General features: G+C 61.7%; 58 protein-coding genes and 1 tRNA gene (2 of these 59 only partly in view). 35 read left to right on the top strand and 24 right to left on the bottom strand.

What is annotated here, in order from left to right:
* Positions 1-124, bottom strand: the beginning of a protein-coding gene (gene ald, locus NKJ23_RS17255; protein ID WP_023675100.1) for an alanine dehydrogenase. Its footprint begins 992 nt before the window's first position; only the first 124 of its 1,116 coding nucleotides appear in the window; it begins with the start codon at positions 122-124; its stop codon lies off the left edge, out of view.
* 156 nt (positions 125-280) lie between these two features.
* Here ald and NKJ23_RS17250 point away from each other — a divergent pair, with 156 nt between their 5' ends.
* Positions 281-754, top strand: coding sequence for an Lrp/AsnC family transcriptional regulator (locus NKJ23_RS17250; protein ID WP_023675099.1), 474 nt, complete (start codon positions 281-283; stop codon positions 752-754).
* 12 nt (positions 755-766) lie between these two features.
* On the opposite strand, the gene NKJ23_RS17245 is transcribed toward NKJ23_RS17250, so the two are convergent.
* Entirely contained in the window at positions 767-1,369 is a 603-nt protein-coding gene (locus NKJ23_RS17245) for a 5-formyltetrahydrofolate cyclo-ligase (protein WP_502902543.1), read from the bottom strand.
* Between the two features lie 234 nt (positions 1,370-1,603).
* Between NKJ23_RS17245 and NKJ23_RS17240 the strand changes: the two genes are divergently transcribed.
* The 7 genes from NKJ23_RS17240 to NKJ23_RS17210 all read left to right on the top strand — a co-directional run bounded on the left by NKJ23_RS17240 (position 1,604) and on the right by NKJ23_RS17210 (position 8,012).
* Positions 1,604-2,869, top strand: coding sequence for an NAD(P)/FAD-dependent oxidoreductase (locus NKJ23_RS17240; RefSeq protein WP_352681340.1), 1,266 nt, complete (start codon positions 1,604-1,606; stop codon positions 2,867-2,869).
* A gap of 131 nt (positions 2,870-3,000) precedes the next feature.
* Entirely contained in the window at positions 3,001-4,980 is a 1,980-nt protein-coding gene (locus NKJ23_RS17235; RefSeq protein ID WP_352681310.1) for a bifunctional 2',3'-cyclic-nucleotide 2'-phosphodiesterase/3'-nucleotidase, read from the top strand.
* 187 nt (positions 4,981-5,167) lie between these two features.
* Positions 5,168-5,302, top strand: coding sequence for a hypothetical protein (locus NKJ23_RS17230; RefSeq protein WP_352681308.1), 135 nt, complete (start codon positions 5,168-5,170; stop codon positions 5,300-5,302).
* A 102-nt stretch (positions 5,303-5,404) separates the two neighbouring features.
* Positions 5,405-5,692: a Dabb family protein gene (locus NKJ23_RS17225; RefSeq protein WP_352621726.1), complete on the top strand. Its 288-nt coding sequence runs from the start codon at positions 5,405-5,407 to the stop codon at positions 5,690-5,692.
* Between the two features lie 96 nt (positions 5,693-5,788).
* Positions 5,789-6,676, top strand: coding sequence for a VOC family protein (locus tag NKJ23_RS17220; protein ID WP_352681306.1), 888 nt, complete (start codon positions 5,789-5,791; stop codon positions 6,674-6,676).
* The gene (gene kdsA, locus NKJ23_RS17215; RefSeq protein WP_352681304.1) at positions 6,673-7,524 is read left to right on the top strand and encodes a 3-deoxy-8-phosphooctulonate synthase; all 852 of its coding nucleotides are present in this window, start codon (positions 6,673-6,675) and stop codon (positions 7,522-7,524) included. Before NKJ23_RS17220 ends, kdsA begins: the two co-directional genes overlap by 4 nt.
* 122 nt (positions 7,525-7,646) lie before the next feature.
* Positions 7,647-8,012: a PRC-barrel domain-containing protein gene (locus NKJ23_RS17210; RefSeq protein WP_023675091.1), complete on the top strand. Its 366-nt coding sequence runs from the start codon at positions 7,647-7,649 to the stop codon at positions 8,010-8,012.
* Between the two features lie 77 nt (positions 8,013-8,089).
* On the opposite strand, the gene NKJ23_RS17205 is transcribed toward NKJ23_RS17210, so the two are convergent.
* Positions 8,090-8,212, bottom strand: a complete 123-nt coding sequence (locus NKJ23_RS17205) for a hypothetical protein (RefSeq protein WP_084642452.1) — start codon at positions 8,210-8,212, stop codon at positions 8,090-8,092.
* Positions 8,213-8,414: 202 nt separating this feature from the next.
* Here NKJ23_RS17205 and eno point away from each other — a divergent pair, with 202 nt between their 5' ends.
* From eno to NKJ23_RS17150, 11 genes are all read left to right on the top strand, one after another.
* The gene (gene eno, locus NKJ23_RS17200; protein ID WP_352681302.1) at positions 8,415-9,689 is read left to right on the top strand and encodes a phosphopyruvate hydratase; all 1,275 of its coding nucleotides are present in this window, start codon (positions 8,415-8,417) and stop codon (positions 9,687-9,689) included.
* A gap of 134 nt (positions 9,690-9,823) precedes the next feature.
* Complete coding sequence (locus NKJ23_RS17195) at positions 9,824-10,144, top strand: FtsB family cell division protein (protein ID WP_023675088.1); 321 nt, start codon at positions 9,824-9,826, stop codon at positions 10,142-10,144.
* Between the two features lie 222 nt (positions 10,145-10,366).
* Positions 10,367-11,356 carry a pyruvate dehydrogenase (acetyl-transferring) E1 component subunit alpha gene (pdhA, locus tag NKJ23_RS17190; protein WP_352681338.1) on the top strand — a complete coding sequence of 330 codons (990 nt, stop codon included), beginning with the start codon at positions 10,367-10,369 and terminating at the stop codon, positions 11,354-11,356.
* A 15-nt stretch (positions 11,357-11,371) separates the two neighbouring features.
* Positions 11,372-12,775: a pyruvate dehydrogenase complex E1 component subunit beta gene (locus tag NKJ23_RS17185; protein ID WP_352681300.1), complete on the top strand. Its 1,404-nt coding sequence runs from the start codon at positions 11,372-11,374 to the stop codon at positions 12,773-12,775.
* A gap of 18 nt (positions 12,776-12,793) precedes the next feature.
* Positions 12,794-14,170: a pyruvate dehydrogenase complex dihydrolipoamide acetyltransferase gene (locus NKJ23_RS17180; RefSeq protein WP_352681298.1), complete on the top strand. Its 1,377-nt coding sequence runs from the start codon at positions 12,794-12,796 to the stop codon at positions 14,168-14,170.
* 18 nt (positions 14,171-14,188) lie between these two features.
* Positions 14,189-14,608 carry a hypothetical protein gene (locus tag NKJ23_RS17175; protein ID WP_023675084.1) on the top strand — a complete coding sequence of 140 codons (420 nt, stop codon included), beginning with the start codon at positions 14,189-14,191 and terminating at the stop codon, positions 14,606-14,608.
* A complete protein-coding gene (locus NKJ23_RS17170) occupies positions 14,605-15,243 on the top strand; it encodes an SGNH/GDSL hydrolase family protein (protein ID WP_352681296.1) in 639 nt (212 codons plus the stop codon). Before NKJ23_RS17175 ends, NKJ23_RS17170 begins: the two co-directional genes overlap by 4 nt.
* Before the next feature lie 11 nt (positions 15,244-15,254).
* Positions 15,255-16,700 (top strand): dihydrolipoyl dehydrogenase, encoded by a 1,446-nt coding sequence (gene lpdA, locus NKJ23_RS17165; protein WP_352681294.1) that lies wholly within the window; start codon positions 15,255-15,257, stop codon positions 16,698-16,700.
* 98 nt (positions 16,701-16,798) lie between these two features.
* Positions 16,799-17,056: a GlsB/YeaQ/YmgE family stress response membrane protein gene (locus NKJ23_RS17160; RefSeq protein WP_023675081.1), complete on the top strand. Its 258-nt coding sequence runs from the start codon at positions 16,799-16,801 to the stop codon at positions 17,054-17,056.
* A gap of 137 nt (positions 17,057-17,193) precedes the next feature.
* Positions 17,194-18,159, top strand: a complete 966-nt coding sequence (lipA, locus tag NKJ23_RS17155) for a lipoyl synthase (protein ID WP_352681292.1) — start codon at positions 17,194-17,196, stop codon at positions 18,157-18,159.
* Positions 18,160-18,171: 12 nt separating this feature from the next.
* A complete protein-coding gene (locus NKJ23_RS17150) occupies positions 18,172-18,633 on the top strand; it encodes a type II toxin-antitoxin system RatA family toxin (protein WP_352457493.1) in 462 nt (153 codons plus the stop codon).
* On the opposite strand, the gene NKJ23_RS17145 is transcribed toward NKJ23_RS17150, so the two are convergent.
* Positions 18,609-19,118, bottom strand: a complete 510-nt coding sequence (locus NKJ23_RS17145) for a CinA family protein (RefSeq protein ID WP_352681290.1) — start codon at positions 19,116-19,118, stop codon at positions 18,609-18,611. The two genes, NKJ23_RS17150 and NKJ23_RS17145, sit on opposite strands and share 25 nt — an antisense overlap.
* Positions 19,115-20,335 (bottom strand): bifunctional 2-C-methyl-D-erythritol 4-phosphate cytidylyltransferase/2-C-methyl-D-erythritol 2,4-cyclodiphosphate synthase, encoded by a 1,221-nt coding sequence (locus tag NKJ23_RS17140; RefSeq protein ID WP_352681289.1) that lies wholly within the window; start codon positions 20,333-20,335, stop codon positions 19,115-19,117. Before NKJ23_RS17140 ends, NKJ23_RS17145 begins: the two co-directional genes overlap by 4 nt.
* Positions 20,336-20,516: 181 nt before the next feature.
* On the opposite strand from NKJ23_RS17140, the gene dusB reads away from it, so the two are divergent.
* The 8 genes from dusB (at position 20,517) to hflX (ending at position 30,638) form a co-directional block, all read left to right on the top strand.
* Complete coding sequence (dusB, locus tag NKJ23_RS17135; protein WP_352681287.1) at positions 20,517-21,542, top strand: tRNA dihydrouridine synthase DusB; 1,026 nt, start codon at positions 20,517-20,519, stop codon at positions 21,540-21,542.
* Positions 21,539-22,681, top strand: coding sequence for a two-component system sensor histidine kinase NtrB (locus NKJ23_RS17130; protein ID WP_023675075.1), 1,143 nt, complete (start codon positions 21,539-21,541; stop codon positions 22,679-22,681). The genes dusB and NKJ23_RS17130 overlap by 4 nt, the downstream gene beginning before the upstream one ends.
* Positions 22,678-24,138, top strand: a complete 1,461-nt coding sequence (gene ntrC / locus NKJ23_RS17125) for a nitrogen regulation protein NR(I) (protein ID WP_023675074.1) — start codon at positions 22,678-22,680, stop codon at positions 24,136-24,138. Before NKJ23_RS17130 ends, ntrC begins: the two co-directional genes overlap by 4 nt.
* Before the next feature lie 128 nt (positions 24,139-24,266).
* Positions 24,267-26,552, top strand: a complete 2,286-nt coding sequence (locus NKJ23_RS17120; RefSeq protein ID WP_352681285.1) for a sensor histidine kinase NtrY-like — start codon at positions 24,267-24,269, stop codon at positions 26,550-26,552.
* Entirely contained in the window at positions 26,542-27,903 is a 1,362-nt protein-coding gene (ntrX, locus tag NKJ23_RS17115; RefSeq protein WP_352681283.1) for a nitrogen assimilation response regulator NtrX, read from the top strand. The genes NKJ23_RS17120 and ntrX overlap by 11 nt, the downstream gene beginning before the upstream one ends.
* A gap of 88 nt (positions 27,904-27,991) precedes the next feature.
* Entirely contained in the window at positions 27,992-28,855 is an 864-nt protein-coding gene (locus tag NKJ23_RS17110; protein ID WP_352681281.1) for a D-amino-acid transaminase, read from the top strand.
* Positions 28,856-29,000: 145 nt separating this feature from the next.
* Positions 29,001-29,246 carry an RNA chaperone Hfq gene (gene hfq, locus NKJ23_RS17105; RefSeq protein ID WP_006202172.1) on the top strand — a complete coding sequence of 82 codons (246 nt, stop codon included), beginning with the start codon at positions 29,001-29,003 and terminating at the stop codon, positions 29,244-29,246.
* Entirely contained in the window at positions 29,247-30,638 is a 1,392-nt protein-coding gene (hflX, locus tag NKJ23_RS17100) for a GTPase HflX (protein WP_352681279.1), read from the top strand.
* A gap of 6 nt (positions 30,639-30,644) precedes the next feature.
* Here hflX and mazG read toward each other — a convergent pair whose 3' ends face one another.
* Together mazG and NKJ23_RS17090 are read right to left on the bottom strand one after the other, a co-directional pair.
* Positions 30,645-31,469 carry a nucleoside triphosphate pyrophosphohydrolase gene (gene mazG, locus NKJ23_RS17095; protein ID WP_352681277.1) on the bottom strand — a complete coding sequence of 275 codons (825 nt, stop codon included), beginning with the start codon at positions 31,467-31,469 and terminating at the stop codon, positions 30,645-30,647.
* 136 nt (positions 31,470-31,605) lie between these two features.
* Positions 31,606-32,790: an amino acid aminotransferase gene (locus NKJ23_RS17090; protein WP_352681275.1), complete on the bottom strand. Its 1,185-nt coding sequence runs from the start codon at positions 32,788-32,790 to the stop codon at positions 31,606-31,608.
* Positions 32,791-33,008: 218 nt separating this feature from the next.
* On the opposite strand from NKJ23_RS17090, the gene NKJ23_RS17085 reads away from it, so the two are divergent.
* From NKJ23_RS17085 to NKJ23_RS17070, 4 genes are read left to right on the top strand one after another with little or no spacing between them, the layout of a single operon-like run.
* On the top strand, positions 33,009-33,542 hold the full coding sequence (locus NKJ23_RS17085) for a sigma-70 family RNA polymerase sigma factor (protein ID WP_502901071.1): 534 nt from the start codon (positions 33,009-33,011) through the stop codon (positions 33,540-33,542).
* Positions 33,539-34,312 carry an anti-sigma factor family protein gene (locus tag NKJ23_RS17080; protein ID WP_352681271.1) on the top strand — a complete coding sequence of 258 codons (774 nt, stop codon included), beginning with the start codon at positions 33,539-33,541 and terminating at the stop codon, positions 34,310-34,312. Before NKJ23_RS17085 ends, NKJ23_RS17080 begins: the two co-directional genes overlap by 4 nt.
* Positions 34,313-34,336: 24 nt before the next feature.
* On the top strand, positions 34,337-35,044 hold the full coding sequence (locus NKJ23_RS17075; protein ID WP_352448927.1) for a Bax inhibitor-1/YccA family protein: 708 nt from the start codon (positions 34,337-34,339) through the stop codon (positions 35,042-35,044).
* A 32-nt stretch (positions 35,045-35,076) separates the two neighbouring features.
* A complete protein-coding gene (locus NKJ23_RS17070) occupies positions 35,077-35,631 on the top strand; it encodes a DUF2076 domain-containing protein (protein WP_352681269.1) in 555 nt (184 codons plus the stop codon).
* A gap of 102 nt (positions 35,632-35,733) precedes the next feature.
* On the opposite strand, the gene NKJ23_RS17065 is transcribed toward NKJ23_RS17070, so the two are convergent.
* The 9 genes from NKJ23_RS17065 to NKJ23_RS17025 all read right to left on the bottom strand — a co-directional run bounded on the left by NKJ23_RS17065 (position 35,734) and on the right by NKJ23_RS17025 (position 45,281).
* Positions 35,734-36,324 carry a hypothetical protein gene (locus NKJ23_RS17065; RefSeq protein ID WP_352681267.1) on the bottom strand — a complete coding sequence of 197 codons (591 nt, stop codon included), beginning with the start codon at positions 36,322-36,324 and terminating at the stop codon, positions 35,734-35,736.
* A gap of 202 nt (positions 36,325-36,526) precedes the next feature.
* Positions 36,527-37,345, bottom strand: coding sequence for an MBL fold metallo-hydrolase (locus NKJ23_RS17060; RefSeq protein ID WP_023675062.1), 819 nt, complete (start codon positions 37,343-37,345; stop codon positions 36,527-36,529).
* Between the two features lie 3 nt (positions 37,346-37,348).
* Entirely contained in the window at positions 37,349-38,143 is a 795-nt protein-coding gene (locus tag NKJ23_RS17055) for a TatD family hydrolase (protein ID WP_352646059.1), read from the bottom strand.
* A complete protein-coding gene (gene metG, locus NKJ23_RS17050; RefSeq protein WP_352681265.1) occupies positions 38,143-39,693 on the bottom strand; it encodes a methionine--tRNA ligase in 1,551 nt (516 codons plus the stop codon). Before metG ends, NKJ23_RS17055 begins: the two co-directional genes overlap by 1 nt.
* Positions 39,694-39,846: 153 nt before the next feature.
* A complete protein-coding gene (locus tag NKJ23_RS17045) occupies positions 39,847-40,902 on the bottom strand; it encodes a DNA polymerase III subunit delta' (RefSeq protein WP_352681263.1) in 1,056 nt (351 codons plus the stop codon).
* Positions 40,899-41,573 carry a dTMP kinase gene (gene tmk / locus NKJ23_RS17040; protein WP_352681261.1) on the bottom strand — a complete coding sequence of 225 codons (675 nt, stop codon included), beginning with the start codon at positions 41,571-41,573 and terminating at the stop codon, positions 40,899-40,901. Before tmk ends, NKJ23_RS17045 begins: the two co-directional genes overlap by 4 nt.
* A gap of 64 nt (positions 41,574-41,637) precedes the next feature.
* Complete coding sequence (locus tag NKJ23_RS17035; protein ID WP_352681336.1) at positions 41,638-42,768, bottom strand: D-alanyl-D-alanine carboxypeptidase family protein; 1,131 nt, start codon at positions 42,766-42,768, stop codon at positions 41,638-41,640.
* Between the two features lie 131 nt (positions 42,769-42,899).
* The gene (locus NKJ23_RS17030) at positions 42,900-44,123 is read right to left on the bottom strand and encodes a septal ring lytic transglycosylase RlpA family protein (protein ID WP_352681259.1); all 1,224 of its coding nucleotides are present in this window, start codon (positions 44,121-44,123) and stop codon (positions 42,900-42,902) included.
* Positions 44,124-44,396: 273 nt separating this feature from the next.
* Positions 44,397-45,281 carry a GNAT family N-acetyltransferase gene (locus tag NKJ23_RS17025; protein WP_352681257.1) on the bottom strand — a complete coding sequence of 295 codons (885 nt, stop codon included), beginning with the start codon at positions 45,279-45,281 and terminating at the stop codon, positions 44,397-44,399.
* A gap of 307 nt (positions 45,282-45,588) precedes the next feature.
* Here NKJ23_RS17025 and NKJ23_RS17020 point away from each other — a divergent pair.
* From NKJ23_RS17020 to rimO, 4 genes are all read left to right on the top strand, one after another.
* A tRNA-Ser gene (locus tag NKJ23_RS17020) sits at positions 45,589-45,678 on the top strand.
* A gap of 281 nt (positions 45,679-45,959) precedes the next feature.
* On the top strand, positions 45,960-46,367 hold the full coding sequence (locus NKJ23_RS17015) for a DUF930 domain-containing protein (RefSeq protein ID WP_352456770.1): 408 nt from the start codon (positions 45,960-45,962) through the stop codon (positions 46,365-46,367).
* A gap of 190 nt (positions 46,368-46,557) precedes the next feature.
* Positions 46,558-47,217, top strand: coding sequence for a TerC family protein (locus NKJ23_RS17010; protein WP_352681255.1), 660 nt, complete (start codon positions 46,558-46,560; stop codon positions 47,215-47,217).
* A gap of 152 nt (positions 47,218-47,369) precedes the next feature.
* Entirely contained in the window at positions 47,370-48,683 is a 1,314-nt protein-coding gene (gene rimO / locus NKJ23_RS17005) for a 30S ribosomal protein S12 methylthiotransferase RimO (protein ID WP_352681253.1), read from the top strand.
* A gap of 63 nt (positions 48,684-48,746) precedes the next feature.
* Here the strand turns inward: rimO and NKJ23_RS17000 are convergent, their stop codons facing one another.
* The 8 genes from NKJ23_RS17000 to NKJ23_RS16965 form a co-directional block, all read right to left on the bottom strand.
* Complete coding sequence (locus NKJ23_RS17000; RefSeq protein WP_023675052.1) at positions 48,747-49,814, bottom strand: BMP family ABC transporter substrate-binding protein; 1,068 nt, start codon at positions 49,812-49,814, stop codon at positions 48,747-48,749.
* 47 nt (positions 49,815-49,861) lie between these two features.
* On the bottom strand, positions 49,862-50,836 hold the full coding sequence (locus NKJ23_RS16995; RefSeq protein ID WP_352448916.1) for an ABC transporter permease: 975 nt from the start codon (positions 50,834-50,836) through the stop codon (positions 49,862-49,864).
* A complete protein-coding gene (locus tag NKJ23_RS16990) occupies positions 50,836-51,948 on the bottom strand; it encodes an ABC transporter permease (RefSeq protein ID WP_352636755.1) in 1,113 nt (370 codons plus the stop codon). The genes NKJ23_RS16995 and NKJ23_RS16990 overlap by 1 nt, the downstream gene beginning before the upstream one ends.
* Positions 51,945-53,537, bottom strand: a complete 1,593-nt coding sequence (locus NKJ23_RS16985) for an ABC transporter ATP-binding protein (protein ID WP_502902542.1) — start codon at positions 53,535-53,537, stop codon at positions 51,945-51,947. Before NKJ23_RS16985 ends, NKJ23_RS16990 begins: the two co-directional genes overlap by 4 nt.
* Positions 53,538-53,689: 152 nt before the next feature.
* Positions 53,690-54,667, bottom strand: coding sequence for a quinone oxidoreductase family protein (locus NKJ23_RS16980; RefSeq protein WP_352681249.1), 978 nt, complete (start codon positions 54,665-54,667; stop codon positions 53,690-53,692).
* An 18-nt stretch (positions 54,668-54,685) separates the two neighbouring features.
* Positions 54,686-55,462, bottom strand: a complete 777-nt coding sequence (gene pcsA, locus NKJ23_RS16975) for a phosphatidylcholine synthase (RefSeq protein WP_502896505.1) — start codon at positions 55,460-55,462, stop codon at positions 54,686-54,688.
* A 35-nt stretch (positions 55,463-55,497) separates the two neighbouring features.
* Positions 55,498-56,112: a DUF1326 domain-containing protein gene (locus NKJ23_RS16970; protein ID WP_352471871.1), complete on the bottom strand. Its 615-nt coding sequence runs from the start codon at positions 56,110-56,112 to the stop codon at positions 55,498-55,500.
* Between the two features lie 14 nt (positions 56,113-56,126).
* A protein-coding gene (locus NKJ23_RS16965; protein ID WP_352681247.1) for a DUF2182 domain-containing protein crosses the window boundary here: on the bottom strand, positions 56,127-56,545 show its final stretch. It continues 478 nt past the right edge of the window; only the last 419 of its 897 coding nucleotides appear in the window; the start codon falls outside the window, past its right edge — the gene reads right to left on this strand; it ends in the stop codon at positions 56,127-56,129.

The raw sequence follows: 56,545 nt of genomic DNA, 5'->3' as shown, positions 1-56,545 counted from the left end.
CGGCGCCGGCGCCGGTCTCGATCAGCACTTCATGGCCATGCGCGACATATTCACGGACCGAACCCGGTGTCAGGCCGACGCGGTATTCATGGTTCTTGATTTCCCGGGGGCAACCGACGCGCATTGTTTTCTCCTGATCCGGCCCTTTGGGGCTCGTTCCCTGTCTAGAGATAGTGAACCACGAATCGTTCGGTAAGTGTTTGCGAATGCGCTTGCCAGAGAGGCCACTGTTCGATAATCGTTGCGCAAAACATTAGAATTATCGCAGGAACCCGCAAAAATGCCGCTCGACAGGATTGATATCGCCATTCTCGAGACGCTGCAGAAAGACGGGCGGATACCCAACGCAGCGCTCGCCGAGAAGGTTGGCCTGTCGCAGTCGGCCTGTTCGCGGCGGCTGGACAATCTGGAGAAATCCGGAACCATCCGCGGCTATCACGCACGGCTGTCCAACGCTGCACTTGGGCACCAGATGACGGCGATCGTGCATATATCGCTGTCCGGGCAATTCGAGAAGACGTTGTCGGATTTCGAGGCAGCGATAAAGCGCTGCCCGAACGTCCTATCCTGCCATTTGATGTCGGGCGAATATGACTACATCCTGCGCATCGCGGCAAAGGATCTCGTCGACTACGAACGCATCCACAAGGAGTGGCTGTCGGCAATGCCGCATGTGACGAAGATCAATTCGTCTTTTGCCTTGCGCGAAATCGTCGATCGCACGGCCGTGGGAATGAAACCTGAACTCGCCTAGGCCCGAACTCGCCTAGGTGTTGACTGCCTCGGTCACCACACGGTCCATCGGAATGTCGTGCGGCTGCGGGTAGATGGTGACGATGCGCTGCAGTTCGTAGCCGACGCCGACGACCAGCGGTTTGAAGGGCATCGCGGCAAGCGTGCGATCGAAGAAGCCGCCGCCATAACCCAGGCGAAACTGCCCGGGATCGATGCCGACGATCGGCGAAATGACGATGTCGGGCAACACCGGATCGCCGTCAGCCGGTATCGGGATATTCCAGACGCCCTTCTCCAGCCGGTCTCCGTGGGTATAGGCGCGAAAGACAAGCGGCCGGTCTTTCTCGACGACGACGGGCAACGCCGTGCGCCCGCCCCGCGCGTTAACGGTTTCCATCCACGGGCGCAGGTCCGGCTCGCCGCGAAACGGCCAATAGAGGCTGACCATGCGGCCGGCGATGTCGCCGATCACCGCGTCGAGCCCTTCGGCAATGCGCTGCGACATGGCTGCGCGCGTGTCGGCCGAAACGGCAAGGCGGGATACGATCAACCGCTCGCGCTCGGCCTTGCGCCAGCGCCTTACGTTGGTCCAGTCGGAGAGCGGCGCTTGGAACTCCGGATCAAGTTCGTGCATAAAACAAGGCGGCGAGGCGTACTGCGCTGGGTCATCATCTTCATTCCTAGCCATGCTTCACCTACAATATACTGTTCCAACCAAGTCGTATCCGGGACGTAAGCTATATCCGGGAATGAGTCTGCAGCATGCGTATTCACGACATCAAGAGACGAGTCCCAGGCAGTTGCAGCGCAGGCATTGCTGCCCTGCACAACGATACTTACATCAGCCTTGGCGAGAGGGATGAGTGAGATAAACATAGCCAACCATCACGTCGTCGTCGTAGGCGCCGGTTTCGGCGGCCTCGAATTCACCCGCGCACTTGCCGGCGCGCCGGTGCGCATCACCATGATCGACAGGCGCAATCATCACCTCTTTCAGCCGCTGCTCTATCAGGTGGCGACGACGGCCCTGGCCACCTCCGAAGTGGCTTGGCCGATCCGCCATCTCCTGCGCAGGCGCAAGGACGTGACGACGCTGCTTGCCACCGTGACTGGCATCGACCGCACCGGCAAGCGCGTGCTGCTGCAGGACGGCGGCACGGTCGCTTACGACACGCTGGTGCTGGCCACCGGCGCGCGGCACGCCTATTTCGGCCATGACGAATGGGAGCCATTCGCCCCGGGCCTGAAGACACTGGAGGACGCCACCACCATTCGACGGCGTATTCTTTTGGCTTTCGAGCAGGCCGAGCGGGAAACCGATCCCGCCCAGCGCCAGGCACTGCTGACGCTGGCGATCGTCGGCGGCGGGCCGACCGGCGTGGAATTGGCCGGCACGATTGCCGAACTGGCGCATGACACGCTGCGCGGCGAGTTCCGCAACATCGACACGCGGCGGACGCGTGTGGTGCTGATTGAGGCCGGCGACCGCGTTCTTGCCAATTTCGCGCCGGAACTCTCCGATTATGCAATGAAGGCGCTCGAACGGCTCGGCGTGACCGTCGAACTCGGCCGAGCGGTTACGCGCTGCGATGCTGAGGGTGTCGTCTTCGGCGACAGGCATTTGCCGGCCAGGACAATTCTTTGGGCGGCGGGCGTAGCCGCTTCGCCGGCCGCCGAATGGCTCGGCGCGGCAGCGGACCGCGCGGGCAGAGTGCTTGTCGAGCCCGACCTGAGTGCGCCGGGAAACCCGGAGATTTTCGTCATCGGTGACGCAGCGCACGTCCTGCGGCCGGATGGCCGGCTGGTGCCGGGCGTCGCGCCCGCCGCCAAGCAGCAGGGACGGCACGTCGCCACGGCGATCAAGGCAAGGCTTGCCGGTGACGCGACACCGCGTCCTTTCAGCTACAGGCATGACGGCGATTTGGCGACGATAGGCAAGCGCGCGGCGGCCATCGATTTCGGCTGGATCAAGCTTACCGGCCGGCTTGCCTGGTGGCTATGGGGCTTGGCGCATATTTACTTCCTGATCGGCTTTCGTAACCGGCTTGCGGTTTCCCTGAGTTGGCTATGGATCTACTTCACCGGTCAGCGCAGCGCGCGGCTGATCACCCAGGGCGACGACGATAAGGGCTGATTGTTCGCTGCCGGACATTCATCGGCGCGTCACCTCCTCTTGATGGAATCGGCTTCTGGACTCGGCTGGATTTCGGCGCGAAGCTTTGCTTCGGGCAGGACTTGTCACGTCGTGGAAGGAAGAGAGAACGAATGTCCCAATTGCGCCACCTCGTCTCACGCCGCGATTTCCTCGCCGGCGTTGCCGCCAGCGGAGCGCTGATCATGCTGCACCCGTTCTCCGCCCGGGCTCAAGCCAATCAGGCGCATCTGAGGATTATGGAGACGACCGACATCCACGTGAATGTGCTGCCTTACGACTACTACGCCGACAAAGCTAACGACACGATGGGGCTGTCGCGAACGGCATCGTTGATTGAAGCCGTGCGCAAGGAAGCAACCAACGCGATGCTGATCGATAATGGCGACCTTCTGCAAGGCAACCCGATGGGCGACTACATCGCCTACGAAAGGGGGATGAAGGACGGCGATCTGCATCCGGTCATGAAGGGCATGAACCTGCTCGGCTACGAATGCTCGACGCTCGGCAACCACGAGTTCAACTACGGCCTGTCGTTCATGGACAAGGTGCTGGCCGGTGCCAATTTCCCGTTTGTCTGCGCGAATTTGATCCGCGGCACGGAGCTCGCCGCGAACGCGCGCGACGACAAGCTTTATCTCAAGCCTTACGTCATCCTCGACAGGAAGATCAAAGACGGGTCGGGCGCCGAGCAACCGATCAGGATCGGCATCATCGGCTTCGTGCCGCCGCAGATCATGGTCTGGGACCTGAAAAATCTCGAGGGCAGTGTCAAGACGCGCGACATCGTCGAGGCGGCCAAGGCGTGGGTGCCGCAAATGAAGGAAGAAGGCGCCGACATCGTCATTGCGCTCTCCCATTCCGGCATCGACGTGAAGCAAAGCGACATGATGGAGAACGCCTCCTTCTTCGTTGCCGGTGTCGAAGGTATCGATGCGGTGTTCACCGGCCACCAGCATCTGGTCTTCCCCGGCAAGAAGGACTTTCAGTCGCTGGACGCCGTCGATACGGCGAAAGGCACGTTGCAAGGCAAGCCCGCCGTCATGGCCGGCTTCTGGGGCTCGCACATGGGGCTGATCGATCTGTTGCTGGAGCGCGACGGATCGACGTGGAAAATCGTTTCGACGACCTCTGAGGCCAGGCCGATCTTTGAGCGGGTCGACAAGACGAACAAGCCGACCGTCGCGGACGACCAGCGCATCGTCGACGCGCTCAAACAGGACCACGAGGCGACGCTTGCCTATGTGCGCCGGCCGGTCGGCAAAACCTCGGCGCCGCTCTATTCCTATTTTGCGCTGGTCGCCGACGATCCATCGGTGCAGATCGTCAGCCAGGCGCAGACCTGGTACTTGAAGGACATCCTGAAGAACACCGAGTGGAAGGATATGCCGCTGCTGTCGGCGGCGGCACCGTTTAAGGCGGGCGGGCGCAACGGCGCCGACTATTACACCGACGTGCCGGTGGGCGATATCGCCATAAAGAACGTCGCCGACCTCTATCTCTATCCAAACACGGTGCGCGCCGTCGAAATCACCGGGGCAGAGGTGAAGGAATGGCTGGAAATGTCGGCCGGCATCTTCAACCGGATCGAACCGGGCAAAGCCGACCAGGCGCTCATCAACACCGACTTCCCGTCTTATAATTTCGACGTGATCGACGGCGTCACCTACCGGATCGACCTGTCGCAGCCGCCGAAATATGATTCGAAGGGCGGGCTGGTGAATGCTGGCTCGACCCGCATCATTGACTTGATGTTCGACGGCAAACCAATTGGTCCCAAGCGGAAATTCGTCGTCGCCACCAACAACTACCGAGCCGGCGGCGGCGGCAATTTCCCGGAGATCAATGCCTCGAAGATCATCTACGAAGCGCCCGACACCAACCGCGACGTGATCGTGCGCTACATCGTCAGCGAAGGCACCATCAACCCGTCGGCGGACGCCAACTGGTCGTTTGCGCCACTACCGGGAACCAGCGTCGTGTTCGAGACTGGCGCCAAGGCGAGAGAGTTTATTGCGCAAGTGAAGTCGCTGACGATCGAGCCGGCGGGCGAGGGCGAAGCGGGGTTTTCCAAGTACCGCATCACGCTTTGAGGCAAGGCGGGAAGCGGTCGTCGAAGCCGAGCGGGGTTATCTTTCCAAGCCGCCCTGCAGCGGTAGCGCCATTCTGGCCAGCAAGCATCGCAGCAGACAGACCACAGAGGCCGTTAAAATTCGGGGAGGTTCCCAGCAGGGCCGGAATCACTATGGTTGCAACCACCCATATGCGCTAGTTTTAGCCATGCGTTATGTCATCATCATCACTGCCGTCACCTTTTTCCTGATCTGGGACGGCATTTACAACCAAGGCCGCTACCTCGACAGGACCATCAGGGAGGTGACCCGCGTCGTGCACTATGTAACCAGTATGGTGTAGTTTCTCTTCCTCGCCACGGTTCGCCGACGCGACATCCTGCCGATTGACGGCACGCTCCCGCTGACACAAAAGAACGCCGGTCCAACGGTCCAGGAGGCTGGGTTGATCCGGCATATCGTTTTCTTCAGCGCGCGGCGTAAAGTGGACGTCGAGGCAGTGCGTACGGGTCTGCTGGCGCTCGGCAAGATACCCCACTCGCGCCATTTCGAGGTAACGCTCAACACCAAGGTCGACCCGCTCTCGGATGAGATCGATGTGGTCGTCTACGCCGAGTTCGAGGACGAAGCGGCGCTCGCCGCCTACAAGGCGCATCCGCTCTATGCAGAGACGACCAGCCGGGTCAAACCGCTGCGCGAATTGCGTTATTCGGCCGACATCGTTGCAAGTTGACGAGCCGCCGTCCCCTACGCGCTGATGTGGTCTTTCCGCTGAGGCGTCGGCCAAGCCCTTGAACGATTTTCAGGAATGAGGCACATCGCGCGGGACATGACAGAGGACACCCCCGCAAGGCCTCATCCGCTCGATCACCTGGTGCTGCCGACAGCGAGCCTCGATGTTGCGCGGGCGCGCTTGACCTTGCTCGGCTTTACCGTTGCGCCGACAGGTATCCACCCTTTCGGAACCGAAAACTGCTGTGTCTTCCTCACCGACGGCACCTATCTCGAGCCGCTCGCGGTCGCTGACCGGCAGGCCGCGGCAACGGCGATCGCGAACCGCAATGTCTTTGTCGTGCGTGATCGCACGTATCGCGAAGAAAACGGCGATGAAGGATTTTCTGCCGTGGCGCTGGGCACCGAAAGCGCCGCCGCTGACCACGCGCGCTACATGGAAGCCGGTCTGTCGGCGGGAGACGCGCTAAGCTTTTCGCGCGCCTTCACCGATGCGACGGGAAAGAGCGACACCGCATCGTTCAAACTGGCCTTCGCGGCTACAGGCAAGGCAACGGACGCTTTTCTCTTCGCCTGCGAGCGGATCAATGCGCCGAACGTCGACCGCACTGCGTTGCAGGCCCACGCTAATGGCGCAACCGGCATTGTCGAAATCGTGGCAGCCAGTGGCGAACCCTTCGAACAACGCAATGTGATTTCGATCGCGGCTGGGATCAAGGCGCAGGGCGGCGGCACTGTCTATGAGCTGCCGAATGCCGTCGTGACCGTTCTGGATCCTGCAGCCTATTCGGCACGCTTCGGCATTCCTGCCGGCGCGCCATCTGAACTCCGCTTTGCTGGGATCGTCTTTTCGGTTAGGCACGGCGACACCGTCGCCAAGCTGCTTGCAGCCAATTCTGTCGAACACCACATGCGCGGCGGTGATATCATCGTGCCGCCGGCGCCAGGGCAGGGCGCAGCCTTCATCTTCCGGGAGATCGCATGAACAAGCTCAATCCACTGATGCCAAACTCCTCCGTTGCGGTCGGGAAGGTCATTTTCGGCAACAGCACGCCCCTGTCGCTGATCGCCGGTCCATGCCAGCTGGAATCGCGGCAGCACGCTTTCGACATGGCTGGTGCGCTAAAGGAATTGACTGAAAGGCTCGGCATCGGACTCGTCTACAAGACCAGCTACGACAAGGCCAATCGCACATCGCTTGGCGGCACGCGCGGTGCGGGACTTGAAGCGGCAATGCCGATCTTCGACGACTTGCGCAAGAATTTTTCGCTGCCGATCCTGACCGACGTCCACACTGAGGAACAATGCGCGATCGTCGCTCTTCATGCCGATATCCTGCAGATTCCTGCCTTCCTCAGCCGCCAGACCGATTTGCTGATTGCTGCGGCAAAAACCGGCAAGGTGGTCAATGTGAAGAAGGGGCAATTCCTCGCGCCGTGGGACATGAAGAACGTCGTCGCCAAAATCATCGGCTCCGGCAACGCCAATGTCTTGGTCACCGAGCGCGGCGCATCCTTTGGTTACAACACCCTGGTGTCCGACATGCGGGCGCTGCCGATCATGGCCGAGATCGGCGCGCCGGTGATTTTCGATGCCACCCATTCCGTGCAGCAGCCGGGTGGGCAGGGCGGTTCGTCTGGAGGCGACCGGCGCTTTGTCGAGACGCTGGCGCGCGCGGCCGTCGCGGTTGGCGTCGCCGGCGTCTTCATCGAGACGCACCAGGACCCCGACAACGCGCCTTCCGACGGTCCCAACATGGTGCCGCTAAAGGATCTTCCCGCATTGCTTGAACGGCTCATGGCGTTCGATCGCATTGCCAAAAGCGTGGGTTGAACCAGCAGTTGCGCCACAGCAGCGCCGCCAGGAAAACTTTGAAGAATTTCGAACCCGCCTGGAACCTTAGCCCGCGGCCCTCATTGTCAAAATCTAATGTCAACGACGACGAGGAGCACACCATGACGACCCAGACGGGACACACCGAAGCCATCGCCGCTTCGCGGGTTATCGGCACATCGGTCTACAATACGGAAGGCACTCATATCGGCGACATCGAGGACGTCATGCTCGACAAACTGTCGAACGGAATCATGTTTGCCGTGATCGGTTTTGGCGGATTTCTCGGCATCGGCGAGAAATACCACGCCATTCCGTGGGCGAGCCTTGACTATGATGAGAACAAGGGCGGCTATGTCGTGCCGTTCACCAAAGACCAGCTGATGGCCGCTCCTTCCTATTCGATCAACGAGCTGACCGGCGCCGACGGCGAGGCCGCGCGTGACGCCTCATACAACTACTACAAGGTCGAGCCTTACTGGCACTGACCTTACTGGCACTGACTAAGTCTCCTGGAATCAAAAAGGCCCCCGGGAAATCGGGGGCCTTTCGATGTGGCGGGATGCTACTGCGCAATCTGCAGGGCCGGCAAAGGCGACGATCCCTGCGGGGGTTGCTGATTGTCGCACGACGTCAGGAACGCAGCCGCGATCAGGAACAAACTCACAATACCGCTCAACTGGGACATGGCGAAACTCCTCCTGTTTCGCCCCGCGCGACAACAGCCATAAACCAGAAACCGGCATGCCGCGTATGACAAATGATGACAGCGCTTCGTGCTTCGTGAATCCGTAGCGCACGGGCAATATTTGCAAGTGCCCCGATTGCGTTTTGCGGCGCTTTGGCTAAGAGGTGCGCGACGCTTCAATCGATCAATCGGGGACATCGCAATGACGGCCATCATCGACATTGTCGGGCGTGAAATCCTGGACAGCCGCGGAAATCCGACCGTGGAGGTCGACGTCGTGCTCGAAGACGGCTCGATGGGTCGCGCCGCGGTGCCGTCCGGCGCCTCGACCGGCGCGCATGAGGCGGTCGAACTGCGCGATGGCGGCCCCCGCTATCTCGGCAAGGGCGTGCTCACGGCGGTCGAGGCGGTGAACGGCGAGCTGTTCGAGGCGATCGGCGGCATGGAGGCAGAGAATCAGATCCATATCGACCAGACCATGATCGAGCTCGATGGTACGCCCAACAAGAGCCGGCTCGGCGCCAATGCCGTCCTCGGCGTGTCGCTGGCTGTGGCCAAGGCCGCGGCCGAAGCGGCCGACCTGCCGCTCTATCGTTATGTCGGCGGCACCAAGGCCCATGTGCTGCCGGTGCCTATGATGAACATCATCAATGGCGGCGCGCATGCCGACAACCCGATCGATTTCCAGGAATTCATGATCCTGCCGATCGGCGCGCCGACGCTGCGCGACGGCGTGCGCTGGGGCTCGGAGATCTTTCATACGCTGCGAAAGAAGCTGAAGGACGCCGGCCATAACACCAATGTCGGCGACGAGGGCGGCTTTGCCCCCAACCTGAAGAGCGCGCCGGCCGCGCTCGACTTCATCATGGAATCGATCGAGCAGGCCGGCTTCAAGCCTGGCGAGGAGGTTGCGCTAGGCCTCGACTGCGCGGCGACCGAATTCTTCAAGGACGGCAACTACGTCTATGAAGGCGAGAGGAAAACCCGCGACCCGAAGGCGCAGGCCAGATATCTGGCCAAACTCGCTGCCGACTACCCGATCATCACCATTGAGGACGGCCTGGCCGAGGATGACTGGGACGGTTGGAAAATACTGACTGATCTCATCGGCAAGCAAACGCAGCTGGTTGGCGACGATCTGTTCGTCACCAACACGGCGCGGCTGCGCGACGGCATCCGCATGGGTGTCGCCAATTCGATCCTGGTCAAGGTCAACCAGATCGGCTCGCTTACCGAGACGCTCGACGCCGTCGAGACCGCGCACAAGGCCGGCTATACCGCGGTGATGTCGCACCGCTCGGGCGAGACCGAGGATTCGACCATCGCCGACCTCGCCGTTGCCACCAATTGCGGGCAGATCAAGACGGGCTCGCTGTCGCGCTCGGATCGCATGGCCAAGTACAACCAGCTCATCCGCATTGAGGAGGAGCTCGGCAAGCAGGCGCGATATGCCGGCAAGTCGATCGTGAAAAGCTGATTTCGAGAGAAAATCCGTGGCGACGAGGGCGGGGACATTCCTGCCCTTTTTTGCTTCCAGGCTCTGAATCCAACAGGTTGTAACCGTCCATTAAGCACAATCGGGCGACAAAGGCGGCGTAGAGGATTCGGACCATGTGGACACGCCAGCACAAGCAAAGAAACACCGGCCGGCTGATCATCCCCTCGCTCTGCGTGGTGTTCCTGACTTATTTCGGTTTCCATGCCTATCATGGCGAGTTCGGCATCTATTCCAAGTATCAGCTCGAAGCTGAGACTGCCGAATTGCAGGGCAGGCTCGATGCCGTCAGGGCGCGCCGGATCGATCTCGAGCGCCGCGTTCAGCTGATGCATGAAGGCACGCTGGAGAAGGACATGCTGGACGAGCAGGCGCGCAAGGCGCTTAATCTGTCCCACGCCGACGAGATCACCATCATGCTGCCGGTCGCAAGATAACCTGATCTCAGTTAATCAGCGATATTTGCAATGATTTTAATTGCTTAGATGCATGACAGCCATGCGTTTTCGGCATGGCGAAAGCCTTCCCTGCATGTTAGCCTGCCTCAAATCGGTGGGAGAACTGATCTCCCTCGCTGTCCGCCAAGAGACGCCAACAGGGAGTGATGCATGGCCACCGCCACCAGAAAAGCGCCTGCCAAATCCAAATCAGACGGCAAGATGCCGGGCCTTTCCACCCCGAAGCCTGTTGAATTCACCAAAGACCAGGAGCTTGCCGCCTACCGGCACATGCTGCTCATCCGCCGCTTCGAGGAAAAGGCCGGCCAGCTTTACGGCATGGGCTTCATCGGCGGTTTCTGCCACCTCTACATCGGCCAGGAAGCGGTCGTTACCGGCATGAAGATGGCGCTGATCGACGGCGACCAGATGATCACCGCCTATCGCGACCATGGTCATATGCTGGCCATGGAGTTGTCACCGCGCGGCGTCATGGCCGAACTGACCGGGCGCCGTAGCGGCCTGTCGAGAGGCAAGGGCGGCTCCATGCACATGTTCTCCAAGGAGAAGCATTTTTACGGCGGCCACGGCATCGTCGGCGCGCAAGTGTCGCTCGGCACCGGCATTGCCTTCGCCAACCGCTATCGCGGCAACAACAATGTGACGCTGACCTATTTCGGCGATGGCGCGGCGAACCAGGGCCAGGTCTACGAAAGCTTCAACATGGCCTCGCTGTGGAAGCTTCCGGTGATCTACATCATCGAGAACAACCGCTACGCCATGGGCACCTCGGTCTCGCGCTCGTCGGCCGAGACGGATTTCTCGCACCGCGGCGCGTCCTTCAAGATTCCAGGCATCCAGGTCGACGGCATGGATGTGCGCGCTGTAAAGGCAGCCGGCGACCTCGCCGCCGAATGGTGCCGCGCCGGCAACGGGCCGCTCATTCTCGAAATGCAGACCTATCGTTACCGCGGCCATTCGATGTCGGATCCGGCAAAATACCGCTCCAAGGAAGAAGTGCAGAAAATGCGCTCCGAACGTGACCCGATCGAGCAGGTCAAAGCGCGGCTGCTCGACAAGAAATGGGCAAGCGAGGACGAGCTCAAGGCCATCGACAAGGAAGTCCGCGACATTGTCGCCGATGCCGCAGAATTTGCCCAGAACGACGCGGAGCCGGATCCGTCCGAGCTCTGGACCGACATCGTACTTTAACGAGAGGGCAAGGACATGCCGATCGAAATTCTCATGCCCGCCCTCTCGCCGACCATGGAAGAGGGTAATGTTTCCAAGTGGTTGAAGAAAGAGGGCGACAAGGTCGCGGCGGGTGACGCCATTGCCGAGATTGAGACCGACAAGGCAACGATGGAAGTCGAAGCCGTGGACGACGGCACGCTTGCCAAGATCGTGGTTCCTGCCGGCACCGAGGGTGTCAAAGTCAACACGCTGATCGCCGTGCTGGCCGTCGATGGCGAAGATATCGACGAGGCAGGCGAAGGCATTGGCGAGGAGGCTGTCGAGTCGCAAGCGGCAGCGCCCGCGGCTGCTCCGCCCCCCGTTGCTGCTCCGGCCAAGAGCGAAGCGGCAGCACCTGTTGCCGCCTCGCCCAAGCTGGAAATTGCCGCCGATCCGGACATCCCGGCCGGCACCGAAATGGTCTCGACCACAGTGCGTGAAGCCTTGCGCGATGCAATGGCGGAGGAAATGCGCCGCGACGGCGACGTCTTTGTCATGGGCGAGGAGGTTGCCGAGTACCAGGGAGCCTACAAGATCACGCAAGGCCTGTTGCAGGAATTCGGTCCGCGGCGCGTGGTCGACACGCCGATCACCGAGCACGGCTTTGCCGGCGTTGGTGTTGGCGCGGCGATGGCCGGCCTGAAGCCGATCGTCGAATTCATGACCTTCAACTTCGCCATGCAGGCGATCGACCAGATCATCAATTCAGCCGCCAAGACGCTCTATATGTCCGGCGGCCAGATGGGCGCCCCGATCGTCTTTCGCGGCCCGAACGGCGCTGCTGCCCGCGTCGCCGCGCAGCATTCGCAGTGCTATGCCGCCTGGTACAGCCATATTCCCGGCTTGAAGGTGGTGATGCCTTATACCGCCGCCGACGCCAAGGGTCTGCTCAAGGCGGCGATCCGCGATCCGAACCCGGTCATCTTCCTCGAAAACGAAATCCTTTACGGCCACTCCTTCGACGTGCCGAAGATGGACGATTTCGTGTTGCCGATCGGCAAGGCGCGCATTCACAAATCCGGCAAGGACGTGACCATCGTCTCGTTCGGCATCGGCATGACCTACGCGCTAAAGGCGGAGGCGGAGTTGCGCGGCATGGGCATCGATGCCGAGATCATCGACTTGCGCACCATCCGCCCGCTCGACTTCGACACCATCATCGCCTCGGTCAAAAAGACCAATCGCCTCGTGGTGGTCGAGGAAGGCTTTCCGCAGAACTCGGTCGGCGACCATATCGCCAATCAGGTCTCGCAGCGCGCCTTCGATTTCCTCGATGCACCGGTCATTACAATTGCCGGCAAGGACGTGCCGATGCCCTATGCGGCGAACCTCGAAAAGCTGGCGCTGCCCAATGTCGGCGAGGTCGTCGAGGCGGTCAAAGCCGTCACGTATCGCTGAGCAGGGCGGGAGGACAAAATGCCGATCAACATCACCATGCCGGCGCTGTCGCCCACAATGGAAGAGGGCAATCTTTCCAAGTGGCTGGTCAAGGAAGGCGATAAAGTTTCGCCCGGCGACGTGATTGCCGAGATCGAGACCGACAAGGCGACGATGGAAGTCGAAGCCGTCGACGAGGGCACGGTCGCCAAGCTGGTGGTTCCGGCCGGCACAGAAGGCGTCAAGGTCAATGCGCTGATCGCGGTGCTGGCTGCCGAGGGCGAGGATGCTGCTTCTGCCGCCAAAAGCGGTGATGGCGCTGCGCCGGCCAAGGCTGAGGCGCCGAAAGCGGAAGCCCCCAAAGCTGAAACATCAAAGCCCGAAGCGTCGAAGCAGGAGCCTGCCGCACCTGCGCCTAAGGCGGAAGCGGTGCCGGTCGCCAACGGCCACGCAAGCGGTGAGCGCATCTTCGCCTCGCCGCTGGCCCGGCGCATTGCCAGGGAAGCCGGCGTCGATGTCGCGGCGCTGACAGGCTCCGGCCCCCGCGGCCGCGTAGTAAAGGCCGATGTCGATGCCGCAATTTCCAGTGGCGGCGCCAAGGCGGCACCAGCAGCAAAAGCGGCGCCCGCCGGCGCTCCGGCACCTGCGGCCGCAGCACCCAAGGCCATGTCGGACGAGCAGGTGCTCAAACTGTTTGCCGAAGGCTCCTACGAGCTGATCCCGCACGACAATATGCGCAAGACCATTGCGAGGCGGCTGGTCGAAGCCAAGACCACCATCCCGCATTTCTATCTGACGCTCGACTGCGAGCTCGACGCACTTCTGGCCCTGCGCACGCAGATCAATGCGGCCGCGCCAGTGAAGAAGACCGAGAAGGGCGAAACGCCGGCCTACAAGCTGTCGGTCAACGACATGGTCATCAAGGCTCTTGCCATGGCGCTGATGGCGGTTCCGGATGCCAATGCGTCGTGGACAGAAAACACCATGATCAAACACAAGCACGCCGATGTCGGCGTTGCCGTATCGATCCCCGGCGGCCTGATCACCCCGATCATCCGGCGTGCTGACGAAAAGACGATGTCCGTCATCTCCAACGAGATGAAGGATCTTGCCGGCCGCGCCCGCAGCCGCAAGCTGAAGCCGGAAGAATATCAGGGCGGCACCACGGCGGTGTCCAATCTCGGCATGTTCGGCATCAAGGATTTTTCTGCCGTCATCAACCCGCCGCATGCGACGATCCTTGCGGTCGGCGCCGGCGAGCAACGCGCAGTGGTCAAGAACGGCGAGATCAAGATCGCCACAATCATGTCGGTGACGCTGTCGACCGATCACCGCGCCGTCGACGGTGCGCTCGGCGCCGAGCTGCTCGTCGCCTTCAAGCGTATGATCGAAAATCCAATGGGCATGCTGGTTTAAGAGAAGGGAAACAGGGCGGTGCGGAAATTCTTCACCAGCCTTTTTGCCTTCTTTCTTTCCGGTTTGGCCGGCGGATTGGTGGTGCAGTGGCTCGCCGTCGCCACCAAGGCCGACGTGGAGTACATCCTTGTATTCATGATCTCGGCTCTCGTCACCATCTTCGCGACGCTCGCATTCTTCATCGCACAATTCATGTCGGACCCACGACGGGCAACAAAACTGACCGCGACCATAGGGGTAGCATCTTTTGTGCTCGTTGGAGTTTCCCTGATCGGCTGGACTTTCTCCCAGCCGCCGGGCAAGCGCGAGTGGTCGGGCGATCTTCCTATCGTCGCCGGTCTCGTCCTGCCAGGCATCGCTACGGTGCTGGTCCAGTGGCTTTTCGTGCGCTGGCGATTGGCGCGCTCGCAACCAGGTTTCGGCGGGGCAGGCACATGAAGACGGTCCTCTGCTACGGCGATTCGCTTACCTGGGGCTATGACGCGGCAAACCTCGGCCGGCATCCGCTGGAAGATCGCTGGCCGAGCGTGCTGCAGGCGGCATTGGGCAGCGGCGTCGAGGTCATCGCCGAAGGCCTGAATGGCCGAACCACCGCCTTTGACGATCACTTGGCCGGAGCGGACCGCAATGGCGCAAGGCTGTTGCCAACAATCCTGACGACGCATGCGCCGATCGACTTGATCGTCATCATGCTCGGCGCCAACGATATGAAGCCGTGGATTCACGGTAATCCGGTCGCGGCCAAACAAGGCATGCAACGCCTGATCGATATCGTGCGCGGTCATGATTACCCGTTCGATTGGCCGGCGCCGCAGATCCTGATCGTCGCGCCGCCCGTAGTCAGCCGCACGGAAAACGCCGAGTTCAAGGAAATGTTCGCCGGCGGCGATGACGCGTCAAAGCGGCTGGCGCCGCAATATTCCACCCTTGCCGACGAGGCCGGCTGCGGCTTCTTCGATGCCGGCACGGTGGCCAAAACCACGCCGCTCGACGGCGTCCACCTGGACGCGGAAAACACGCGGAACGTCGGGCAAGCGCTGGCGCCGCTCGTGCGCCTCATGTTGGAATTGTGAAGGAGAAAGCCGTGGCTGAGAACTACGACGTCATCATCATCGGCTCCGGCCCCGGCGGCTATGTCACTGCAGTGCGTTCGGCCCAGCTTGGCTTCAAGACGGCGATCGTCGAGCGCGAGCACTTGGGCGGCATCTGCCTCAACTGGGGCTGCATTCCGACCAAAGCGCTGCTGCGCTCCGCCGAGATCATGCACTATTCGGATTATCTGAAGGACTACGGCCTGAAGATCGATGGCAAGGTCAGCGTCGACACAGCCGCCGTCGTCGATCGCTCGCGAAAGGTCTCGCTGCGGCTCAACGGCGGCGTCGGCTTCCTGATGAAGAAGAACAAGGTCGACGTCATCTGGGGCGAAGCCAAGCTGACCAAACCTGGCGAGATCGTCGTGTCGAAATCGTCGAAGAAGCCGATGGAGCCGCAGCCGCCGGCGCCCAAGGGCGTCAAGGGCGAGGGCACCTATAGCGCCAAGCACATCATCCTGGCGACCGGCGCCAGGCCGCGCGCGCTGCCCGGCATCGAGCCTGACGGCAAGTTGATCTGGACCTATTTCGAGGCGATGGTGCCGAAAGAGATGCCGAAGTCGCTGCTGGTGATGGGCTCGGGCGCCATCGGCATCGAGTTTGCCTCGTTCTACCGCACCATGGGCGCCGAGGTGACGGTGGTCGAACTGCTGCCGGCTGTGATGCCGGTCGAGGACGCCGAGGTCTCGAAATTCGCGCAGAAGCAGTTCGAGAAGCAGGGCATGAAGATCATCCTAGAAGCCAAGGTGACCAAGGTCGAGAAGGGCACTAACTCGGTCACCGCGCATGTCGAGATGAAGGACGGCAAGGTCGAGAAGATCACCGCCGATCGCATGATCTCGGCCGTCGGCGTACAGGGTAACATCGAAAACCTCGGCCTCGAGACGCTCGGCGTGAAGACGGACCGCGGTTGCGTCGTCGTCGACGGCTACGGCAAGACCAATGTGCCGGGCGTCTACGCCATCGGCGACGTTGCCGGACCGCCGATGCTCGCCCACAAGGCCGAGCATGAGGGCGTGGTCTGTGTGGAAAAGATCGCCAATTTCCCCGGCGTGCATGCCATCGACAAGCTGAAGATCCCGGGCTGCACCTATTGCAATCCGCAAGTCGCCTCGGTCGGACTGACGGAAGCCAAAGCGAAAGCCGATGGCAAGGACATCCGCGTCGGCCGCTTCCAGTTCGCCGCAAACGGCAAGGCGATTGCGCTGGGCGAGGACCAAGGCTTCGTCAAGATCATTTTCGACAAGAAGACCGGCCAGTTGCTGGGTGCCCACATGGTTGGCGCAGAAGTAACCGAACTGATCCAGGGCTTCGTCGTGGCGATGAATCTGGAGACCACCGAGGAAGAGCTGATGCACACGATCTTCCCGCACCCGACGCTGTCGGAGATGATGAAGGAGAGTGTACTCGACGCCTATGGCCGCGCACTGAATGCATGATAAATTAGTTGGGCGGGTCTCACACGGAAGACACAAAGTAACTCGACGGCAGAGCAATTCGTTTCGCAGGCATCATCCATCATACAAGGAGAGGGCATATGGAAATGAACGGCGTGGGCTGGGTTGCAGCCATCATCATCGGCGGCCTGGCGGGATGGCTCGCCGAGATGGTCATGAAGAGCAATACCGGCATCCTCATGAACATCGTTCTCGGCATTGTCGGCGCAATCGTGTTGAACGCCATCTTGCAGGCCCTGAACATCGGCATCTTCGGCGTCGGCTGGATAGCCTATCTGATCACCGGCTTCATCGGTGCCTGCATTCTGATTGCGGTCGGACGACTGGTGCGCCGCTAACCTCTGTCGGCACTTGCTATGCGAAAAAGGCCACCGCGGCATGCGTGATCGCGGCCTTTTTCTTTTCGCCGAAAAGTCCTAGATGACGTGGGTAGAGCGAGCGCTGGACAAGCGCTTGCCAATGAGCCGGGTTTCACATGGTCACCGTCCTCGACACGATTGCCAATGCGCCGCGCCTGCGGCATCCCGAAAAGGCGCACAAGCCGGATCAGGACGTACTGCGCAAGCCTGACTGGATCCGCGTCAAGGCGCCGATGTCGAAAGGCTATGCCGAGACGCGCGAAATCGTGAAGTCTCACAAACTGGTGACGGTTTGCGAAGAGGCGGGCTGCCCCAATATCGGCGAGTGCTGGGAGAAGAAGCACGCCACCTTCATGATCATGGGCGAGATCTGCACGCGGGCCTGCGCCTTTTGCAATGTCGCCACCGGCATCCCGACCGCACTCGATCCCGACGAGCCGGCGCGTGTCGCGCATGCGGTCAAGCAAATGGGCTTGAGCCATGTCGTCATCACCTCCGTCGATCGCGACGATCTCGCCGATGGCGGGGCCCAGCATTTTGCCGATGTCATCCGTGCGATCAGGGCAGCAACCCCGTCGACGACGATCGAAATCCTGACGCCCGATTTCCTGCGCAAGGACGGTGCACTGGAGATCGTCGTGGCGGCCAAGCCGGACGTTTTCAACCATAATCTCGAGACCGTGCCGTCTAACTATCTGACGGTTCGGCCGGGTGCGCGCTATTTCCACTCGATCAGGCTCTTGCAGCGGGTCAAGGAACTCGACCCCTCGATCTTCTCCAAGTCCGGCATCATGGTCGGCCTTGGCGAGGAGCGGAACGAAATCCTGCAACTGATGGACGATCTGCGTTCGGCCAATGTCGATTTCATGACCATCGGCCAATATCTGCAGCCGTCGAAGAAGCACCATCCGGTTATACGCTTCGTCACGCCGGAGGAATTCAAGTCCTTCGAGACGATCGGCAGGACCAAGGGCTTCCTGCTGGTGGCGTCAAGCCCGCTGACGCGCTCGTCGCACCATGCCGGCGACGATTTCGCCAGACTACGCGCGGCGCGCGAAGCGTTTCTCAGCAAGTCCGCCTAACAAACTGGTTTCATGCCACAATTCGAAGCCCATCGCCGCGTCGCGCATACGCCGGAGCAGATGTTCGCTCTGGTTGCCGATATCGAATCCTATCCGCAATTCCTGCCGCTTTGCGAGGCACTTACGGTTCGTTCGCGCAAGGAACGCAACGGACGCACCCTGCTCATCGCGGACATGAGCATCGGCTACAAGGCGATCCGCGAGACTTTCACCACGCAGGTGCTGCTGAAGCCTGACGAGAACGCCATCGACGTCAAATATATCGACGGCCCGTTCAAATATCTCAGCAATGTCTGGCGCTTCGACCCGGCGGACGGCGGCGGTTGCAACGTCTGTTTCTTTATCGACTATGAGTTCAAGAGCCGCATTCTGGGTGCGCTCATGGGAACCATGTTCGACCGCGCCTTCCGCATGTTCTCCGAGGCGTTCGAGAAACGTGCCGAAATCATCTACGGCGCGCCATCGGCAGCCTGATCCGCGGCGAGCGCGCGCAGACCCAGTTCAAGCGCATGTTGGACCGTCTCCCGGCGAATGAAATCACGGCCCTTGTCGGCGAACAGCTGGCATTCGCTGACCACCGACCGGCCAGCCACGGCAACGCCGAACCAGACCAGGCCGACAGGTTTCTCCGCCGAGCCGCCGCCCGGACCGGCGATGCCGGTCACCGCGAGCGCGAGCCCGGCCGGCGAATGCGCCAAGGCCCCGGCCGCCATCTCCACCGCAGTCTCGCGCGAGACCGCGCCGTGCGCTTCGAGCGTAGCGGCCGAGACGCCGAGCATTTCGGTCTTGGCCTGGTTGGAATAGGTGATGAAGCCGCGATCGACCACCGTGGAAGAGCCGGCAATGTCGGTCAGCGCGGCGATGATCATGCCGCCGGTGCAGCTCTCCGCCGTCGCCAGCATGATGCCGCGCTGCTGGCAGGCCTGAAGCAGGGCATCTGCGAGATCGCTATTGCTCACTCGGGGACATCCCCTGGAAACACAACGCTGGCGGTCGCGATGGCCGCTATGCCTTCCTCACGGCCGACGAAGCCGAGCTTCTCATTGGTTGTCGCCTTGATCGAGATGCGATTGCGCGAAATTCGCAGCATTGCCGAAAGCGCTTCGGTCATTGCCTCGCGATGTGGGCCGACGCGCGGCGCCTCGCAGATCAGGGTGATGTCGGCGTTGGCGATGCGCCCGCCGCGCGCGCGCACCAGCTTCACCGCGTGTTCGACGAAGATGCGTGAAGCGGCCCCTTTCCACTGCGGGTCGGAGGGCGGGAAATGCGTGCCGATGTCACCGGCGCCGCAGGTGGCCAGCAGGGCGTCGGTCAAGGCATGGAGACCGACATCGGCATCCGAATGGCCGGATAACTTCCTGTCGTGTGGAATGGCGACGCCGCACAGGGTGACATGGTCGCCGGGCTCGAGCGCATGCACGTCATAGCCATTGCCGGTTCGGATGTCGGGAAAACGTGGGGCGCTGGAAAGCCGCTGGTCCGCCATTGCAATATCCCGTGCCCAGGTCAGTTTGACATTGTCCGGCGAGCCGGGAACGATCTTCACCGGAATATGCGCCCATTCGGCGATTGCCGCATCGTCGGTGAAATCCGCTTTGCCCAGATGATGAGCCTTTTCGTGCGCAGCCAGGATCGGCCAGAACGGAAAGCCTTGCGGTGTCTGTGCGGCATGAAGCCCGGCCCTGGACACGGTTTCGCCGATCATGCCTTCGGCCGTTTCGCGCTTCAGCGTATCGGCAACGGGCAAGGCAGGCAGTGCTCCCTGGCGCTCGCCAATGGCGGCGATCGTGCGGTCTATCAGTTCCGCGTCGACAAACGGCCGAGCCGCATCATGGATCAGCACCCGGCCCGGCGCATGGCTTCTTAACGCCAGCAGTCCAAGCCGGACGGACTCCTGCCGTGACGTACCGCCGGTCACCGCGACGACACGGTCGGCGTTCGCACCCGCCGCACGGCGAAAAAGCGCGCCGTCGTCGGCATGGATAGCAACGACGACAGGCCCAATCTTCGGATGCATCAGAAAGGCGCCGAGCGTGCGTGCGATAACGGCGCCGCCGCCAATTTGCTGGTACTGCTTCGGCCCCTTGGCCTGTCCGGCGCGCGCGCCGCGGCCGGCGGCAACGATGACCACGGCGACCTTGTCGTCCGCAGCTTGCTTTTCGCTCACAGCTCTCATGCCGAGACGCTTAGCGCATGATCCCGAAAAGTGGTATCGCTTTTGGAAGACCCAGGATTGATGCGGTGCGGCGATCCGTATTTTTCCCAAATGCGCCTTAATATCACGACATTGCGCGTTGCACATTGCCGTCGTTCTGGCTAGAGAATGTGCAGCAACCGAAGGTGCTTGGTTTTTGTGCATGCCTGATGTGACCAAATTGGCTTCGCCGCTGGATGTGGGTGGCGTGAGAATCCACAACCGCGTGTTTCTCGCGCCGATGTCGGGCATCACCGACGAACCGTTTCGGCAGCGCGCCCATGCGCATGGCGCCGGGCTGGTTGTTTCGGAAATGGTGGCGAGCGGGGAGCTTGCAAAGGGCAGCGCTGGCTCGGGCCTGCGCATCCGTCATTCCGGGCTGCCTGTCCACATGGTCCAGCTTGCCGGCCGCGAGGCGATGCACATGGCCGAGGGCGCGCGAATCGCGGCCGGCGAAGGCGCCGACATCATCGACATCAACATGGGCTGTCCGGCCAAGAAGGTGACGGGCGGCTATGCCGGTTCGGCACTGATGCGAGACCTCGACCACGCGCTGTCGCTGATCGAAGCGGTAGTCGGCGCGGTCGACGTGCCGGTCACGGTCAAGATGCGGCTCGGCTGGGACGAAGGCGCGCTCAACGCGCCGATGCTGGCGCGACGCGCTGAGCAGGCCGGGGTAATGATGGTGACGGTGCACGGCCGCACACGTTGCCAGTTCTATCAGGGCACGGCCGACTGGCGTGCCATCGCACGCGTCAAGCAGGCCGTCTCGATCCCTGTGGTTGCCAATGGCGATGTCGGCTCGCCGGCAGAGGCAGCGTCGATCCTCGACCAGTCCGGCGCCGACGCGGTGATGATCGGCCGTGCGCACTATGGCGCGCCGTGGACCGCCGGCAGCATTGTAGCGGCCGCGCTGGCCGAGCCAGTATCCGGCATGCCGGAAAGCCCGCAAACGCTGTCCGACTACGTCATTGCCCATTACGAAGACATGCTGACGCTCTATGGCGTGGAAAGCGGATTGCGCCAGGCGCGCAAGCATCTCGGCTGGTATCTCGACCGCCACGCCGCCACAAGCGACGACCGGCGCAAGGCCATACTCACGTCTTTCGAGCCTGGGCGCGTCATTTCCTTGCTGCGCGACGTATTTTCAAGCGCTCCCGAAGCGGCGAACCTGCGGAGTGCGGCATGAACGCCACCGTCACACAGAGCACGGATATGGCGGACGCCGCGCATATTGTGCTCAACACCATTCGCCGGCCGGTGATCATGGTCGATCCGCAAGGCTTCATCACCTTCGCCAATGCCGATGCCGAGGATTTTTTCCGTTCGAGCGCCACGATGCTCGCGCGCAATACGCTGCACAAGCTCATTCCTTTCGGCAGTCCGCTGCTGACGCTTGTCGACCAGGTGCGCGAGCGCCGGGCGCCAGTCAACGAATACCGGGTGGACGTGTCGTCGCCGCGGCTCGGCATCGAGAAGGTGGTCGATCTCTACGTCGCGCCTGTGACGGAATTTCCAGGCTCGGTCGTGGTAATGTTCCAGGAACGCTCAATGGCCGATAAGATCGACCGGCAGATGACGCATCGCGGTGCGGCGCGCTCGGTCACCGGCCTTGCCGCGATGCTTGCCCATGAGATCAAGAACCCGCTGTCCGGCATTCGTGGAGCCGCGCAGCTGCTTGAGCTGTCGGCGTCCGACGAGGATCGCGCACTGACCAGGCTGATCACCGACGAGACCGACCGCATTGTCTCGCTGGTCGACCGCATGGAGGTGTTTTCGGACGAGCGACCGATCGACCGCTACCCTGTCAACATCCATGTCGTGCTCGACCATGTCAAGGCAATCGCCAAGAACGGTTTTGCCAAGCGGATCAAGATATTAGAGGATTATGATCCATCATTGCCTCCGGTCTTTGCCAATCGCGACCAGCTCATCCAGGTGTTTCTCAATCTGGTAAAAAATGCCGCCGAGGCGATCGGCAGCGATCCGCAGGGCGAGATCATGCTGTCGACCGCCTTCCGCCCGGGCATCCGTGTTTCCGTACCCGGGACTCAGGACCGCGTATCGCTGCCATTGGAATTCTGCGTGCGTGACAACGGTTCGGGTGTTTCCGAGGATATCCTGCCGATCCTGTTCGATCCCTTCATCACCACTAAGCCGAACGGCTCCGGTCTCGGTCTGGCGCTGGTCGCAAAGATCGTCGGCGAGCATGGCGGCATCATTGAATGCGAATCGACGCCGCGCGGGACCACCTTCCGCATCCTGATGCCGGCGTGGAAAGAAACCCAGTTTGGCACCGACGACGACGGTGAAGGAGACCGCAAATGACCGTTCGCGGCAATATTCTCGTCGCTGACGACGATGCGGCCATCCGCACAGTCCTCAACCAGGCGCTTTCGCGCGTCGGGCACGACGTGCGTGTCACCTCCAACGCTTCGACGCTGTGGCGCTGGGTTGCGGCGGGCGAGGGCGATCTGGTTATCACCGACGTTGTCATGCCTGACGAGAACGCCTTCGACATGCTGCCGCGCATCAAGAAGGCGCGACCGGAACTGCCGGTCATCGTCATGAGTGCGCAGAACACGTTCATGACAGCAATTCGTGCCTCCGAAACCGGGGCCTACGAGTATCTGCCGAAACCGTTCGACCTGACCGAGTTGCTCAACATCGTCAACCGCGCTCTTTCCGAGCCGCGGCGGCCGAAGATCGATACGCGGGCCGACGAGCCGCCGGAAACGATGCCGCTGGTCGGCCGCTCGGCGGCCATGCAGGACATCTACCGCATGCTGGCCCGCATGATGCAGACCGACCTGACGGTCATGATCAGCGGAGAGTCGGGTACCGGCAAGGAACTGGTGGCGCGCGCGCTGCATGAATACGGCCGCCGCCGAGGCGGTCCCTTCGTCGCCATCAATATGGCAGCGATCCCGCGCGACTTGATCGAATCGGAGTTGTTCGGGCACGAGAAGGGCGCCTTTACCGGCGCGCAGAACCGATCCACCGGCCGTTTCGAGCAGGCCGAAGGCGGCACGCTCTTCCTCGACGAGATCGGCGACATGCCGATGGAAGCGCAGACGCGGCTTCTGCGTGTGCTGCAGCAGGGCGAATACACTACGGTCGGCGGCCGCACGCCGATCAAGACCGACGTGCGCATCGTCGCTGCTACCAACAAGGACCTGCGCACGCTGATCAATCAGGGGCTTTTCCGCGAGGACCTGTTCTACCGCTTGAACGTTGTGCCGCTCAGGCTGCCGGCGCTGCGCGAGCGATCGGAGGACATTCCGGACCTCGTCCGGCACTTCTTCAAGCTCGGCGCCAGTGAAGGCCTGCAGACCAAGCGCATTTCCACCGGCGGCATCGAGCTGATGAAGCGCTACCCATGGCCGGGCAACGTGCGCGAACTCGAAAACCTCATCCGCAGGCTGGCTGCACTGTATTCGCAGGACGAGATTTCCGCCGAGATCATCGAGGCGGAGTTGAAGACCGGCGAAAGGCCTGTCGTTCCAGGTGGCGGCAACCTCATTCCCGACGACCTTTCCATCGGCCAGGCGGTGGAGCATTTCCTGCAGCGCTATTTTGCCTCGTTTGCCGGCGACTTGCCGCCGGCCGGCCTCTATCAGCGAATCCTCTCCGAGGTCGAGTATCCCCTGGTCCTCGCCTCGATGACCGCAACGCGCGGTAACCAGATCAAGGCCGCCGAATTGCTCGGACTCAACCGCAACACGCTGCGCAAAAAGATTCGCGAACTCGGCGTCAACGTCTACAAGTCCTCCAGGCAGGTCTAGACGAACCCCTTTACGAGCGCTTTCCAGGGGATCGATTGCCGAAAGATTTCCGTCTCGGCCACACTTGTTGCATAATCGCCACAATGCGTTGCATACATCCGACGCAATCACTGGCTCTAGACGGCGACATGGCCCTGCACGCACCGACACTGAGCAAATCGCTTTTCAGCAATACGGGCGCGCGAGACGGTCGCCGGCTGCTTGCGCTGCCGGGCGTGATCGCCGTTGCCGGTGCGCTGGTGACGGCGGCGATCTCCTTCGCCATTCTGGTCGGCGCGACGCCGATCACGCCCGACGCGAGGACGACGCTGGCGCTGATTGCGCTTAATGCGGCGTTCGTCCTGTTTCTGATCTTGCTGGTCGGCCGCGAGGTGCATCGCATCCTGATGGCACGACGGCATGGCAAGGCTGCGTCGCGCCTGCATGTGCGCATAGTGGCGATGTTTGCGCTAGTCGCCGCCATCCCCGCGATCATGGTGGCGATCATCGCGTCGATCACGCTCGACATCGGCCTCGACCGCTGGTTCGAGATCCGCACCAAGACGATCGTCAATTCGTCATTGTCGATCGCTGACGCCTATGTGCAGGAAAACGCGCGAAATCTTCAGGGCACGACGTTGTCGATGGCTTACGACCTCGACGCTTCGCGCACGCTTTACGGCCTCGATCGTACCGGTTTTCTCGACCTCATGAACAAGGAGGCGGTGGGACGTTCGCTGGCGCACGCAGCACTCATCAAGCCCGATGGTTCCTTCGTTATGAGCGCCAAGACCGACGCGGACTTTGCCATGCCGGAGCCGCCTGAGGGCGCCGTGGCAAGCGCTGCCGACGGCAAGCCGGTGCTGATAGAGCCGCGCACCCGCAACATCATGGGTGCCATCGTCAAGCTGCGCGAGATCGACGGCCTCTATCTCTACACCATTCGCCTCGTCGATCCCGAGGTGATCAAGGCGCGGCAGATCGTCAAGTCCAACACCGCCGAATATCGCGGTCTCGAAGACAATCGCCGCACCTCGCAAGTGGCTTTCGCGCTTCCCTATCTGTCGCTGACGCTGATCATCATCCTGTCCGCCATCTGGACCGGCATTGCGGTGGCCGACCGCCTGGTGCGGCCGATTCGTCAGCTCATCGGCGCGGCCGACGAGGTCGCTACCGGCAATCTCGATGTGGCCGTGCCAGTCCGCCCCTCCGACGGCGACGTCGCCTCGCTCGGCGACACCTTCAACAAGATGCTGATGGAGCTGAAATCGCAGCGCAACGAGATCCTGTCGGCCAAGGATTTGATCGACGAGCGGCGACGCTTTTCGGAGGCGGTGCTTGCCGGCGTCACCGCCGGGGTCATCGGCGTCGATCCATATGGCATCGTCACCATCGTCAACCGTTCGGCCGAAACGATGCTGGCCATATCCGCCACGGCAGCGCTTGGGCAGAACCTTTCCGCCGTGCTGCCGCATGTCGGCCGCGTCTTCCAGATCGGCCGCAAGTCGGGCAAGCCGGTCTATCGCGAACAGGTCACCTTCTATCGTGCCGGCACTGAACGGACCTTCAACGTACAGATCACGATCGAAGCCGGCGACGACGGTTCGGAGGATAAATCCTACGTCGTTACAGTCGATGACATTACCGATCTGGTCCAGGCACAGCGTTCCTCCGCATGGGCCGACGTGGCGCGACGCATCGCCCACGAGATCAAGAATCCACTGACGCCGATCCAGCTTTCGGCCGAGCGTATCAAGCGCCGTTACGGCAAGGTCATCACCGAGGACCGTGAGGTTTTCGATCAATGCACCGACACCATCATCCGGCAAGTGGAGGACATCGGCCGCATGGTCGACGAGTTCTCGGCGTTCGCCCGCATGCCGAAACCGGAAATGAAGGCCATCGATCTGCGCGATTCGTTGCGCGAAGCCTCGTTCCTGGTCGAAGTGAGCCGGGCCGACATCACTTTCGAGCGCGTCTTCGGCAATGAGCCGCTCAAAGGCACGTTCGACAGCCGGCTGATGGCGCAGGCTTTCGGCAACGTCATCAAGAATGCTGCCGAAGCCATCGACGGACTTGATGCAGAGGATCGTCCGCACGGCATAATCCGGATTCAAGCCGGGCGTCAGAATGGCGCGATTCGAATCGACGTCATCGACAACGGCAGGGGCTTGCCGCGCGAAAACCGGCAGCGCTTGCTCGAGCCTTACATGACGACACGCGAGAAAGGCACCGGGCTTGGCCTCGCTATCGTCAAGAAGATCGTGGAGGACCATGGCGGGCGACTCGAATTGCACGATGCACCAGCGGACTTCCACGATGGGCGGGGTGCAATGATCAGCATCATCCTGCCGGTTGCCGCCACCGTTCCGGTACGCGGCGAGGGCAAGACGGAACACGAAAAAGAAACTGAAAAGGTCGGTAATGGCGTCTGATATTCTCATCGTCGATGACGAGGAAGACATCCGCGAACTCGTCGCCGGTATCCTGAGCGACGAAGGTCACGAAACACGCACGGCGTTTGACGCCGACAGCGCGCTTGCGGCGGTTGCCGACCGGGCACCCAGGCTGATTTTCCTCGACATCTGGCTGCAGGGCTCGCGGCTCGATGGCCTTGTCTTGCTTGACGAGATCAAGACGATGCACCCGAACCTGCCGGTGGTGATGATCTCGGGCCACGGCAATATCGAAACGGCAGTCTCGGCCATCCGCCGCGGCGCCTATGATTTCATCGAAAAGCCATTCAAGGCCGACAGGCTGATCCTCATTGCCGAACGGGCGCTCGAAACCTCCAAATTGAGACGCGAGGTTTCGGATCTCAAGCTGCGCAGCGGCGAGACTTTCGACCTCATCGGCATGTCATCGGCAATGAGCCAATTGCGCCAGACCATCGAGCGCGTCGCGCCGACCAACAGCCGCGTCATGATTATCGGCCCCTCCGGCTCGGGCAAGGAACTGGCGGCGCGCGCCGTCCACGCACTGTCGGCGCGCAAGAGTGCACCGTTTGTGACGCTGAGCGCCGCCAGCATCACGCCTGAGCGTATGGAGATCGAGTTGTTCGGCACCGAATCGAACGGCGTCGAACGCAAGGTCGGCGCGCTGGAGGAAGCCCATCGCGGCATTCTCTACATCGATGAAGTGGCCGACATGCCGCGCGAGACGCAAAACAAGATCCTGCGCGTGCTGGTCGAACAGCAGTTCGAGCGGGTAGGGGGCACCAAGCGGGTCAAGGTCGACGTGCGCATCATCTCGTCGACCTCGCAGAACCTGGAAGCCATGATCGCCGACGGCCGTTTCCGCGAGGACCTTTATCATCGCCTGGCCGTGGTTCCGGTCATGGTGCCGGGACTGGCCGAGCGTCGCGAGGACATTCCTTATCTGGTCGACAATTTCATGAAGCAGATCGCTCGCCAGGCCGGCATCAAGCCGCGCCGCATCGGCGACGACGCGCTGGCGGTGCTGCAGGCGCATAACTGGCCGGGCAACGTTCGCCAGTTGCGCAACAATGTCGAGCGGCTGATGATCCTCGCGCGCGGCGACGATGTCGATGCGCCGATCACCGCCGATCTCCTGCCTGCCGAGATCGGCGACGTCATGCCGCGCACTCCAAACAAATCCGATCAGCACATAATGGCGCTGCCGCTGCGGGAAGCGCGCGAACAATTCGAGAAGGACTATCTGATTGCCCAGATCAACCGTTTTGGCGGCAACATCTCGAAGACGGCAGAGTTTATCGGCATGGAGCGCTCTGCATTGCACCGCAAGCTGAAGTCGCTGGGCGTCTGACAGTCAAACCAGTCGTGGCCCACGCAATTATCGGTTACGGCGGTCTTGGAATCGCATAAGAAAGCTGGACTTCTCTCAGGGATTAGCCATGCCGCGCATTGCCTATGTGAACGGGCGCTACGTCGCTCACGCCGAAGCTTCCGTGCATATCGAGGACCGTGGCTATCAATTCGCCGATGGCGTCTACGAGGTCTGCGAGGTGGCACGAGGCTTCATCGTCGACATGCCGCGCCATCTCGCCCGATTGAACCGCTCACTTGCCGAACTCTCGATCGATTGGCCGATCACGCGCGGCGTGCTGCCGCTCGTCATGCGCGAGGTGGTGCGCCGCAACCATGTCGTCGACGGCCTGGTCTATGTCCAGGTGACACGCGGCGTCGCCAGCCGCGAGTTTTTCTTCCCGCCGGCGGACACGAAGCCGTCGCTGGTGATGACCGCCAAAAAAGCCGATCCTGCAGCTGCCGCGAAGCGGGCCGAGAGCGGGATCCGGGTTATCACAGTGCCGGAGAACCGGTGGGATCGGGTCGATATCAAGTCGGTCGGCCTGCTGCCGAACGTGCTGGCCAAGCAGAAAGCCAAGGAAGCCGGCGCTCAGGAGGCCTGGTTCGTCGATGTCGACGGCACCGTCAAGGAAGGTGGATCGTCGAACGCCTGGATCATCACCGGGGATGGCGTGCTGGTGACGCGGCCGGCCGAGCACGGCATCCTGCGCGGCATCACCCGTACGACCCTGTTCGACGTGGCCGCCAAGCTCGGCCTGAAGATCGAGGAGCGCGGTTTTTCGGTGGCCGAAGCCAAGGCCGCGCGCGAGGTTTTCATCAGTTCCGCGACCACGATTGCCATGCCGGTGGTGGCGATCGATGGCGCTCCCGTCGCCAACGGCCACCCGGGCTCGCTAACAGTTTCATTACGGCAGGCCTTTTTTGACGTTGCGGAAAAAAGTCCAGCCTGATAACCGCACAGATGGAATGAACATCAATATATCTCGTTCTGCTTGTCGTTACTGACGGCAAGATGGTGTTTGCGTGCTTGACATGTGCCGGCTAATTTGGCGCATTGGCCTGCAAACCGAAGGGGATCGGCGAAAGACAAGAACAATGGCGGAACGATCGCAAAATCTTCAGGACCTGTTCCTGAATTCAGTTCGCAAGAGCAAAAATCCACTCACCATCTTTCTCATCAACGGCGTGAAGCTGACCGGCGTGGTCACTTCGTTCGACAATTTCTGCGTTCTGCTGCGTCGCGACGGCCATTCCCAGCTTGTCTACAAGCACGCTATTTCCACGATCATGCCGAGCCAGCCGGTTCAGATGTTCGATGGTGAGGAAAGCCAGGGCGCCTGATTGGCACGTGAGAAAGACGCGGACCGCAGCGTTCGCGGAAAACCAGCACATCAGACCGGGACAGAGGCCAACGGCCCGACCCGGGCGGTGGTTATCGTGCCGGTGCTTACCCGGCAACCTCGTGGCGACGACGACACCAACCGCCCCCGCCTGAGTCGTTCCGCGGAGGCTCGTCGCGACGAGGCCGTCGGCCTCGCCAGCGCAATCGACCTCGACCTGGTCCACACGGCGGTGGTGACCGTCAACGATCCACGCCCGGCGACCTTGCTCGGCAGCGGCAAGGTGGCGGAGTTCGCTGAGATCGTCAAAGAGGGCCACGCGGAAGTGGTCATTGTCGATCATCCGCTGACCCCGGTACAGCAGCGCAACCTCGAAAAAGAGTTGAACGCCAAGGTGCTCGACCGCACCGGGCTGATCCTGGAGATTTTCGGCGAGCGCGCCCGCACCAAGGAAGGCACGCTGCAGGTCGATCTTGCCCATCTCAACTACCAGAAAGGCCGCCTTGTGCGGAGCTGGACCCACCTCGAGCGCCAGCGTGGCGGCGCCGGCTTTCTCGGCGGCCCTGGCGAGACCCAGATCGAGTCGGATCGGCGTGTGCTGCAGGACAAGATCACCAAGCTGAAGCACGAGCTCGAAACTGTGCGCCGCACCCGCGACCTGCACCGCGCCAAGCGCAAGAAGGTGCCATTTCCGGTGGTGGCGATCGTCGGCTACACCAATGCCGGCAAGTCGACTCTGTTCAACCGGCTGACCGGAGCAGGGGTGCTGGCCGAAGACATGCTGTTTGCCACGCTCGACCCGACGCTGCGCCGCGTGCGTCTGCCGCACGGCACGCCGATCATCCTTTCCGATACGGTCGGCTTCATTTCCGACCTGCCAACGCATCTGGTCGCGGCCTTCAGGGCGACGCTGGAGGAAGTGGTCGAGGCAGACCTCGTCATTCATCTGCGCGACATCTCCGATCCCGATACGGCCGCGCAGGCCGAAGATGTCGAGCGCATCCTTGCCGATCTCGGCGTCGATGCCCGCGATAGCAAGCGCGTCATCGAAGTATGGAACAAGATCGACCGGCTCGACGAGGGCAACAGGGCGCGGCTGCTTGCCGATGGTGCTGACGGCAAGAAGGCACCGCCGATCGCCATATCGGCGGTAACCGGCGAGGGCATCGATGCGCTGAAGACGATCATCGAGACGATGATGTCGGGCGAACTGGAGACGTTCACCGTCACACTCAAGCCCGACCAACTCGGCGTCGTCGACTGGCTTTACCGCAACGGCGACATCGTCTCGCGCGACGACAATGAGGATGGCAGCGTGACCGTCGCGCTCAAGGCTACACACAGCGCTCGGCAGGAGATCGAAAGCCGATTGCGCCGTCAAAACAACGGGTAGAGGCGTTTACTTCGCGCTTTTTGCCTGATGCCAGAGCGCTTCCATCTCGTCCAGCGTCGCCTCTTCGAGGCTGTTTCCCGACGCTTGCAGCGTCCGCTCGACATAGTGGAAGCGCGATCGGAATTTTTCGTTGGTGCCGCTGAGTGCCGCTTCGGAATCAATTTTGAGGTGCCGGCCGAGATTGACGACCGCAAACAGCATGTCGCCGAACTCATCCTTGATCGGCGCGCTGTCGCCTTTGGCCAGCGCTTCTCGCAATTCGCCGATCTCCTCCTCAATCTTTTCGAGGATCGGTGCCGCCTCGCTCCAGTCGAAGCCGACGCGGGCGGCCTTTTCCTGCAGTTTGAGCGCTCGGGTCAGTGCGGGCAGGGCGACCGGCACGCTGTCGAGAAAGCCCTTGCCATGGTCTTCCGGGTCGAGCCCACGGGTGAGGCGAGCACTGCGCTTCTCCGCCTTTTCCTCTGCCTTGATCTTTTCCCACATGCCCTTGGCTATGCCGGCGCTGCGCGCCTTGTTGTCGCCGAAGACATGGGGGTGGCGGCGGATCATTTTTGTGGTGATGGCCTGGACTACATCGCCGAATGAAAATTCGCCGGCCTCCTCGGCCATTTGCGCGTGGTAGACCACTTGCAGCAGGAGATCGCCAAGTTCATCCCGCAGATCGTCGAGGTCGCCGCGCGCAATGGCGTCCGCCACTTCGTAGGCTTCCTCGATCGTGTATGGCGCGATTGTCGAAAAGTCCTGCTCGATATCCCACGGGCAACCGGTTTCCGGCGCCCGCAGCGCGGCCATGATCTCGATCAGTCGGGAAATGTCTTTCGAGGGTTTCATCTGGGAAACGCTATCCTGTACACGGCTGTGCGGCCAACGGCTTCAGCCGGTGAGGGCGCCTTGTCCACAGATGGGCCGCCAGACCATGATACGAAAGTGGAAGCCGGTTTCCGGAAGATCCTAGTTAGCAAAAGCATCAGTCGAGCACGGAGACTATCGCCTTGGCGAGCGCATCCATGCCGTCCTCGGGCAGGCCGGCAACGTTGATGCGGCTGTCGCCGACCATGTAGATGGCATGCTCGGCGCGCAGCCGCTCGACTTGCGCTTCCGACAGGCCAAGCCGGGAAAACATGCCGCGATGGCTGGCGACGAAATCGAAACGGTCGGAGTTGGACTGCCGCCGCAGCGCCTCGGCGAACTGGACGCGCAGCCGCAGCATGCGCAGCCGCATCTCTTCAAGCTCTGCCTCCCAGTCGGAACGTAATGCGGGGTCTTCAAGCACGATGCGCACCGCCGCCGCGCCGTGGTCCGGCGGCATCGAATACATGGCGCGCGCCGCCGACAGCATCTGGCCCATCGCCAAATCCGCCTGCGCGCCGTCTTTCGCCATGATCAGCGCTGCACCGACTCGGTCGCGATAGACGGCAAAGTTCTTCGAGCAGCTGGAGGCAACGACCATTTCCGGAACCTTTGCCGCCAGAAGGCGCAAGCCGGCGGCATCCGCATCAAGTCCCTCGCCAAAGCCCTGATAGGCGATGTCGACAAAGGGCAGCAGGCCGCGCTCAACGACAAGATCGGCAATGGCAGCCCATTGCGAGATGTCTAGATTGGCGCCTGTCGGGTTATGGCAACAGCCGTGCAACAATACGACGTCGCCGGGATTCGCGGTTCTCAATGCATTCAGCATGTCGTCGAAGCGAACCGCACCAGAAGCAGCGTCGAAATAGGGATATTCGCGTGTCTGCAGGCCAGCGCCGCGCATCACCGGCATGTGGTTCGGCCATGTCGGATCCGACAGCCAGACCATCGCGTCGGTGCGGGTCCTTTTCAGCAGCTCTGCAACCAGCCGCAGCGCGCCGGAGCCGCCCGGCGCCTGCGCCGCACGAATGCGCGTCATGTCGGCGGCTGGGCCGAACACCAACCTGGCCATCGCCGCGTTGAAGGCGGTATCGCCGGCAAGGCCGAGATAGGTCTTGGTATCCTGGCCCTGCAGCAGCCGCTTTTCGGCTTCGCGCACCGCGCGCATCACCGGCGTCTTGCCGTCGCGATCCCTATAAACGCCGACCCCAAGATCGACCTTGTCGGGACGCGGGTCGGCGCGATAGAGACCGATCAAGGCCAGGATCTTGTCGGCAGGCGCGGGCTGGAGATTTTCGAACATCGATAAGGTTCCGTTGGCGGCGGAGTGATACGCAAACCGGCCGTACTTTGCCAGCAGTTTCATATGCGCCAACTCGGCGCCGGTTTGCCTCGAGGGCGGCCGATACTATCTGGCGGGCGAGAGCGGGCCCGATATCTCCCAGGACGAGAACGCGGCGAGCCGTAAGAAAATTTCGGGGAGAGCGGGATTAACATCCCGACCTGCTCCGTAAACAGGACATGAAACGGCCGATGCCACGCTTCGATATTCTGGGACAGCTCGGTTCGCTGCGCCGCTATGCACGCTCGCTGACGCGCGACAGCGCCGATGCAGAGGATCTGCTGCATGATGCGCTGGTGCGTGCCTATGAGCGACGCGGCAGCTTCCACTCCGGCGGAAATCTTCGCGTATGGCTGCTGTCGATCGTCCATAATGCATTCATCGACGGTCTGCGGTCCCGCAAATCCGAAGCAATGCGCATCGAACAGGCCGGCTATCTCGCCGAGGCGAATGTCCAGGCTCCGCAGGAACATTCGGTCCGTCTGGCGCAGGTGCGCGAAGCGTTTTTCGAATTGCCGGAGGAGCAGCGTTCGGCGTTGCATCTCGTCGCCATCGAGGGGCTTAGCTACAGCCAGGCCGCTGAGGTGAGTGGCGTGCCGCTTGGCACGCTGATGTCGCGCATCGGCAGGGCGCGTGCGGCCCTGCGCGAGATGGAGGACGCGGTGCCGGCACGCGCGAAAGGCCATCTGAAGATCGTCGGAGGTGGATCATGAACCAACAGCGCGATCCCGTAACCGGCGCCGATCTCGACGCCTATGTCGACGATCAGCTGGACGTGGCTCGTCGCATCGAGGTCGAGGCGTTCCTTTCGGCCCGCCCGGACGCGGCCGCGCGGGTGATGTCCGACTTACGGATGCGTGACGAATTGCGCGTGGCGCTTGCCGGATCGAAAGGCATGGCGCGGCCCGCGACGGCCGATGCTGCACGGCGGCTGGAGCGGGGATTGGTGCGCGGCCGCGTCCTTGGTGCTTTGCAGCGAGTTGCGGCAGTCGCTGTCTTCGTCGCTGCCGGCTGGCTTGCGAACGGGCTCATCGGACCGATATCGGTGACGGAAGTCGTCGCTTCGACCCATCCGCCGGCCTATGTGGAGGACGCGGTCCGGGCGCACCGCACGACGCTCGTACGCGAGGCGATGTCGTCGCAACCCGAAGCACCCGGCTACAATGCCGACGAAATCCGCGCCGCGACGGCGATCGTGATGCCATCGCTGCCAGCGGACTGGACGGTCCGTGACGTGCAGATCTATCCATCGCAATTCGGACCGAGCGTCGAGATGGCTATCGAGACGAAAGGGATGGGGCTGGTCTCGTTGTTCGCGATCAGGCCCGGAACATTCGACGTCGTCAAGCCGACCGTCGTTCCCTCGGGCGAAGTTTCCTCGGCTTATTTCCAGATCGGCGAGGTCGCCTACGCGGTCGTCGGACGCAGCGATGTCGGCGGTCTCGATCGCACGGCCGAAGCGCTCGCCAAAACGCTTTACTGATCGACCTGCAAGAAGGAGAACCACATGAACAATCTCGGATATATCGGGGCCGGAGCCCGAGCCGGAGCCGTCTACGATGAAGGCCTGCGCCGGCACATGCTGCGCGTCTATAACTACATGGGCCTTGGCCTCGTCGTTACGGGCGTGATCGCGTTCGTGGTGGCTTCCACGCCCGCCCTTTACGTGCCGATCTTCTCCACACCGCTGAAATGGGTGGTGATGCTGGCCCCGCTGGCCTTTGTGCTCTTGTTCTCCTTTCGGATGCAGGCGATGTCGGCAGCCGGCGCCCAGGCGATGTTCTGGGCATTCTGCGCGGTCATGGGCCTGTCGCTGGCTTCCGTGTTCCTGGTCTTTACCGGCACCAGCATCGCACGCACCTTCTTCATCGCCGCCACCATGTTCGGCGCGACCAGCCTTTACGGGTACACGACCAAACGCGACCTGACGCAGTTTTCGTCGTTCCTGATCATGGGCCTGATCGGCGTGGTGATCGCCAGCATCGTCAATATCTTCCTGGGCTCGACCGCGCTCCAATTCGCGATCTCTGTGATCGGCATCGCCGTCTTCATCGGCCTCACCGCCTGGGATACCCAGACGATCAAGGAGCAGTATGCGGAAAACTTCGGCGCGGAATCACAGCAGAAACTCGCTGTCTTCGGTGCATTCTCGCTCTATCTGAACTTCATCAACATCTTCCAACTGCTGTTGAACTTCACCGGCGAGCGCGAATAGCCGGCGTTGAACCAAGACCGGAGTTGAACATCATGGACAGAAACGATCAGCAAGCGATCGGACAGCTCTTCGAGAAGTTGGCAAACGCCGAGCGCCAGGCGCCGCCGCGCGATGCCGAAGCAGAGCGCTTCATCCAGGACCAGATCACCCAGCAGCCTGGGGCGCCATATTACATGGCCCAGACGATCGTGGTGCAGGAGCAGGCCCTGAACGCAGCTCAGGCGCGCATAGAAGAACTGGAGGAGCAGGCGCGGCAGCCGGCCGGCGGTGGACCGCTCAGCGGCTTCTTCGGCCGCAGCGGCGGCAGGCGCTCAGGCTCGGTTCCGCGGGTAGGGCGCACCGCCTCCGTTGCAACTGAAGGGCCGCAGGACACGCCACAGCGGGCAGGCGGCGGTTTTCTTGCCGGCGCCGCGCAGACCGCGATGGGCGTGGCGGGCGGCGTGCTGCTCGGCAACGCGATCGCCGGCGTGTTTGGCGGCAGCGAAGCGAAGGCAGCTGAACAGCCGACGCCGCAGCCGGACGAAGCCGATCAGGCAGGCGATTCCAGCTCCGATAATGGCGGTGACTTCGGTGATATGGAGTTCTGACGAGCGACCCAGCCTGTGCCTGTGCTGGCGCTGGTGACGATTGCGGGTCAGCATAGGCGAGGTGGCGAGGGCAACATCCGGGAAGCGAGCCCTCGCCGGCGGCTAATAGCCCAGGCGCTTCAGTTCAGCCTTGACCGCCGCGATCGTCTTGAAGCGGAAGTGCTTCGTTGCGCCGTCGCGCCAATGGCAGTCGCATGTGGCATCGAACTTCCGGCTCGCTTTCAATTGAGTCAGCGCCTTCTGGCCTGGCTTGGGGCCATCGAAGATGCGAACTTCGTAGAGCGTCCCTTCGACATCGTAGTGCATCTGAGCCCAGGAAAGTATCACGATCAGTTCCTTCGCCGGGTCGTGGTCGGCGTTGGCGAGGCCGAGCGCTATGTCCGGTGTGTCACCCTCTTGTTCACCGATCGTGACCTGGATTGCGCGATATCTATTGTCAGCTAGCCGTTGCAGCGCGACGAGCGGGCGTTCCGGATAGTCCTCAGCGGTCTGGTAATCGACGAAGAGTGTCTGGAGGCCGTTCCAGCTCACGGCTGTGGTGTGCGGATCAGCATTGTCGGCGAACCCAACAACACGTTTGGCGAAAGCCAGGTCGTTCTCGCCTGGCGCACGATCAAGGTCCTGCGCTCGCGCGCCAGTGAGCGCGCAGGCGAGGGTGAGGGCAAGACTTGCAAGCAGTGGGAGTGTGTTCATGATTCGCAACCCTAGCATGCCCGTTGCCCCACAGCGCTGTCGCGAATGTCTAAGAGTGACCGCCCGATCTCGCCGCCAACGGATGCTATAGGCGTAGTCGCATAACATAGATTATGGAACTAGCTTGGCCGATTGGATGTGACGTGAAGATAGCACCTCGCGATATCCAACTCGGGAACCCAGGCCGTAAAAACTTAGTCTTTCACGCTGATTCGTAAGGGATTTCGATCGTCATGCCGTCATAAGCAGGCTCGACGTTGGCCGGCGTCTCGGCCATTACCGTAGCGTAGTCGAGTGGCACATGCATATGCGTCAGCACCGCGTTCTTCGGCGCCAGTCTTTCGATCCAGCCAAGCGCCTGGCCAAGCGACAGATGGCTCGGATGGACGGTGTATTGCAGCGCGTCGATGACCAGCATGTCCAGCCCGCGCAAACGCTTGGCGGTCGCCTCCGGAAAGTCGCTGACGTCAGGGCAATAGGCCAGCCCGCCGATGCGGAAACCCAGCGAGGTGATGTCGCCATGGAGCTGCAGCAGCGGTTCGAGGGTGAGGGCGCCGCCCTCGCCTGCGATCACCACCGGCCTGTGGTGGTCGATGATATGGGCGTTGACGATCGGCGGATACGAACTGCCTTTCGGTGTTTCGAAACAGTAGCGGAACGCCTCGCGTAGGCGCAGCATGGTAGCCTGATCCGCATGGATGTCGATCCGGTGGCGCTGCTCGAGCACGAAGCCGCGCAAATCGTCGATGCCGTGGATATGGTCGGCATGCGGATGTGTATAGACCACCGCATCGATGCGCTTGACCGATGCCAGCAGCATCTGCTCGCGGAAATCCGGGCCGGTGTCGATGACGACCGTGGTCCGGGCGCCACTCGCCGCGATCCGCTCGACGAGCGCTGCGGTGCGCGTGCGCCGGTTCCGGGGGTTCGCGGGATCGCAATTGCCCCAGTCGCCGGTGATGCGTGGCGTGCCCGGCGATGAGCCGCAGCCGAGGACGGTAAGACGTAACCGGTCGCTCATGCGTCAGGCGCCCGGCGCGCTCGGGCGCGGCATTTTCCTGAACAGCCGGAAGAAATTATCCGTGGTGATATTAGCGATCTCGGCCTCGCTGAAGCCGATCGTCTCGGCCAGCACCTTGGCTGTATGCGCGACATAGGCGGGCTCATTACGCTTGCCGCGAAACGGGATCGGCGCAAGGTATGGCGCGTCGGTTTCGACCAGCAGACGGTCGCGCGGCACATCGGCGGCGACGGCGCGCAGCTCGGCGGAGTTCTTGAAGGTCAGGATGCCGGAAAACGAGACGTAGCCGCCGAGCGCCACGCCGATCTCGGCCAGCCGGCGCCCCGACGAAAAACAGTGCAGGATGAAGGGGAAGGCGCCCTTCCCCGTTTCTTCTTCGAGGATATCAGCCATGTCGTCGTCGGCGTCGCGCGAATGGATGACCAGCGGCAGACCGGTCACGCGCGCCGCGGCGATGTGGGTGCGAAAGCCCTGCGCCTGTGCGTCGCGCGGCGCATGATCGTAGAAATAGTCGAGTCCGGCCTCGCCGATCGCCACCACTTTGCGATGAGCAGAGAGCCGCACCAGATCATCGACAGTGACATCAAGCTCTTCGGCCGCATTATGCGGATGGGTGCCGACAGAGCAGTAGACCTCATCGAAAGTCTCTGCAATCTCAAGCACTTGGTTAAATCGCTTCACCCTCGTCGAGATCGTCACCATTCGGCCGATGCCGGCCGCTAGGGCGCGGGCGACAATGGCCGCCCGCTCTTCGGCGAAATCCGGAAAGTCGAGGTGGCAGTGACTGTCGACCAGCATCAGGCGTTCGCGTCCTGCTTTTCGTAACGCGGAAAGACCGCCTCCGGCGCGGGCAATGCCGTGCCGGGCACCAGCGCAGAGTCGGCGTGGACATGCGCAAAGTCACGGTTGTCTGCCGGCACCGCCAGCAGGTCGAGCAGCTTTGCAGCCGACCCCGGAACAAAGGGCTGGCAGAGCAGCGTCACGCGCCGGACGACTTCGATCGTCGTCCACAGAACTGTCTTCATACGCTCTGGATCGCTTTTGCTTAGCGCCCAGGGTTGCTGAGAGGCGAAATAGCGGTCAGCTTCGGCCACCACTCCGAAGATCGCCGCCAGCGCCAAATGGATGCCCTGATCCGCCATCGCCTTTCGCGCGACGGCGAGTGCCCCCACCGCTTGGTCGAGGATGGCGCTGTCGGCTTCGGTCAGTTCGCCGCGCTTCGGCACCGCGCCGCTGCAGTTCTTGGCGATCATCTTCAGCGAGCGCTGCGCCAGATTGCCGAGGCCATTGGCAAGGTCGGCATTGGTGCGGTTGACGATCGCATCATGGCTGTAGCTGCCGTCCTGGCCGAACGGCACTTCGCGCAGCAAGAAATAGCGCACCTGGTCGAGGCCGTAGTGCTCGATCATCGCGAACGGGTCGATGACGTTGCCGACCGACTTCGACATTTTCTCGCCGCGGTTGAACAAAAAACCATGCGCGAACACGCGCTTCGGCAATTCGATGCCAGCCGACATCAGGAAAGCCGGCCAGTAGACCGCGTGGAAGCGGACGATGTCCTTGCCGATGACGTGCGCGTTTGCCGGCCAGAACGACCATCTCTCATTGGCCGGATCCGGATAGCCGGCGGCGGTGATGTAGTTGGTCAAGGCGTCGACCCAGACATACATCACATGCTTCTCGTCGCCCGGCACCGGGATGCCCCAGTCGAACGTGGTGCGCGAGATCGATAGGTCCTTCAGGCCGGACCTGACGAAGCTCATCACCTCATTGCGCCTCTCGGCAGGACCGACGAAATCGGGCTGGTTTTCGTAAAGTGCAAGGAGCCTGTCCTGATAAGCCGACAGCCGGAAGAAGTAGCTCTCTTCCTCGACCCATTCGACCGGCGTCCCCTGCGGCCCGTAGCGGACATTGTCGGCACGCACCTCGGTCTCTTCTTCGCCGTAATAGGCTTCGTCACGCACCGAGTACCAGCCGGCATAGCCGCCCTTATAGACGTCGCCATTGGCGGCCATCGCCTTCCAGATCGCCTGCGAGGCCTTGTAGTGCCGCTTTTCCGTGGTGCGGATGAAATCGTCGTTGGAGGCATCGAGCGCGACGGCCATGCGCTCGAAATCGGCCGAGTTGCGGTCTGCCAGCTCGCGCGCTGAAATACCTTCTCTCTTCGCCGTCTGCAGCATCTTGATGCCGTGCTCGTCGGTGCCGGTGAGAAAGAGCACGTCCTTACCGTCGAGCCGCTGGAAGCGGGCCAGCGCGTCGGTGGCAATCAACTCGTAGGCATGGCCGATATGCGGTTTGCCGTTCGGATAGGAAATAGCCGTCGTGACGTAGTATTTTTCGCGTGCCATGGATGAGCCGTCATGAATGTCTGAATGAAAGATGTCGCGGTGAGATATCGCATCGAAACGGCAATTGCCATCCGAAGCCAATGTGGTGGCTTCGAAGTTCCTGCGATTGATTGGGATCAATACTCAGGGGCTTCAAAGCCACGCCAGCGGCCGTCACATTCGCATTGCAGAATTCAGGCGGTCGATCATGGTCAGGGCGTGCTGCTTTTTGTCGAGATTGTAGGTCTCGGTTTCAGATATAGCGTTCAAAGCCTCGTGCCAAGTATCCGACAGCGTTTTGGCCAGCGCGAGATCGCCGGCGAGCGCGGCCTGGCTGGCGCCGGCCGACAGCAGATCAAGCGCGCGGCGATTGAATATCTCGAACGGGATTGCCTGGTCGCGGCCGGCGACCGCCTCGGCAAGACGGTAGGCGCCTGCGACATCTATCTTCTTGGACATCACCAGGGCGTCGAGGGTGGCGGCGATTTCGAGCCCTCCATACTGCGTCAACAGGATCGCATTGCGCGCGCTGCCCCCTGCCCGCTCCGCCAGCGCCGCGCGCGCGCCAGGATCCTCCGGTGGCGGCGGCTCGATGCCTTCCAGAACCGTCATCAAGCTCTCGGCATCGAGCGGCGCCAACCGCACCATCTGGCAGCGCGACCGGATCGTCGGCAGCAGACTGCCCGGCGCATGGACGATGAGGATGAACAAGGTGCGCGCGGGTGGCTCTTCAAGATTCTTCAGCAAGGCATTGGCAGCATTGGTGTTCATGTCGTCGGCGGGATCGACGATAACCACCCGGTAGCTGCCGTCGTGCGACGTCAGCGACAGAAAACGGCTGACCTTGCGGATTTCGTCGACCGTGACCACTGTCTTGAAGCTCTTGGTCTTGTCGTTCGCCGGGCGTGTAAGATGCAGCACCGAAGGATGCGCGCCGGTGGCGATCTGTCGAAACAGCGACGAAGCCGGATCTGGAACGGCAAGGCTTTCCGGCGCCTGCTCGAAGGCCGGGTGCTTCAACAGATGATGCGCCAGGTGAAAGGCCAGCGTCGCCTTGCCGATGCCAACCGGTCCGGCAAAGATCAGTGCGTGCGGCAGCTTTCCCGAGCGGTAAGCGGTGGCGAGCATATTGGCCGCCTGCAGGTGACCGACAAGACGCGGCGTCTCGGATGGCTCGGGCACCCCGTCCAGCGTGTCGTGCTGTTCGGGCGCGATGCGTTCGAAAATCATGCTGGCGCCGCCTGCCTTCTTTGCGCCGGCATCATCCTCTCGAGAGCCGCGAAGACCGCGGCGGTAACGACATCCTCCACCGCCTCTAGGTCGGCTGAGGCATCGACGACAACGCAGCGTTCGGGTTCAGTTGAGGCGATCGCGAGAAACGCCTCGCGCCGGCGTTGGTGGATGGCCAATGTTTCTTTCTCGAAGCGGTCCGGTCCGTCACTGCTGCCCCGCCGGGCGGTAGCGCGCCTCAGGCCCTCGGCGGGGTCGATGTCGAAGATCAGTGTCATGTCCGGCACCATGCCGTTGATGGCGACCTTCTCCAATGCGTCCATGAATGCCGGGTCGAGGCCGCCGGTGACGCCCTGGTAGACGCGCGAGGAATCCATGAAACGATCGCAAAGCACGACCGAACCGCGCTCGACTGCCGGCCGGATGACCTGTTCGACATGGTCGGAACGCGCAGCGGCGAAAAGCAGCGCTTCCATCTTGGGGCCGAACGGCTCGGCTGCGCCTGAAAGCAGGACATGCCTGACCGCCTCCGCGCCCGGCGAGCCACCAGGCTCACGTGTCACCAGCACATCGTATTTCTTGGCGCGCATCTTCTTTGCCAGCCGCTCGATCTGCGTCGACTTGCCTGCTCCTTCGCCGCCTTCAAAAGTGATGAAAAATCCGCGCGCCAAAGCCTTTGTCCATACTTCGGGGACCGTATAGTCCCGGCGGGAAAAAAGGTCCACCGCGACGGTGCTAACGCAGCCAGCCGACGGCCAGTTCCTTGGCGGCGTCGAGCGCGCGCTGCGGCAGCGAACCGACACCGATCGACTCGGCGGCAAACAGCGGCGTCTCCTGGCTCAGCGTATCGCCGATCCAGACGCGCAGCGTACCCACCGGCTGCCCCTCCTCCACCGGCGCTGCCACCGGTCCGTCATAGACGATCCTGGCGGTGAGCTTGTCGCGGTTGGTGATCGGCAGGAAGATCTGCACCGGTCCTTTTGCCTTTAACGCGACACCGGACTTGGCGCCGCCAAAGACCTGGGCTTCGCCAACCACTTCGTCCTTGGCGAATACTTCAGTCTTCTCGAAGGAGCGAACGCCCCAGTCGAGCAGCTTTCGCGCTTCCTCAGCACGCTCACGGTCGTTTGCCAGGCCGCTCATCGCCGCGATCACCCTTGTGCCGTTGTGGCTGACCGAGCCGACAATGCCGAACCCGGATTGCTCGCTGGCACCGACCGCGAGCCCGTCGGCGCCTATGTCCATGGCCAGTAGCGGATTGCGGTTCCTCTGGGAAATCTTGTTCCAGGTAAAATCCTTCTGGCCGTAATAGCGGTAGAGATTCGGGTAGTTGCGCCAGATATGCAGCGCCAGAAGCGCGAGTTCGCGAACGCTCGTTTGCTGCCCATCGGCCGGCAGACCGGTGGAATTGACGAAAGTCGATTTCTGCAAGCCGATCTGGCGGGCACGCTCGGTCATCTGCGCCGCGAAGTTTGCTTCGGACCCGGCCATCCCTTCAGCGATGACGATACAGCCGTCATTGGCCGCCTGCACGGTCACGCCCTGGATCAGGTCTTCCAGCCGGATCGTCGACTTGAGCTTGGCGAACATGGTCGATGTCCCCGAAGGAGCGCCGCCTTTGCGCCAGGCGTTCTCGCTCACCACGAAGGTGTCATCGAGCGTCATGCGCCCTGATTTGATGGCGTCGAAAACCACTTCCATCGTCATCAGCTTGGCCAGCGAGGCCGGCGGGATCAACCTGTCGGCGTCCTTGGAAAACAGCACGGTTCCGGTTTCGGCATCGATCATGAAGACCTGCGCGGCCTTGGTCTCGAAAAGCTGAGCTGAGGCCTGCGCAAGCGAGAGCAGCAGCAGGCCGAGCGCCATAAGCCCGGTGAAAGGGTGAAAAGATTTCATCAGGTTCGACCCGTGAGCCGGCGCTTTTGCAAGTTGGCAGAAGCTATCAGGCTTTTGCCTGGCGGATCAATCGCGCGCGAAAAAACCAGGCAGCCCCGAGCTCAGTTGCGTACCGCAAGCGCATCCGGCGCACCATGCGACCACGCTGCCTGCAGCATCTCGTCCAGGCTGCCACGACCGTCGGCAAAGAGGTTGACCGAGTACCAGTCCTTGCCTTCAAGTTCCGAGCGCTGGATTTCGGTCTTGCCGAAGCTGGAAAGCTGGGCAGCCACACGCTCCGCTTCGGCGGCATTCTCGAATGAACCCGCCGCGACATAGTCCGTGGGCGACCCGGCTGGAGGGGCTTGCCGCTTCCACGATTGAAGAATTTCGGCGGGCGACATGCCGGCGCCATCCAGCCCGGCAAACGCGTTGGAGGCGCGTTGCACGCGCTCGTCCACGTAAGACAGCGACGCCACGGTGAACGGCGATTGCGCCGGCAGGTTGATCTCCGGGCGCTCCGGCACGATCGGGCCGAAATCGGGCAGTACAACGTCTCCCAAAGCAGATGCTTGCACTGCCATGACAGGCCCTGCATCGGATCCCTGCCCGGAATTCGTCAGCTGACCGGGGAACGGCACGGCAGCAGCGCTCACCGGCAGGCTTGGCGACGGCCCATTCATCGCGACCATGACACCGCTGGGCAGGCCGTCCGACGGATCCGGCGCCCTGTTGCCTGGACGATACGAAGCCATAAGATACTGCCCGTCATTGCCTTCGAGCGGCGCACGGCCGACATATTCGACTTTCACCTCGGCCGTACCGATGTTGGCATAATCGAGCATTTCAGCAGCGCGCTTCGACACATCGATGATGCGTCCATCATGATAGGGTCCGCGGTCGTTGACGCGCACGATCACCGAGCTGCCGGTCTTCATGTTGGTGACCCGCGCATAGCTCGGCAGCGGCATGGTCGGATGCGCCGCCGTCAGATCTGCCATGTCGTAGACTTCGCCGTTGGCGGTCAACCGGCCGTGGAAGGCCTCACCGTACCAGGATGCGAGGCCAACCTTGGCGTAACGTTTGTCTTCCTTCGGATAATACCACTTGCCGCGCACCTGATAGGGCTTGCCGAGCTGGTCGCGTCCGCGAGACGTCTTGAACATGACGCGCGGGCTGGCTTTCACGCCGTATTCGGCTTCGGAAAAATATTCCTTGGAGCGAGGTTTCTTGTTGACCATCGCCTTTTGCTGCGGCCCGGCACATGCTGCAAGAAAGGCTGCCGACAAGGCAAACAGCGCGAAAGCGGAAGCGCGACGAAGACGCGGGCGCGCCGTGGTCTGCATATTTTGATTGTCCCCTATAGCATCGACGAAGGCACCGCAGCATGAACGTCAGCGATGCCAAAGCACCCACTCCAGAAACGCCGGCGACGCCCTACCCCAATCCTTTTTGTGCGCAGGAATTGTTTATCACCGTATTAACCGATTGTGTTCGGAACCGGGCGAGATTGTGGCACGGACCGCCTCGCCGATCGGCATGAAAATCATCGCTTATCGATCAGAAACGCCGTTCGTGGCGCACTTTGCCCCTGGCTTGGCGTGTCTGCGAGCGCAGATTCAGGGACCGAATATCACAAGTTCGGTGAACGTCAGATCTCCAGGTGCGGGTGGTCTGGGACCTTTGAAGTATTTCAGCCCCTTGTTGGGGCGGTACCATCCCACCAAGCCTGGAATCGGCTCCTTGGCGTCGACAAAGCAAACCAGGATTCCGCTTCGCAAGAGAAAGCGCCCCATCGCACCGGCGCAGCGGCTCAAATCCGCAAGCGAGCGGCAATAGATGACCTGATGGCACTGGATAACACCGTGCAACATTCGGCGCGGCATCAATACCAGGGGGAACGCTGCTCCATCGCAGATGCAGATCAACGACAGGCAGCCCAGCGCGGCGTGTTCCGAGAGTATGTATCTCTCACTCTCGGGCAGCATCGCCAATTCCGGAAGATCGGGACGCACTTCGACCACGCGACATGACCGCTGCGTCAAACTTAAAGCCGGCAAGAAGGTAAATTGTCCGCTGGAGAAGAGCCGAAAGCCTAGCGCCCGGTTGGCTTTCAATGTCGCTTGTGCCGGCGAAATGTTCGTGTAGGTCACGTCCTTCCGCTTGAGAACCGCCGCAACCAACATCGCACCATAGGGACGGAAATCTGCATCGACTGACCAGCTTGAAAGATTGCAGCGGATTTCGTCGCCCTCTGGCCCCTGGTAGCGAGCATAAAGGGTGAGCACAACGCCGACGATCCGACCGGCATGCTCCAAAACAAAGCCATATCGTGGGAACTCGGCAACCGCAGGACGCTGCGACAAACGGGTCAGAGCGTGTATCCAGTAACTCCGGTTACGCGCCGGAAAGCCCCCGCACAGGCAATCAACCACTCCCTCCCAGTCGGTTTCGCGAATTGGTCTACAGCGAAGACCGGGCGGGAGAGCGCCAAGTACGGCCAAAATCAACTCCAGAATACGATTTACTTACATGTGCCTAATGCGCTCCACATATCAGCGCTCAACGATTAATAGTCCGTGCGGGTTTTAAAAACGATTTTTCACACTCAGCACAAACACAGCTCGCCATGACGCTGCTCACCGTCCTGGATCGCGCCGAAAGGTGCGGCCGCCACGGTTGACTTGGCGTTGAATGCGGCTTTACAGGAATGGAGCGCGAACCGGTCGGGGAACGTCCTGGTGCCTATCCGGTACCGACAGCTCGAACCCGCTCCTCTCGCGATATCCTAAGTGATTGAAAAATCACGTTGGAGGGATGGCCGAGCGGTTTAAGGCACCGGTCTTGAAAACCGGCGTGGGTGCAAGCCCACCGTGGGTTCGAATCCCACTCCCTCCGCCATATCCGTCCAATTTCTTCAATCCTGCAGGCATGACGTCGAGTTTTCCGCTCGTCGGATTCTCGACTGCCTGGGTTTAACAGGCCGGTCCGGTTAGGGGAGAACCGCCGCTCTGCCCCATGCCGCGCGCCACCTCTCGCGTCGCTGAAATGCGACAGGTGCGATCATGGCAACGATACCAAAGTACCGGTGATACTATTGCGTAATCAACAACCTGCCACAAAGCGAAGACTGTCACCCGCCGCGCCGCCGCGCTTCGTCGGGTTGATTTCTCCGCCCGAATATGGTGCTTCTCCCGCCCATGAATAAACTATTTTCTGCGGTCCTCGCATGGACGATAGTGGCTTGGCCGGCCAGCGCAATGGACAGCGCATTGCGCGCCGGCCTGCTGAAACTCGATCCGCAAACCCGGCTGGAGCAGCGATGCGACGCCGAAATTCTCGACCGGATTACCCGCGACGACCACAAATACAAAGCCGATCGTGTCGTCGCCTACGCTTTTGCGACGCCCGAAATGGGCGCCGATGCGATCAAGAGCCCGGGTGCTGCGTTTCGCAGCAAGGGACAGTGGTACCGGCTGAAATTCAAATGCGAAACAGCGCCGGACCATATGGAAGTCCTGCAGCTCCGCTATCGGATCGGTGATGAAATTCCGGAAAGCGACTGGCCCAAATACAATCTCTATAACTAGGCATTCGCGACCTGTGGCCGCATTTTGCCGGTGTTCGGGCCGATCGTCGCAAACTCTGTATATTGCCGCAATAACGGGCGGTTTGCCGACCTTGTTCCAACCAGTCCCTTGACGCGCAGGAACCATACACGTTAGGCCCTCCAGGCATTCGACGCGAACGGTCGGCCAACCAGCAAGGGACTTCCAGTCGATGGAAATTTTCACTGCCGCGGGCTTCTCTGCCCTGCTCCAGGTCATCGCCATCGACCTCGTGCTTGCAGGCGATAACGCCATCGTCATCGGCTTGGCCGCGGCGGGCTTGCCGGTCGAGCAGCGCAAGAGAGCGATCCTCATCGGCGTGGTGGCGGCGACGGTGCTGCGTATCGGTTTTGCTGCGATCACCGTCACCCTGTTACAGATTGTCGGCCTGCTGCTGGCCGGCGGCATCTTGCTGCTGTGGGTGTGCTGGAAGATGTATCGCGAGCTGCGCACGTCGTATGCCGACGAGGTGGAGGCGACCGAAGCGCTGTCCAATTCCGATATCAACAGCGATGATTTGGTGGCCGGCAAGGCGCGCAAGAAGACCTTGGGTCAGGCGGCATTGCAGATCGTCATCGCCGACGTCTCGATGTCGCTCGACAACGTACTGGCGGTCGCCGGCGCGGCGCGCGATCACTTCCAGGTGCTGGTGATAGGCCTCGTCCTGTCGATCGCGCTGATGGGCCTTGCCGCGAGCTTCATCGCCAAGCTGCTGCAACGCCATCGCTGGATCGCCTATATCGGCCTTTTGATCATCTTCTATGTCGCACTCGATATGATCTACCGGGGCGCGGTGGAAGTCTTGCCGCATGTCAGCAGTGCGGTGAGCTGACACGCCGACTCGAATTCTCATCGGTCGGCCTTTCAGCTTCGGCGAGCCTTCGGCGACGCTGGCGGTTGCGTTTCGCCGCAGCCGCTGCCCATACCAATGCCGCGACAAGTGTGATACTGCGCCGCCAATCCTGAAAATCCGGAAAAGCTTAGATGTCCGCCCCTCGCGTCAGTTTCGTCAGCCTTGGATGCCCGAAAGCCCTTGTGGATTCGGAGCGCATTATCACCCGCCTGCGCGCCGAAGGCTACGAGATCGCCCGCAAGCACGACGGCGCCGACCTAGTCGTCGTCAACACCTGTGGCTTCCTCGATTCGGCTCGCGACGAATCGCTCAACGCCATCGGCTCCGCACTTTCGGAGAATGGCAAAGTTATCGTCACCGGCTGCCTCGGCGCCGAGCCGGACGTCATCCGTGAAAGACATCCGAACGTCCTCGCCATCACCGGACCACAAGCTTATGAAAGCGTGATGGCGGCGGTGCATGAGGCTGCCCCCCCGAGCCATGATCCCCACATCGACCTTTTGCCGCCGCAAGGGGTCAAGCTCACGCCGCGCCACTATGCGTATCTCAAGATTTCGGAAGGCTGCAACAACCGCTGCACCTTCTGCATCATCCCGGCGCTGCGTGGCGACCTCGTATCGCGGCCGGCGGCCGACGTGTTGCGCGAAGCCGAGAAGCTGGCCAAGGCCGGGGTCAAGGAGATCCTCGTCATCTCGCAGGATACCAGCGCCTACGGCATCGATATCAAATACCAGACCAGCATGTTCGGCGATCGCGAAGTGCGGGCGAAATTCCTCGATCTATCGGAAGAACTGGGCAAGCTCGGTGTCTGGGTGCGCATGCACTATGTCTATCCCTACCCGCATGTCGCGGACGTCATCCCACTGATGGCCGAAGGCAATATTCTTCCCTATCTCGATATCCCATTCCAGCACGCCTCGCCGCAGGTGCTGAAGAACATGCGCCGGCCCGCTCATGGCGAAAAGACGCTCGAGCGCATTCGCGGCTGGCGCGACGTCTGCCCGGACCTTGCCATCCGCTCCACCTTCATCGTCGGCTTCCCCGGCGAGACGGACGACGATTTCGAGATGCTGCTCGACTGGCTGGACGAAGCCAAGATCGACCGCGCCGGCTGTTTCAAATACGAGCCGGTCAGAGGCGCCCGCTCCAACGAGCTCGGCCTCGAGCAAGTGCCGCAGGAGATCAAGGAAGCCCGCTGGCACCGCTTCATGCAGCGCCAACAGAAGATTTCGGCAACGCAGCTAACCAAGAAAATTGGCAAGCGCCTGCCGGTCCTGATCGACGAGGCGCATGGCAATTCGGCCAAGGGCCGGACCAAATACGACGCGCCCGAAATCGACGGTTCGGTCCATATCCAGTCGCGGCGGCCACTGCGCGCCGGCGACATCGTCACGGTCAAGATCGAGCGCGCCGACGCTTACGACCTTTACGGCTCAGCAGTCTGATATTCCGTCCAAAATGAAAAGGGCGCCGCGTGGCGCCCTTTCGTTCGATATGTTTCCGACCGCCTACTGCGGCAGCTTGTCGTCGACGCCCTTCACGTAGAAATTCATGCCGAGCAACGTGGCGTCGTCGGCGACCTCGCCCTCCTTCAGCCAAGGTGTGCCGTCCTGCTTGGCGATCGGCCCGGTGAAGGGGTTCCAGCCGTCGGCGATCTTCTTGGTGGTGGCTTCGGCCATCGCCTTGACGTCGTCGGGCATGTTGGTGAACGGCGCCAGCTTGACGGCGCCGTCCTTAATACCGAGCCAGACATTGTCGGGCTTCCAGGTGCCGTCGAGCGCCGCCTGGACCCGGCTGATGTAGTAGGGACCCCACTCGTCGGTCAGCGAGGTCAGCTGCGCGTGCGGCGCGAACTTGATCATGTCGGAGGACTGCCCGAAGCCGTGCAGCTTGCGCTCCTCCGCCACCTGCAAGGCAGCGGTCGAGTCGGTGTGCTGGACGATGATATCGGCGCCCTGGTCGAACAATGCCTTGGCAGCATCGGCCTCCTTGCCCGGATCGAACCAGGAGTTCACCCACACGATCTTCGCCTTGAAGTTCGGGTTGATCGACTGTGCGCCGAGCATAAAGGAATTTATGCCCATCACCACTTCCGGGATCGGGAAGGAAACGATGTAGCCGGCGACGCCCGACTTCGATTGCTTGGCGGCGATCTGGCCAAGCACGTAGCGGCCTTCGTAGAAACGCGCATTGTAGATGCCGAGATTTTCGGCCGTCTTGTAGCCGGTGGCGTGCTCGAACATCACCTTGGGGAATTTCTTGGCGATCTTCACTTCCGGGTCCATGAAGCCGAAGGACGTGCCGAAAATGATCTTGCATCCCTCGCGCGCCAGGCGCTCGAAGGCGCGGTCGGCATCGGGGCCTTCGGAGACGTTTTCGAGATAGGCGGTCTCGACCTTGTCGCCGAGTGCCTTTTCCACCTCGAGGCGGCCTTGGTCGTGCTGGTAGGAGTAGCCGAAATCGCCGATCGGGCCGGTGTAGACCCAGCACGCCTTCAGCTTGTCCGCCGCCTCGGCTGAGGCCGCCAGCGACAATGCGGCCGTCGTCGCCATCAGGGCAATAAGCAGTTTTTTCATTGTGTTACCTCTCTGAGTTAAGCCTTGGAGCTTCCGTCTTTTTGTTGTCAACGATCCGGAACGAATGGCTGGCCCAAGGAGGCCGGCGTGTTCATCATCGTCAAACGCTTGTTGCGCGAGATTAGAACGAGAACCACGACGGTTGCCAGATAGGGCAGCGAAGAAAGCAGTTGCGAGGGAAACGATTTTAAGAACGCAATTAACTTGTAGAGCAACCAGGGCGCGTCGACGAAGTCCTGCAGATTTATGGCTTGGACGTGAAGCTGGCCAACCCAGATCGCACCGAAAATATAGGCGCCGGCCAGCACCCGCCATGGCCGCCAGGAGGCGAAGACGACCAGAGCCAGCGCGATCCAGCCGCGGCCGGCGGTCATGTTCTCCACCCATTGCGGTGTGTAGACCAGCGATAGGTGACCGCCGGCGAGGCCGGCACAAGCGCCGCCGAAAATCACTGAGAGATAGCGGTAGCGGATGACGTGGATGCCAAGCGCATGGGCGGATGCATGGCTGTCGCCGATCGAGCGCAGCGTGAGCCCGGTGCGGGTCTTGAACAGGAACCACATGACGGCGGCGGTCAGCGCGATCGAGATGTAGAAGATTGGATCCTGGCCGAACAGCAGCCTGCCGACGACCGGGATTGCGGTCAGGCCGGGAATATCGAGGTTTGGCAGCCTTTCGCCGGGCTGGCCGACAAAATTCGTTCCCATCATGCCGGAAAGGCCGAGGCCGAGCAGTGTCAGCGACAGGCCGGTGGCCACCTGATTGGTGGCCAGCGACAGCGTCATGACGGCAAACAGAAGCGAGAACACTGCCCCCATGGTGATTGCCGCCAACAGCCCTATCCAAGGCGAGCCGGTGAGATAGCCGGCGCCGAAACCGCCGACGGCACCCATGATCATCATTCCTTCGACGCCGAGATTGAGCACACCCGAACGTTCGACCACCAGTTCGCCGATCGCCGCGATCAGCAGCGGCGTCGCCGCCGTCGCGATGGTCAAGAGGATGTTGACGGTGATGTCCATCAGCGGGCTTCCTCCAACTTCGGCGCTGCCTCGAGCTTCGGCGCGGAAAAGCCGGTCAGGCGAATGCGGTAATGGATGAGCGTGTCGCAGCCGAGCACGAAGAACAAAAGCATGCCCTGGAACACGCGCGCCACCTTGTCGGAGATGCCGAGCGCGCTTTGCACTGCCTCGCCGCCCAGATAGGTCAGCGCCAGCACAAGGCCTGCGGCGACGATGCCGAGCGGATTGAGCCGGCCGAGAAATGCCACGATGATAGCGGTAAATCCGTAGCCGGGCGAGATCACCGGCTGCAATTGTCCGATGGCTCCCGAGACCTCCGAAATCCCTGCAAGTCCGGCCAGTGCGCCCGACAGCAGGAAGGCAAAGAAGACCATGCGGTTAAGGCCAAACCCGGCGAAGCGCCCTGCCCTCGGGCTTGAGCCGAGCACGCGGACCTCGAAGCCTTTCAGCATACGGCTCATCAGGATCCAGATCAGTATCGCCGCGATCAGCGCGAAGACAAATCCCCAGTTTGCCCGGCCGGATTCCGGGAGGAGTTCCGGCAGTATGGCCGAGTCGTTGAACTGGATGGTCTGCGGGAAACCGTGGCCCTGCGGATCGCGCCACGGCCCGCGTACGAGCCAATCGAGGAAGAGCTGGGCGACATAGACCAGCATCAGGCTGGTCAGGATCTCGTTGGTGTTGAAGCGCGTCTTCAGCAGTGCCGGGATTGCAGCATAGGCGGCCCCACCGACCATGCCGAGAAGAAGCATCAGCGGCAGCACCAATGGGCCCTCGAACTGCGGAAACAGCACGGGGATGATCGAGCCGACAATGCCGCCCAGGATGAACTGGCCTTCGGCGCCGATGTTCCAGATGTTGGCCTTGTAGCAGACCGACAGTCCGACCGCGATCAGGATCAGGGGGGCGGCCTTGATCGCCAGCTCGTGCAGCTGCCACACCTGGCTGATCGGTTCGATGAAGTAGATGCGGAACGCAGTCAACGGGTTGACGCCGAGCAACGCGAACATGATGGCGCCGGCAATGATCGTCAAAACGAAAGCGATGAAAGGCGAGAGTGCCGAAAACAGCATCGAGCGCTGCGGGCGTTTTACAAGTTCGAGGCGCATCAAGCCGTCTCCAGCGTATGTTCGGCATGACCGGGTTCGGCGCCGCCCATCAGCAGCCCGATTTTCTCGAATGTCGCTTCAGCTATCGGCAGCGGCTTCGACAGTTCGCCATTGTGCATGACCGTGATCGCATCGGAAATCTCGAACAGCTCGTCGAGGTCCTGGCTGATGACCAGCACCGCCGAGCCACTGCGCGCCAGTTCGATCAGCGCCTGACGGATGTGGGCCGCCGCACCCGCGTCGACCCCCCAGGTCGGCTGATTGACCACCAAGACGCTCGGCCGGCGGTCGAGTTCGCGGCCAACGATGAACTTCTGCAGATTGCCGCCCGAAAGAGCCGCAGCCTCCGGATCCGGCGCGCTCTTGCGCACGTCCATTGCCTTTATGATGCGCTGGGCAGCGGTATGGATCGCATCGCCCTTGACCATTCCACCGGCGCCGACAAACATCTTGCCATCGGTGGCGTGGCGCGACAGAAGCAGGTTCTCCGAAAGCTTCATGCGCGGTGCTGCGCCATGGCCGAGCCGCTCTTCCGGGACGAAGGCAGCGCCCATCAGACGCCTGCCGGTGATGGTGAGGCCGCCGGCATCCTTGCCGCGGATGCGGACCGAGCCGGCATCCTGCTGCAGCACCTCGCCGGAAACGGACTCGAAGAATTCGCCCTGGCCGTTGCCGGCGACACCGGCAATGCCGATCACCTCGCCGGCGCGGACCTGGAGATTGATGTTCCTGAGCGGGATCGAGAACGGGGTCGCCGGCTTGCGGGTGAGTTCGCGGATTTGAAGCAGCGCCGGCGCGGTCTCGATACCCTCGGCCGGCGCCCGCACCACGGCCTGCACCTCGTTGCCGACCATCATCCGCGCCAACGAAGACACGGTTTCCTGGCGCGGATTGCAATGGCCGACCACCTTGCCGTGACGCAGCACGGTGGCGCGGTCGCAGATCCGTTTGACCTCTTCCAGCCGGTGCGAAATGTAGAGGATGGACTTTCCTTCCGAACGCAGCCGTTCGAGCGTCTCGAACAACTTATCGGCCTCCTGCGGCGTCAGCACCGAAGTTGGTTCGTCGAGGATGATGAGTTGCGGCGTCTGCAGCAGGCAGCGGATGATTTCGATACGCTGACGCTCGCCGACCGACAGATCACCGACCAGCGATAGCGGATCGAGAGGCAGGCCGTAACTGTAGGAGAGCGCCCTCGCCTTGGCCGCGATCGTGCTGATCGGCGAGCCGTCATCCAGCGACAGCGCGATGTTCTCCGCCGCCGTCAGCGCTTCGAACAGGGAAAAATGCTGGAAAACCATGCCGATGCCGAGCTTTTTTGCGGTGCCGGGGCTGGTGATCCTGACCGCCTGGCCATTCCAGAAAATCTCGCCGGAATTCGGTTCCAGCGATCCAAACAGCATTTTCACCAGGGTCGACTTGCCGGCGCCGTTCTCGCCAAGCAACGCATGGATCTCGCCCTTGGCGATGTTGAGATCGACATGGTCGCACGCCGTCAACGTGCCGAATATCTTTGTGAGGCCGCGAACCTCAAGCAGGTTTGCGCCGTCCTGATCTGCACTCACGGTGCCTCCATCTGGTTTGCCAGACATGTTCTGTGTTCCCGCAAGCATCGTATGCGCGGGCTGCTCTCTACGGTAAGCGCCTCACGACTTGAAAGAGCTTCAAGAATTTCAGCGGAAACTCAAGTGGTAAAGAGCAGTTCGCAAGAACGGCGGCGTCGGCGGCCCGAAACTGCGGGCGCCTAAGGGATAAGTATTGTTGTCCCGGTGGTCCGGCGCCCTTCGAGATCGGAATGCGCTTTGCCGGCCTCGCTGAGCGCGTAACGCTGGTTGATCTTGATCTTGACGGCGCCGCTGAGCACCACGTCGAACAAGGCGGCGGCGGAAACCTCGAGGTCTTCGCGCCTGGCATTATAGACGAACAGCGTCGGCCGCGTTGCGAACAGCGAGCCCTTCTGCGCCAGCAACGAGATGCTGAAGGGCGGGATCGGCCCAGACGATTGACCGAAGCTGACGAAAGTGCCGAGCGGCCGCAGGCAATCGAGCGAGGCTGGAAATGTGTCGTTGCCGACTGAATCGTAGACAACGTCGCATTTCTTGCCACCGGTGATAGCGGCAACGCCGGCCACGAAATCCTGCTCGCGATAGTTGATCACGTGGTCGAAGCCATGCGCCTTGGCGAGCTCGATCTTGTCGGTGGAACTCGCCGTGCCGATCACTGTCGCGCCGAGATGCTTGGCCCATTGGCCGAGGATCAGCCCGACACCGCCGGCCGCCGCATGAAACAGGATCGTGTCGCCGGCTTTCACCTTGAATGTACGGCGCAACAGATATTCGGCGGTCATGCCCTTTAGCATCATGGCTGCGGCCTGTTCGTCGCTGATGCCGTCCGGCACCTTCACCACGCGGTCGGCGGCGATCACGCGCTGCCCGGCATAGGCGCCGGTCGTCACGGCGTAGGCGATGCGATCGCCGGGTTTGAGCCAGTCGACATCCGAGCCGACATCCAAGACCACGCCGGCCGCCTCGCCGCCAGGGATCAGCGGAAATCCGCCCTGCGGCTGATAAAGGCCAGAGCGATAATAGACGTCGATGAAATTGAGACCGATCGCGGTATGCTTGACCAGGATCTGTCCCGAGCCCGGCTGCCCGGGATCGGCATCCTCATAGGTCAGGACCTCCGGGCCGCCATGGGCATGGATGCGGATCGCTTTGGACATTTTCTGGCTCTCTTGGGATCAGGCTTTCTTATCCGGCTTGGCGCCGAGATTTGGGAAGAACTGCATGATAGCGCCGATGCAGGCGAGGTAAAGCCCGGTGAACGTAATCCCGAACTTGATGAAATCGCTGACCTGCTCGCCCAGCACGCCGATCTGGTCGTAGAAGGAGGCAAGTGCGGCCTGCGCCAGCGCCAGCGCGCCGAAAGCGCACCAAAGCAGCGTCATGCCGAGATTGATTGGCCGCAGCCGCTTCACCCGCACCGGATGGATGAAATTGATCGGCACGAAGGTGAGAATGCCGGCCACCACGACCACGGCGAAAGAAACCCATTGTCCGGGCTCGATGACGAACAGCGTGAACACCACCATGTTCCAGACGACCGGAAAGCCCTTGAAGAAATTCTCCTTCGTCTTCATGCCGGTATCGGCATAGTAGATTGCGCTCGACACCACGATGATCGCCGCCGACAGGAACGACAGGCGCTCGCCCATGAAACCGCGCTGATAGAGCGCGAAGGCCGGAATCAACACGTAGGTCACGTAATCGATGATGTTGTCGAGCAGTTCGCCCGACCAAGTCGGCAGGATTTCCTTGACATCGAGCTTCCTGGCGATCGGCCCGTCGATGCCGTCGACGAAAAGCGCCAGCCCCAGCCACCAGAACATCGCCGTCCAGCGCTGCTCGCTTGCTGCCACTAGCGACAGAAACGCCAGAAATGAGCCCGACGCGGTCAAGAGATGGACCGAGAACGCCCGCGCCTGAGGCCATGTGACTTTCTTCTTCGGCCGCGGAATCCGGTCGGCGATTTTCCTGGCCGTCGTCTTCTTGCTCACGGGCCCCGCCAGTCCAGCTTGCAGATTTCGGCCGAACGGCCAGCAAAGTTCCAGTTGCGGCCAAAGGCCCGCATTTTGCTCTTGTCGGATTTGGCGACGATGATTTCCGGCGCAATCCAGTATTCCGAATTGCTGATGACCGTATCCTTATCGCGATCCTTGCCGGTGATTGGCGTCACCGCACCATCGATGATCTTCGGTATCTGAAAGATGCGTGTTTTTTCACGCGTCTCGTAGGTGATCGGCACCTGCTCGGCGCCGAGGAACTGTCCGACCAGGATGGAGAGCAGCGATGTGGTTCCACCGGCCTTGCCGGTGAATATCTTCGTCAGTCCCTTCACAGCGTAAACCGAGGCGCGCTTGTCGATGAACAGGCCCGCTGTCCAGTTGCCGCGGCTCATATAACCGGGGATTTCCATGACCAGCCCAAGATTGAGACCGGACAGGTCGACCTCTCCGAAATGGCCGGCATCGATCCGGAACCCCGCCCAGGTTTGGCAATAGCCTTCCGTAGGCGGATGATTGCCGAGCGACAGAACGCAAGGGCAAAAAACCGTGCAATTGCAGGAAAGGATGAGCTCTCCCTTCATTGCCCAGTTTTGATCTGTCATCGAATTCTCCCCCCTTATGCCGAGACTACTAGTAGCGCGGCTGCCCAGACAAGCAGTATCGCACCGCCCAGCCGCGTCGGCAGATTGCCTGCCGTCTGTTTTTCGACCAGGCTGAACAAGCCGATCAGCGCCATCCAGAACACGTTCATCACACCGACGGCAAACATTACCAGCATCAGCGCCCAGCAGCATCCAAGGCACCACAGGCCCTGCTCCATACCGAGCCGGAAAATGCGAATGGGCCTGGCGCTCCAGTTGGCGAACAGGACCGAGAACGGATTTCTGCACTTCTCCAGACAGGCTTTCTTCAGCCAGCTGAACTGATAGAGGCCAGCGATCGACAGCGCGGCTGCTCCGGCAATTCCAAGCAGCGGATCGAGCATCTGCCCGGATGACACGAATGCATGGACTGCGAGCGTCAGGGCAGCGAATA

It is taken from the genome of Mesorhizobium sp. M0184, assembly GCF_040322215.1.
Taxonomy (GTDB): Bacteria; Pseudomonadota; Alphaproteobacteria; order Rhizobiales; family Rhizobiaceae; genus Mesorhizobium.
Note: the sequence above shows the minus strand (reverse complement) of the source record. Positions and strands in the feature narration are given on the sequence as shown.

Coding starts and splice junctions, on each gene's coding strand:
- NKJ23_RS16970 (WP_352471871.1), bottom strand. CDS start 56,112: ATGACAGATCAAAACTGGGCAATGAAGGGAGAGCTCATCCTTTCCTGC.
- NKJ23_RS17170 (WP_352681296.1), top strand. CDS start 14,605: ATGAAGACGGTCCTCTGCTACGGCGATTCGCTTACCTGGGGCTATGAC.
- NKJ23_RS17045 (WP_352681263.1), bottom strand. CDS start 40,902: ATGATTTTCGAACGCATCGCGCCCGAACAGCACGACACGCTGGACGGG.
- NKJ23_RS17210 (WP_023675091.1), top strand. CDS start 7,647: ATGACGACCCAGACGGGACACACCGAAGCCATCGCCGCTTCGCGGGTT.
- ntrC (WP_023675074.1), top strand. CDS start 22,678: ATGACCGTTCGCGGCAATATTCTCGTCGCTGACGACGATGCGGCCATC.
- NKJ23_RS17235 (WP_352681310.1), top strand. CDS start 3,001: ATGTCCCAATTGCGCCACCTCGTCTCACGCCGCGATTTCCTCGCCGGC.
- NKJ23_RS17245 (WP_502902543.1), bottom strand. CDS start 1,369: ATGCACGAACTTGATCCGGAGTTCCAAGCGCCGCTCTCCGACTGGACC.
- NKJ23_RS17065 (WP_352681267.1), bottom strand. CDS start 36,324: ATGAACACACTCCCACTGCTTGCAAGTCTTGCCCTCACCCTCGCCTGC.
- NKJ23_RS16985 (WP_502902542.1), bottom strand. CDS start 53,537: ATGTCTGGCAAACCAGATGGAGGCACCGTGAGTGCAGATCAGGACGGC.
- NKJ23_RS17070 (WP_352681269.1), top strand. CDS start 35,077: ATGGACAGAAACGATCAGCAAGCGATCGGACAGCTCTTCGAGAAGTTG.
- NKJ23_RS17075 (WP_352448927.1), top strand. CDS start 34,337: ATGAACAATCTCGGATATATCGGGGCCGGAGCCCGAGCCGGAGCCGTC.
- NKJ23_RS17195 (WP_023675088.1), top strand. CDS start 9,824: ATGTGGACACGCCAGCACAAGCAAAGAAACACCGGCCGGCTGATCATC.
- NKJ23_RS17055 (WP_352646059.1), bottom strand. CDS start 38,143: ATGCTGGTCGACAGTCACTGCCACCTCGACTTTCCGGATTTCGCCGAA.
- NKJ23_RS17120 (WP_352681285.1), top strand. CDS start 24,267: ATGGCCCTGCACGCACCGACACTGAGCAAATCGCTTTTCAGCAATACG.
- NKJ23_RS17035 (WP_352681336.1), bottom strand. CDS start 42,768: ATGGCGCTCGGCCTGCTGCTGCTCTCGCTTGCGCAGGCCTCAGCTCAG.
- NKJ23_RS17110 (WP_352681281.1), top strand. CDS start 27,992: ATGCCGCGCATTGCCTATGTGAACGGGCGCTACGTCGCTCACGCCGAA.
- NKJ23_RS17090 (WP_352681275.1), bottom strand. CDS start 32,790: ATGTTCGAAAATCTCCAGCCCGCGCCTGCCGACAAGATCCTGGCCTTG.
- NKJ23_RS17015 (WP_352456770.1), top strand. CDS start 45,960: ATGGTGCTTCTCCCGCCCATGAATAAACTATTTTCTGCGGTCCTCGCA.
- NKJ23_RS17140 (WP_352681289.1), bottom strand. CDS start 20,335: ATGAGAGCTGTGAGCGAAAAGCAAGCTGCGGACGACAAGGTCGCCGTG.
- NKJ23_RS17180 (WP_352681298.1), top strand. CDS start 12,794: ATGCCGATCAACATCACCATGCCGGCGCTGTCGCCCACAATGGAAGAG.
- NKJ23_RS17030 (WP_352681259.1), bottom strand. CDS start 44,123: ATGCAGACCACGGCGCGCCCGCGTCTTCGTCGCGCTTCCGCTTTCGCG.
- NKJ23_RS16980 (WP_352681249.1), bottom strand. CDS start 54,667: ATGTCCAAAGCGATCCGCATCCATGCCCATGGCGGCCCGGAGGTCCTG.
- NKJ23_RS17000 (WP_023675052.1), bottom strand. CDS start 49,814: ATGAAAAAACTGCTTATTGCCCTGATGGCGACGACGGCCGCATTGTCG.
- lipA (WP_352681292.1), top strand. CDS start 17,194: ATGGTCACCGTCCTCGACACGATTGCCAATGCGCCGCGCCTGCGGCAT.
- NKJ23_RS17230 (WP_352681308.1), top strand. CDS start 5,168: ATGCGTTATGTCATCATCATCACTGCCGTCACCTTTTTCCTGATCTGG.
- dusB (WP_352681287.1), top strand. CDS start 20,517: ATGCCTGATGTGACCAAATTGGCTTCGCCGCTGGATGTGGGTGGCGTG.
- NKJ23_RS17130 (WP_023675075.1), top strand. CDS start 21,539: ATGAACGCCACCGTCACACAGAGCACGGATATGGCGGACGCCGCGCAT.
- kdsA (WP_352681304.1), top strand. CDS start 6,673: ATGAACAAGCTCAATCCACTGATGCCAAACTCCTCCGTTGCGGTCGGG.
- rimO (WP_352681253.1), top strand. CDS start 47,370: ATGTCCGCCCCTCGCGTCAGTTTCGTCAGCCTTGGATGCCCGAAAGCC.
- NKJ23_RS17080 (WP_352681271.1), top strand. CDS start 33,539: ATGAACCAACAGCGCGATCCCGTAACCGGCGCCGATCTCGACGCCTAT.
- mazG (WP_352681277.1), bottom strand. CDS start 31,469: ATGAAACCCTCGAAAGACATTTCCCGACTGATCGAGATCATGGCCGCG.
- NKJ23_RS17185 (WP_352681300.1), top strand. CDS start 11,372: ATGCCGATCGAAATTCTCATGCCCGCCCTCTCGCCGACCATGGAAGAG.
- pdhA (WP_352681338.1), top strand. CDS start 10,367: ATGCCGGGCCTTTCCACCCCGAAGCCTGTTGAATTCACCAAAGACCAG.
- hfq (WP_006202172.1), top strand. CDS start 29,001: ATGGCGGAACGATCGCAAAATCTTCAGGACCTGTTCCTGAATTCAGTT.
- NKJ23_RS17150 (WP_352457493.1), top strand. CDS start 18,172: ATGCCACAATTCGAAGCCCATCGCCGCGTCGCGCATACGCCGGAGCAG.
- NKJ23_RS17060 (WP_023675062.1), bottom strand. CDS start 37,345: ATGAGCGACCGGTTACGTCTTACCGTCCTCGGCTGCGGCTCATCGCCG.
- NKJ23_RS17085 (WP_502901071.1), top strand. CDS start 33,009: ATGAAACGGCCGATGCCACGCTTCGATATTCTGGGACAGCTCGGTTCG.
- ntrX (WP_352681283.1), top strand. CDS start 26,542: ATGGCGTCTGATATTCTCATCGTCGATGACGAGGAAGACATCCGCGAA.
- eno (WP_352681302.1), top strand. CDS start 8,415: ATGACGGCCATCATCGACATTGTCGGGCGTGAAATCCTGGACAGCCGC.
- NKJ23_RS16995 (WP_352448916.1), bottom strand. CDS start 50,836: ATGGACATCACCGTCAACATCCTCTTGACCATCGCGACGGCGGCGACG.
- NKJ23_RS17010 (WP_352681255.1), top strand. CDS start 46,558: ATGGAAATTTTCACTGCCGCGGGCTTCTCTGCCCTGCTCCAGGTCATC.
- NKJ23_RS17220 (WP_352681306.1), top strand. CDS start 5,789: ATGACAGAGGACACCCCCGCAAGGCCTCATCCGCTCGATCACCTGGTG.
- NKJ23_RS17250 (WP_023675099.1), top strand. CDS start 281: ATGCCGCTCGACAGGATTGATATCGCCATTCTCGAGACGCTGCAGAAA.
- metG (WP_352681265.1), bottom strand. CDS start 39,693: ATGGCACGCGAAAAATACTACGTCACGACGGCTATTTCCTATCCGAAC.
- NKJ23_RS17160 (WP_023675081.1), top strand. CDS start 16,799: ATGGAAATGAACGGCGTGGGCTGGGTTGCAGCCATCATCATCGGCGGC.
- NKJ23_RS17205 (WP_084642452.1), bottom strand. CDS start 8,212: ATGTCCCAGTTGAGCGGTATTGTGAGTTTGTTCCTGATCGCGGCTGCG.